Below are 57,671 nucleotides of genomic sequence, written 5' to 3'. Positions count from 1 at the left end.
TCATCGGTGAACTGGACCGGTACGCACCCGGCGCGGCGGCGACGGTATTGCGCCGCCATATCCAGACCCCGGTCGACCTGGAAACCGAGATGGGTCTGCGCGGCGGCAATGTCATGCATATCGAGATGAGCCTCGACCAGATGATGCTGTGGCGGCCGCTACCGGAACTGTCCGGGCAGCGGGTGCCCGGCGCGCCCGGCCTCTACCTCACCGGTGCCTCCACCCATCCGGGCGGCGGGGTATCCGGAGCGAGCGGACGTACCGCGGCGCGGCTGGTCCTGCGCGACGGCCGGCGTGGGTGGCGGTGGCTGCGCAGGTGAGCGTGGTGGTCTCGAAGATTCGGGTGGACAGCCCACGTGAGCTGGTGCCGGCAGGTTGCCTGATCCTGCTCGTCGCCGTGCAGATCGCGTATCCGCTGACCGACGGGTCCGCCCGCGATGCCGTCACGGTGGCGGTGGTGCTCGCCTCCGCCGGCACCGCCCTGATCCATGCGGCAATGACCCGCGGTCTGCGGTACGCGGCGGGGTTCGGCGTGATCGTTTCCGGTATCGGTCTCACCGCCGAAGCGGTGGGCACCGCCACCGGATTCCCGTTCGGCGCCTACGAGTACGCGGCCGGGCGGCTGGGCCCGGCACTGTTCGATGTGCCGCTGGTGGTCCCGCTCGCGTGGACCGGCGGGATATATCCGATCTGGGTGGTCGCGGGGATCCTGTGCCGTACGCCTGCGGCGCGGATCGCCGCCACCTCGGCAGGTGCGGTGGGCTGGGATCTGTTCCTGGACCCGCAGATGGTGGCCGACGGACAGTGGCAGTGGGCCGATACCGATTCGGGACTGCCGGGGCTCGCGGCCATCCCCTGGACGAACTATCTCGGCTGGTTCCTGGTGGCCGGTCTCATCGCCGGTGCGCTGACCGTATGGGACCGGACCGCCCCGCCCACCCGGCGACTGGGCGTACCGGTACTGATGTTCCTGTGGACGTGGCTGGGTTCCGCGCTGGCACACGCGGTTTTCCTCGGCCTGCCGTACTCGGCCGGCTACGGCGGAGTCGCGCTGGGCCTGCTCGGGGTTCCGCTGCTGGTCCGGGCGGTTCGCACCGGGACCGGACGCAACAACGCGCCAGGCGGCGACGCGGCCGGGCCCGTCGCATGGCGTCGGTGAGTCGCGGCCTGGCACCATGTCATCCGTGCCTTCGAGTCCCGTTACTGCGAAACCCGGCTCCCCGGTCCCTGTTCTGCGCTCGCGCCGCTTGCGGGCGCGGGTGACGGCGGCGATCGTACTGGCCGCACTGCTGGTGCCCGCCCTGGCCGGTTGCCTGCGGGTCCAGGCGTCGATGGGGTTGTCGTCCAACGACCGGGTCTCGGGCCGGATCGTGGCCGCGGTCGTCCCGGAGAACAGTGAGGACAAGGGACCTCAGTTCACCGCTCCGGAAGCACTGGCCACCAAAGTGCGGATCGAACCGTACAACCAGGACGGTTACGTCGGCAGCGAAATCTACTTCGACGACCTGAACTTCGGCGAGGTCGAACAGCTCGGCCAGCTGTCGGAACAGGCACAGGGCCTGTTCGATCTGAAATTCCAGCGCAACGGCGACCTGGTCAGCCTCAACGGCCGCGTCGATCTCGAAACGCTGGCCCCGCACGGTTCGGATGTGCAGTTGAGTGTGGCGTTCCCGGCCCGGGTCGCCAAAACCAACGGCACCCGCGAGGGCGATGCGGTGGTCACCTGGAAACTGCCCGCCGGTGAGGTGAGCACGGTCCGCGCCGAAGTCGGCTACGCCGATCCGAACACCCGCTCGTTCGCCGGCTGGGCCGGTATCGTCGGCGGGATCACACTGGCCGTCGCGGCCGTCGTCGCCGCGCTGGCCTACCTCTACCGCAACCCGCCCGCTTCCGGCGCCCCGGCCGGTTTCTCGCTGCGCCGCTGGTGGGATCAGGTCAAGAACGACGTATGAGGCCCACCGCGCGGCGCCGACCGGCACACTCCTCCCCACCGGCTCGCGCAGCAGGCTCCGCCGGGCCGGCGCCCGGGCGACTGGCACGGCTGGTGGCCGTGGGCTCCGGGCTGGCCGCCGGTTGTGCGGCGCTGACGGTGTGGAACCGGCTCACCGTGCCCAGGCTGTCAGACACTGCTGCGCCGATCGCCGAGGCGGTGACAGTCTGTGTCCCCGCCCGCGACGAAGCCGACCGGATCCCGGCCCTGATCGCCGATCTGCGCGCTCAGAGCGATATCCCACGGCTGCGGATACTCGTATTCGACGACGACTCCACGGACGGCACCGCCGCACGTGCAGCCGAGGCAATCGACGGCGACCCGCGCTGCACATTGCTGCGCGGGACCGGAAGCCCGCCGCCGGGCTGGACCGGCAAGGCCGCGGCCTGCCGGGCGCTCGCCGATACCGCGGAGCAGCTCGCGGACACCACGGTGCTGGTGTTCCTGGACGCCGATATCCGGCTCGCGCCGGGCGCCCTCGCTGCGGCGGTGACCGAACTACGGCGCCGAGATATCGCGCTGGTGTCGCCCTGGCCGCAGCAGCAGGCGCGGTCCCTCGCCGAGCACCTGGTGCAACCGCTGCTGTGCTGGTCGTGGGCGTCGACGCTGCCGGTGGTATGCGCCGATCGCGGATTGCGGACCTCGACCGTGGTCGCGTGTGGACAGTTCCTGGTGTTCGACGCGGCCGCCTACCGTGCGATCGGCGGTCACGCGGCGGTAGCGGACAGCGCCACCGAAGACCTCGATATCGCCCGCGCACTGCGCCGCGGCGGCTACCGCACCGGGCTGGCGGCGGCCGGCGATCTGGCCCGGACACGGATGTACCGGAGTGGAGGCGAACTCGCGACGGGCTACCGGCGCTGGCTGTGGTCCGCGTACGGCGGTTCGATCCCCGGCGGGCTCGCGGTCGCGGCGGTCGCGGCCTGGGCGTACTGGTTGCCTCCGCTGGCCGGCGTGCTCGGCCGCGGATCGGTGCGCCGGTGGGGGCTGTTCGGGTACGCCACCGCCGGTGCCGGACGGTTACTCGCGCGCGGACTGGAAACCGGACGGCGGCCGGAATCCGGCGATGTCGCTGCCGCAACGTCCCACCCAGTGGCAATAACGGCCTACTTCTTGCTGTGGGCACGCTCACACCGCGATCGGCGCCGCAACGCTCTGACCTGGAAAGGACGTACTCTCCGGCCCGGAAAAGAGCTGAACTCACCTTGATTTTCAGTCTTGTGCCCGACGTTCCCGTGGCCGGATGATGAACCGGCCCGGACCGATCGGCGGGCAACAGGCCCTTTCCGGCCGGGTTCGAGGAGGCTCGTATGACCATCGCCGTCCATCCCAGTGTCGATACCGACTGGACACAGTGGCACAGCCGCTACTCGACCCGCCTGCGCAGCACACACCGCGAAACGGACCCGCTCGCCCGGCATATCCTCGGCGAATCCCCCGAGCAGCTGCCCGGAATCCCCGGCACCTGGTGGGTCGTGGACGGCCGAGTATTCATCGCCGCCAAACCGGGCGACCGACTCGACCACGACGGCGCCCGGATCGCCGGGATCGAGATCCTCGATCCCGTGGACGGCGCACCCGGGCTGATCCTGCGCCACGACGACCATGCCCTCGAGGTTCTCCGCCAGGGCGAACGGACGACGATCCGCGTCCACGCCCCGCTCGCCTAGCGGCAGTTCCCAGCCGCAATTCCGAACACAGCGGTATCGGCCCGCAGACCCGCAGGCCCCCCACATCGCGATTCTGTCGGCCAGCTCGTTCGTGATCGCGCCTGCCCGTCCACCCCGAGCCGGTATCCGAGGTTCAGGCGCTCAGCGGTGCCGCGGTGACTCCGTAACCGAGGTTGGTCAGCACCTCGCTCGTGGCCTTGGCGAAATTCAGGGTGATGAAATGCAGGCAGGGGGCGCCTTCGGCGATCAGTCGTTCACCCATTTCGGTGGCGATCTCGATCCCGGCGGCGCGGACCGCGGCGCGATCCTCCTCCGCACCGGATCCCGCGGCGCGGCGCAACCGCTCCAGGACCGGCTCCGGAAGTGGGCGGCCGCACAGCTGTTCGGCTCGCTCCACAGTGCGCAGCGAGGTGATCGGCATCAGCTCGGGAATGATGGGTTTGGCGCCTTCGACCGGGTCCAAGGCGGCGATCCGGTCACGCAACCGCAGATAGTCGTCGACATCGAAGAACATCTGGGTGATCGAATATTCCGCGCCCGCACGCAGTTTCGCGGCGAGGTAGGCGGTATCGCAATCCAGGTCCGGCGAACGGTGGTGCCCCTGCGGGAACGAGGCCACCCCGACATGGAAATCGCCGAGGTCGCGCACGATCCGCACCAGTTCTTCGGCGTACTCCACGCCGTCGGGATGCTTCTGCCATTCCCCCAGCGGATCGCCCGGCGGGTCGCCGCGCAGTACGAGGATATTGCTGATCCCCGAGTCCGCGTAGGCACCGACGATGGACCGCAGCTCGGCGACACTGTGCCCGACCGCGGTGAGATGCCCGACCGGCAGCAGGGTGGTTTCCTGGGCGAGCTGCCCGGTGACCCGCACCGTGCGATCGCGGGTACTGCCACCGGCGCCGTAGGTCATCGAGACGAAGGCGGGATGCATCCGTTCGAAGGTGCGCACCGCACGCCACAACCGCTGCTCACCGGCTTCGTCGCGGGGTGGGGAGAACTCCACCGAGAAGGGCACGGCGCCACCCGCGTGCCGCTTCAGGCTCTGCACGACCGAAGGCGTCGCGGAGACGTCCGGTGACGTGGGGGACGGCCGGCCAGGGGTCGGGAGTCCCCGCGCGTAGTCGAAAGTCACCGGGCCAGTCTAAAGCCGTACCCGAGTCCGGGCGGCCCCCGCTCGCTGTGAGCACCGCCCACCGAATCGGGGCCGCCGCCCGCGCGCGCGTATTCTGCGATCAGGTCCCGTCGCCACGGCGGGTGACCATGGGACACCATCGGAGGGACCCTGCGGGCGATCTCGGTGGCCGGCGCCCATGGCGAGCAACGATCTGGGAGGTCATCCTGTCCGCCGGAACCGGAACCGAAACCCCGACCCGTCCGGGTCCCCTCTCGGCCGTCCCCGGGACAGCGGCCTTCGCGACCGCCGTCGAACAGGCCCTGACCGGCTATTTCGCCACCCGCGCAGAAGCCGTCACCGAACTGGGTCCGGTATTCATCGACGCGGTCGGCGCGCTCGAATCGTTCGTTCTGCGCGGCGGTAAACGCACCCGGCCCGGTTTCGCCTGGATGGGCTGGCTCGGTGCCGGCGGTGACCCGGCCGGCGCTCAGGCCGAGGCCGTACTCCAGGCCTGTGCCGCGCTCGAGCTGGTGCAGGCGTGCGCGCTGATCCACGACGACATCATCGACTGCTCCCGCACCCGCCGCCGGTTCCCCACCGTGCACGTGGACTTCGAACAGCGCCATCACCACCAGGGCTGGACCGGCGATTCCGCACACTACGGCGAATCGGTGGCGATCCTGCTCGGTGATCTGGCCCTGGCCTGGGCCGACGATATGGTGCACGGCAGTGGCCTGGACCCGGCGGCACTGGGGCGGTTCGCCCCGGTCTGGGCCGGGATGCGCACCGAGGTGCTGGGCGGTCAGCTGCTCGATGTGCACGGTGAAGCCAGCGGCGACGAATCGGTGGCGGCGGCTCTGCGGATCAACCGGTACAAAACCGCGGCCTATACGGTCGAGCGCCCCCTGCACCTCGGTGCGGCCCTCGCCGACGCCGATGCGGATCTGATCGCCGCCTACCGCACCTACGGCACCGATATCGGGATCGCCTTCCAGTTGCGCGACGATCTGCTCGGTGTGTTCGGGAATCCGGAGGTCACCGGAAAACCCTCCGGTGACGATCTGCGCGAGGGCAAACGCACCGTCCTGGTCGCCGAGGCGCTGCAACGGGCCGGCGCGGACAACCCCGCCGCCGGCGACCGGTTACGCGCCGCCATCGGCACCGACCTGTCCGACGAGCAGGTAGGCGAACTGCGCGAACTGCTGGTCGAGCTGGGCGCGGTCGACGCCGTGGAAACCCGGATCGCCGAACTCACCGACCAGGGCCTAGCCGCGATCGATGCAAGCTCCGCCACCCTCGAGGCCAAAGACCGCCTGAAGGCGATGGCGCTCGCCGCCACTCGGCGCGCGGCATGAGCGCGTCGGGCCCGGAGGCGGTAGCACAGCGTCACCACGCAAGACTCCTGCACAATCCCCATCGACACAGCATGAGCAGTTCGCCCCCGGGCGCGGCAGCGCAACGTCACCGTGCAGGCCCCTCGTACGTGTTCAGCATCAGCGGTTCGCGCCCGGAGGCGGTGGCGCGGCCGGCGTTCGGTGGGCTCCGATGAGGACTGTGCGTGGCCCCATAGAGCGTGTCGTCGTGGTCGGCGCCGGGCTGTCCGGTTTGTCGGCGGCGCTGTATCTGACCGGTGCGGGCTGCTCCGTCACCGTGGTGGAACGCGCCGATCACCCCGGCGGCCGGATGGGACGCTACCGGCTCGACGGCTACGATATCGACTCCGGCGCCACCATCCTCACCCTGCCCGAACTCGTGGACGATGCGCTGGCCGCCGTGGGTCTCGATACCGATACCGCGATGCCCCCGTTGCGGATCCGGCCGCTGGCTCCGGCGTATCACGCCCGTTTCGCCGACGGATCCGATCTGCGCGTGTTCTCCGATGCCGATCGGATGAGCGCGGAGGTGACGCGGGTCTGCGGGCCGGACGAGGCCGTGCGCTACCGTCGGCTGCGGGACTGGCTGGGTCGGGTATACCGCGCCGAATACGACGAATTCCTGGCCGCAAATTTCGATTCGCCCATGGATCTGGTCCGGATTCCGGCAAAACGCGCGGCTCTGCTCGACCTCGTCGCGCTCGGAGCGTTCGGCCGGTTGGGCCGGCGCGTCGCCCGTACCCTGCGCGACCCCCGGTTGAGCCGCCTGTTCACCTTCCAGGCGCTGTACGCCGGTATGGCGCCCGCCCAGGCGCTGGGCGTGTACGGCGCTATTCCTCATATGGATACAGGTCTGGGCGTCTATTTCCCCGAGGGCGGTATGCGCGCGGTCGCCGATACTCTCGCCGGGGCGTTCACCGCCGCGGGCGGCCGGCTCGAACTCGGCACGGAGGTGACCGGTATCGACTACCACCGGGGCCGGGCGCAGCGAGTGATCACGGCCGGTGGCCGGACCCTGCCCTGCGACGCGGTCGTGCTCACCGCGGATCTCGGATCGCTGGACCGTTTCGGGGTCCGGCCGCGGCGCGGTCTGCGGGCCTCGCCGTCGGCGGTGGTCGCGCATGGGCTCGTACCGGTCACTGTGGCCGGACAGTGGCCCGTGCAGGCGCATCACACGATCGACTTCGGTGCCGCCTGGGCGCAGACCTTCCGCGAGATCACCGCGCGGCGCGGTGGCCGGCCGATGAGCGACCCGTCACTACTGCTGACCCGCCCCGCCCTGAGCGACCCCGGCCTGTACCTCACTCACGATGGGGTCCGCTATGAACCGTTCTCACTGCTCGCACCGTGTCCGAACCTGGATTCGGCGCCGCTGGACTGGAACCGGCTGGGTCCGGCCTATCTGCGCGAACTCCTCTCGGTACTGGAAGCGCGGGGATACCACCGGATTACGAGCGAATTCGTCGTCGACCGGCTCGACACGCCCGCGACGTGGCGGGATCAGGGCATGATCGCCGGGACTCCTTTCTCCGCGGCGCACCTGTTCCGCCAGACCGGCCCGTTTCGTTCGCGCAACTTCCCGCGCGGCAGCGAGAACGTGGTCCTGGCAGGTTGCGGGACCACTCCGGGTGTCGGAGTTCCCACCGCGCTGCTGTCGGGAAAACTCGCGGCACAGCGCATTGTGGGCGAGAATCGCGGAGTCCGGACGCGTGCCTCCGCGACCGTCCGGCTGTCTTCCCGGAGGGAAGCCGTAAACTGAGCGCCGACCTATTCGCCTGCGGTTGCGACCGCCGACCACCCGGGGGGACCGACAACTGATGCCAGCCCCCTATACACACACCGCCGCCACCGCCGTCCAGCTCCCCGGCGCCGACGCTCCCGCACCGGCCGCACCCGCTCCTACACGGGTCTCCGGCCGGGACGGTTTCGCGCCCGGCGTGCTGGGCTGGTTGCGGTTCTGCGCCGATTTCCTGCGCAGCCCGGAAGGGCATGCGGCGCTTCTCGGCTTCACCGGGGCGATCATGATCACCTTCGGCGGGTTCGGGGCCGGCAGTGTGCGCGAACGCGATCCGATACTCGAAGCGGTGCACCTGTCCTGGCTGCGATTCGGCCACGGGTACGCGCTGTCGATGATCTGTGTATGGGCCGGCGTGCTGATGATGGTGGCCGCCTGGGTGCGGCTGGGCCGTATCACGCTGGGCTTCGGCGGTCACTCCGGCGATGTGCGCCTCAACGAATTACGCGCCATCGTCGGTATCTGGATCACCCCGCTGATGTTCGCGGTACCGATGTTCAGCCGTGACGCCTACTCCTACCTCGCCCAGGGCGCGCTGCTGCGGGACGGTTTCGACCCGTATCAGGTGGGCCCCGTCGCCAACCCCGGCATCCTGCTCGACAACGTGAGCACCGTCTGGACCACCACCACCGCCCCCTACGGTCCGGTGTTCCTGCTGATGGGTCGCGCCATCACCGCGGTCACCGGTGACAGCGTGGTCGCGGGCACCATCGCGCTCCGGTTCGTGATGCTGCCGGGCTTGGTGCTGATGATGTGGGCGGTGCCGTATCTGACCAAACATCTCGGTGGCCGGCCCACGGTCGCGCTGTGGCTGGCCGTGCTCAATCCGCTGGTCCTGATCCATCTGATCGGCGGCGTGCACAACGAGATGCTGATGGTCGGCCTGATGTGCGCGGGGATCGCGCTGGTCCTGGAACGTCATCATGTGGCCGGGATCGTGGTGGTGGCCATCGGGGTCGCGATCAAGGCCACCGCCGGTGTGGCGCTGCCGTTCCTCGTGTGGATCTGGATGCTGCACGAACGCGACAGACGCGCCGAGGACGGTCAGCGGGCGGCGCTCGCGACGAGTAGCCGGGAATTCCTGGCGCACCACTGGAAGATGTTCGCCAAGATCGCCTCACTCGGTTTGGCGGTGTTCGCCGTGGTGTTCGTGGCGGCGTCCGCGATCGCCGGGGTGGGGATCGGCTGGCTCACTGCGCTGTCCGGGTCGCAGAAGATCATCAACTGGCTGTCGCTGCCGACGATCCTGGCGCATATCACCACCTGGATCACCCCCTTCGAGCTCGGCTCGACCCTCGAGGTGACCCGCTTACTGTGCATGGCCGCGCTCCTGGGCCTGCTGGTGTGGACCTGGTGGCGGTTCAAACTCACCGAACGCGATGCGGTGCTGGGGATCCTGATCGCATTCGTCGCGATCGTCATCCTGTCGCCGGCCGCGCTGCCCTGGTACTACTCGTGGCCGCTGGCGCTGGCCGCCGGATTCGCGCTGTCGACCACCACGCTCATGACGCTGGTCGGCATCTGCACCTGGTTGATGCTGGTGTTCCAGCCGGACGGTTCGATCGGGCTCTACAACTTCTGGCATGTCGCCGCCGCGACCTTCGCCGCCGTCGTCGCCGCACTCTCGCTGCGGACGGTGGATCCGCTACGCCTGCGCGGAACGCCCCGGCAAGTCACGACACCCACTGTCACCACTGGACCGTGAACGCCGAACACGGCCCGAAACCCTTCAGCGAACTCGGTCTCCACGCCGCTGGACAGCCCGAAGCCGCCCCGGCAGCACCCGCCCGGTCCGCAACAGCGCCGCAGTCGGCGACACCGGCGTCGACGGCGCAGCCTCCGTCGAATCGCGTGTCGAGGAATGTGCAGGGCAGCCCACCCACTGCCTCCGGTACCGAGCACGGTCCCGGTGTCACCACTGCGCTTCCCACTGGGCACAGCACCGCGCCCCCGACCACACGCGACTCCACGCCCCGAACGGAGCACAACGCCGCAGCCACGCACGGGCGATCAACCGGTCCCACGGTGAGCGGAGAGGATATCGATCACCTTGCCCGCCCGGAACCGCGTGAGCATCCGGCCGCAGCCGCCTACACCACCGGTTCCCACCGCATCGCCGACCCCGAAATGTTGCGCGGGGCGTACGAACGCTGTCGCCGGACGGCCGCCGTCCACGGACGCACCTACTACCTGGCGACCCGGCTGCTGTCCGCCGAGCGGCGCCCCGCCGTCCACGCCCTCTACGCCTTCGCGCGAATGGTCGACGATATCGTCGACGGCCCGGTGCGCCGGGATTCCCCGGCGGCCGTGCTGGACGCCGTCGAGTACGCGCTGCGCACCGCGTGGTCACCGTCCGCTGCGCCCCTCCTGTTCGTCCCGCCAGACCTGAGCGCGACCGTCCCGGCCGAGTCACCACAGGTCGGCACGACCGCGCCGTTCAACTCACCCCGGTCGACCGCGAACCGGCGACTCGACTCCCCCCGGCCGACCGCTGCCACCTCGTTCGACTCCGCCCGGCCCGGCGAGTACACGCCACTCGCCCCAGCCCCGCCCGGCCCGAGCACCCCGCTCGACCCGCCCCGACTCGCCGAGCTGCCCGCCGGGTTCGGACAGATCGCCCTGGCACTCACCGACACCGTCACCCGGTTCGACGTAGATCCGCGGTACTTCTGGACGTTCCTGGACTCCATGCGTATGGACGCCCCCGGTTCACCGCTGTTCCGGAACCGCTACCCGACCATGGCTGCCCTGGACGAATACATGCGCGGATCGGCGGCGGCCATCGGTCTGCAGCTGCTTCCGGTACTCGGAACGGTCGTCCCCCGGGCGGCGGCCGAACCCGCGGCGGCTGCTCTGGGCAACGCCTTCCAGCTCACCAATTTTCTGCGCGATATCGGCGAAGACCTCGACCGCAACCGCATCTACCTGCCCGCCGACGAACTCGCCGCGTTCGGCGTCGACGAGGAGCTGTTGGTGTACTGCCATCGAACCCGCAGCACCGATCGCCGAGTCAGCCGCGCGCTCGCGCACCTCATCGCCGTCAACCGCGACCTCTACCGCCGCGCGGATCCGGGCATCGAGTTACTCAGCCCACGCGTACGCCCTGGCATACGCACAGCCGCCACCGTGTACGCGGCCATCCTGGACCGCATCGAAGACGGTGGTTACGACGTGTTCGCACAGCGCGCCGTGGTCCCGGGCCCGCGCCGACTGCGACTGGCGGCCCGCGCCGCGCTGCGCCGGTAGCCCTACGCGTCCTGGGCGATGCGTGCGGCCGGGAGACCGGCGTTGCCGCTCCTCAGAGCACGGAGCGGAGAGGCAGTGTCAGAAGGGGTCGGCGGCCGCGCGGCGCAGTACCTCGCGGGCCAGCGGGCCGTGCAACGCCTCAACCGGTTTACCGGGCAGGGTGTCGTCGTCGGTGAAGATCCATTCCAGAATCTCCTCGTCGGTGTACTTGGCGTCACGCATCACCGTGATCAGGCCCGGCAGGAATTTCAGTACCGCACCCGTTTCGTCGAAGAAGATCTCCGGGATCCCCACCACGCGGTCCCGGCGCACCGCGAGCAGCTGGTTGTCCCGCAGCATCTGGTGCACCCGGGTCACCACGACACCCAGGTTCTTCGCGACATCGGGTAACGAGAGCAGCGGTACCGAGGCGGGCAGGACATCGGCACTGCAAGGAAAGGTACTCACGGAAGACAACCGTAGACGGCGGTCGTTCGCACGCGGTGAGACACCCGCACCGGTTCGGCCGATAACATGTGGGAGCCGCAGCGGCGGCGACCGTGTGGACGCGGTACGAGGGTGGAGAGGTTCGTGACAGCCGGAGGAGAATTGATCGGCGCCGTACTGGATCGGCGCTACCGGATCGACGCGCCGATCGCCCGGGGCGGGATGTCGATGGTGTTCCGGGGTGTGGACACGCGGCTGGGCCGGCAGGTCGCCATCAAGGTGATGGATCCCAAGTTCGCCGGTGATCCGCAGTTCCTGACCCGGTTCGAGTTCGAGGCGCGTGCGGTGGCGGGGCTGAAACACCCCTCCCTCGTCGAGGTGTACGACCAGGGCGTGGACGGCGAGTACCCGTTCCTCGTGATGGAACTGGTCCAGGGCGGGACGCTGCGGGAACTGCTGCGCGAACGCGGGCCGATGCCGCCGCATGCGGTCCGCGCCGTCGCCGAACCGGTGCTGGCCGCGATAGGGGTCGCGCATGGGGCCGGTCTCGTGCATCGTGATGTGAAACCGGAGAATGTGCTCATCTCCGACGGCGGCGATGTCAAGATCGCCGACTTCGGTCTGGTCCGCGCCGTCGCGGCCGCCAACACCACCTCGGCCAGCGTCATCCTGGGCACCGCCGCCTATCTCTCGCCCGAACAGGTCACCAGCGGTAGCGCCGATGCCCGCAGTGATGTGTACGCGTTCGGCATCCTGATCTTCGAACTACTCACCGGGAAGGTGCCGTTCACCGGCGACAATTCGCTCTCGGTGGCCTACCAGCGGGTCGAGAACGATGTTCCGGGCCCGAGCGAGTTCATCTCCGGGGTGCCGCCCGAATTCGACCGGCTGGTCGCCCGCGCGACCGCTCGCGAACCCGGGCACCGGTTCGCCGACGCCACGGAGATGGTGGCCGAACTACGGTCCATTGCCGCGCGGCTGAACCTGCCCGATTACCGGGTTCCCGCGCCGCAGGAATCGGCGGAACACACCAGCGCCCGTCATCCCGTCGCTCGTCCGGTGCCCGAACCCGTCGCGGCGCAGGGCCCACATCCGACCCGGATGGTGACCACGGCGCAGCCACGGAACGAACCCCCGCCGCCAGCCTATATTCCGCCGCAGCGCCCCACTCAGCACAACTCCTTCCAGGAAAGTCACGCCGCCAAGCGCCGCAACGGGATGATCTGGACGGCCGCGGTGGTGGTATTGACGCTGCTGGTCGGGATCGGCGGCTGGTGGCTGGGTATGGGCCGCTACAACTCGGTGCCCTCGGTCGCCGGGATGACGCTCGAGCAGGCCACCGTGGAACTCCAGGAGGCCGGTTTCGAGACCGGAACCCGGGACAAGGCCTCCGATACCGTGCCCGTCGGTGGTGTGGTGGGTACGGATCCGGGGCCGGGTGCTCGCGAGACCAAGGGCTCGACCGTCGATATCCTGGTGTCCAGCGGTAAACCGGAAGTTCCCGCGGTCTCGCCCGGCGCCGACTGGGACGAGGTCCAGCAGCTGATCCGGGATCAGGGCCTGCAACCGGTCGACGCGGGCGAGGTCGCCAGCACCGCACCCGAGGGCACCCTGGCCCGGATCGATCCCGCGCCCGGCACCGTGCTCCCCGCGGGCGCGCATGTGCAGGTCTGGATGAGCAATGGATCCGAACCGGTCCAACTGCCCGATCTACGCGCCGACACCCCGGAGCAGGCCCGCAAGAAACTCGAGGACCTCGGTCTCACCGTCGCCGGTGAGCAGCAGGTCTACGACGAACTGGTGGAAGTGGGCCGCGTTGTCGGCACCGAACCCGGCGTCGGCACCACCGTCGACGCCGGTTCCTCGGTCACCTTGATGATTTCCGAGGCGGTAACCATGCCGTCGGTGGTCGGCAAATCCGTCAGCGAAGCCCGCAGCACGTTGGAAGGCCTGGGTTTGCAGGTCGAGGTGCGACAGTTCGCACCGCTGGACTCTTCGGTCGTGATCTCGCAACGGCCCGCTGCCAACGCGAACGTCGAATCCGGTGCCTCGGTATCGCTGGTCGCAGTGCCGTAGTTCGCCCGCCGAAGATGCCGCGCGAACTACCGCAGCATCTCGGCGACGAGGAACGACAGCTCCAGCGACTGCTGAGTGTTGAGCCGGGGGTCGCAGGCCGTTTCGTAGCGACCGGACAGGTCCAGATCCGAGATGTCCTGGGCCCCGCCGAGGCATTCGGTGACGTCTTCGCCGGTGAGTTCGATATGCAGCCCGCCCGGATGGGTACCGAGGGCGTGGTGGACCTCGAAGAACCCCTGTACTTCGTCGACGATCCGGTCGAAATGGCGGGTTTTGAATCCGGTGGACGATTCGTGGGTGTTGCCGTGCATCGGATCGCACTGCCAGATCACCTGATGTCCGGTGGCCTGCACCTTCTCCACGATCGCCGGCAGTACCTCGCGGACGTTCGTATTGCCCATCCGGGAGACCAGCGTCAACCGGCCGGGCTCGTTGTTCGGGTCGAGCCGTTCCACGTACTCCACCGCCTGCGCCGGGGTGGTCTTCGGGCCGATCTTCAGGCCGATCGGGTTGGCGAGGAGTTCGGCGAAGGCGATATGGGCGCCGTCGAGCTGGCGGGTGCGTTCCCCGATCCACAAGAAATGGGCGGACAGATCGTAGAGCACGGGGTCGCCCGCGGAGTTCTCGGCCAGACGCAGCATGGCGCGCTCGTAGTCCAGCACCAGCGCCTCGTGCGAGGCGTAGATGCGGGCCGATTTGAGGCTGGGGTCGTTGACCCGGCACGCGGTCATGAACCGCAGGCCGCGATCGATCTCCTCGGCCAGGGCCTCGTAGCGGGCACCGGCCGGCGACTGGGCCACGAAATCCCGGTTCCAGTCGTGCACCCGGTGCAGATCGGCCATACCCGCGCTGGTGAGCGCCCGCACCAGGTTCATCGCCGCGCTCGCGTTGGCGTAGGCCCGTACCAGGCGCGACGGGTCGTGCTGACGGACACCGGCCTCGGCGACCAGTGAATTGACCATATCGCCGCGATAGGACTTCAAACCGAGCGCGTCGGTATCGGCGGACCGGGGCTTGGCGTACTGACCGGCGATCCGCGCGACCTTCACCACCGGCAGGCTGGCGCCGTAGGTGAGCACGACGGCCATCTGCAGCAGCGTCCGCAGGTTGCCGCGGATATGCGGTTCGGTGTTGTCGGCGAAGGTTTCCGCGCAGTCCCCGCCCTGCATCAGGAAGGCCTCGCCGCGCGCGACATCGGCGAGCTGTTCGCGCAGCTCGTCCACCTCGGCGGGCAGGCAGATCGGCGGCACACTCTCCAGCACCGTCCGCATATCCGCCGCCTGGCCGGCGTCCCAGGACGGTTGCTGCAGAGCCGGCCGTGCCAACGCGTCGTCGAGCCGTTTACGCAATTCGGCGGGCAACGGCGGCAGCTCGGGCAAACGGTCGATGGGTACGTCGACGGTCCAATTCACCAGTTCAGGATAAGTGGTGGCCGATCCGGGGATATTTCCGGAGGTGTTTGCGGGCGCGCCCCGGCACGTCGCCGGGCACAACTAAGCTCGGTGCGTTCTGTCGACCACCGAGGAGACCCACCGATTTTGAGGTATTTCTACGATTCGGAGTTCATCGAGGACGGTCGCGTGATCGATCTCGTATCGATCGGCGTCGTCTGTGAGGACGGACGGGAGTTCTATGCCGTCTCCTCGGAGTTCGATGCCGGTCGGGCCGGGCCCTGGGTGAGCAAACATGTCCTGCCGAAGCTGCCCCCACAGACATCGCCGCTGTGGCGGACCCGGGCGCAGATCCGGGAGGAGCTGCACCGGTTCCTGGTCCCGCGCACGACCGTGCAGCCCGAGATGTGGGCGTGGGTGGGTGCCTACGACCATGTGGTGCTGTGCCAACTGTGGGGGTCGATGGTGGATCTACCGCCCGACCTGCCCCGCTATACGAACGAGCTGCGGCAGCACTGGGAGGCACACGGCCGCCCGGAGTTGCCGCCCCCGCCGCGTGACGCACACGACGCCCTGGCCGATGCGCGGCACAACCTCGCCAAATTCGAGGCGATCGAGGCAGCCCGGCGCCGCTGACCCGCAGCGCCTACTCACCGAGCCGTGAGCGCTCCCAGGAACTGCAGGGTTCGCGACTGCTCAGCGGCCGAACCCACGGGCATGGCGACCAACTCCGTCGCGCCGGCTGCGAAAACACTGCCGATCAGGCGCTCGACCGTCTTCTCGTCACCGAGCAGGGCGGTCTGCTCCGGACCGGTGACTCCTTCGCGTTCCATCGCGGCCCGGTAGCTGCCGATCCCGCCCGCAGCGCCGAAACGGCCGGCCAGTTCTGTCCGGAGGTCGTCGGCGGCCTCGGTTATCGCGACGAATAGGCAGACCACGATGCGGGGACGGGGGCGACCGGCCTCGCCGGCGGCGCGGGTGAGAACCGGGACCACATGGTTTTCCAGCGCCGCCGGGCCGACCCAGGTGGTCACGGTGCCATCGGCCGATTCGCCCGCGATCCTCAGCATGGCCGGCCCGAGCGCACCGATCAGCACCGACGGCGAGGGCGTCGGCTCGGTGCCGATCCGGCCGACCGCCGTTATTTCCGAGCCGGTGAACGCCACCTCCTCACCACGCAGCAGCGGCATCAGCACGTCCAGGTATTCGCGGAGATGGTGCGCGGGACGTCGGAAGTCGTAACCCAGTTGCCCTTCGATGATGTGCGGATGACTCACGCCGATCCCCAAGGTCAGCCGGGACCCGACGGCCGACTGAACGGTCAAAGCCTGTCCCGCCAGCATCATCGGATGACGCGGGTAGGTCGGGACAACGGCCGTGCCCACTTCGACCGCAGGTACCTCCCGGCCGATCACCGCGGCCGCGGTGAGGGCGTCCCAGCCGAAGTGCTGCCCCAGCCAGACGCTCCGCAGTCCGGCGGCCGCGGCGGCGTGGGCGCGTTCCACCAGTGTGTCGACGGTGCTGCCCTGTTCGTGCACCAGCACTCCGATACGCATAGTCATATCAATCCTCGCTGCCGGACAGGCTTGCCCGGCTCAGACCGGCCGCTTCGGCGAACAATTCGGTGACGGCGGGACAGATTTCCCGCAGTATCTCGAGGGGGATTTCTCCGGGAGGTTCGAAACCACGGCGCACGGTGGTGGCCAGTAGCTGCGCCTTCCGTTCCAGGGCGAGATCCGGTGCGCCCCGCTCGTAGGAATCCTCGTTCAGATAGCCGTGCAGCACCGCGTGATAGCCGTAGGAGATCTCGGGTACCGGCATATCCGCACACAGCAGGCCGTGCTCCGCCAGCATCGACAGGTATTCCTCGAAGAGGCGGTGGTGCCGATCATCCTGGGCGGCGTGCAACCCGGCAGATCTACCGAGCACGTCGGAATCGGCGGTGTACATCGCGCGCAGCAGGGGTTGGCGCATCACGCCGAGGAATTGGACCTCGGTGAGTTTGTGCAGCGCCGCCACCGCGGGGTCCGCGCGCAGGGCCGCGACGAGCCGGTCGAGCGATCGGGCCACCTCACGCTGCAACACCGCGAGGAGCAGCTGGTCTCTGGTCTTCCAATGCAGGTAGACGGTGCCTTTACCGATTCCCGCACGATCGGCCACTTCGTCGACCGTGATCCGGCGCGCCCCGATGCGGAGCATCAGTTCCGCGCCGGCGTCGAGTATCCGCGCGGCCCGTTCCCTACGGGCTTCTTCGCTTCGCACACGCATTCCGGATGACATTTCATGACTATATGACCAAATTTCAAAAATAGTCAACTATATGGGCGCGGGCGCCCGATGCCGCTGATTCGCATGAGGTGAGCACGCTGCCGGCGACCGGCATCGATCCGTCACCGGCCCCGAAAACGCCGATGGCGCCCCCGGAAAATTTCCGAGGGCGCCATCGGGCGATATTGCGAACCGGCCGCAGGTCAGTGTTCGTGCCCGTTCGAGCGCGCTTCGTCCTGCACTCGCTTGAGGATGGCGAGCTGCCGGTGCTCCTCTTCCAGTTCGGTCGCGAAATGGTGTTCGCTCTCCGAAGGAGGATCGGGGCGCAGGAAGCTACCGGTGCCCGGCTGACCGGCCGAACCCAGCTGGTTCATCTTCTTGGGCACCACCGCACCTTGGTACTCGAGCGGCAGCGGGTGGCCGTGGTCGTCGACCGGGCCCAGCGGCTGGTGCACCTCGATGTACTCACCGTGCGGCAGGCGCTTGATCACGCCGGTTTCGATACCGTGCTCCAGCACCGCCCGGTCGCTGCGCTGCAGGCCGATGCAGAACCGGTAGGCCAGGAAGTACGCGATCGGCGGTCCGAGCAGCAGACCGATACGACCGATCCAGGTCGTCGCGTTCAACGAGATATCGAACTTGAGCGCGATGATGTCGTTGACGCAGGACAGCGTGAGCACCACATAGAAGGTGATCGCCATGGCGCCGATCGCCGTGCGGACCGGGACGTCACGCGGCCGCTGCAGCAGATTGTGCCGGGCAGTATCACCCGTGAGCTTCTTCTCGATCCACGGGTAGGCGATGAGGACCACGAACACGAGGCCCATGATCAGCGCCACCCAGAAGGCCGCGGGCACCGTGTACCGGCCCAGATACAGCTCCCAGGGCGGCATCAGACGGGCCATACCGTCGGTCCACATCATGTAGAAGTCCGGCTGCGAACCGGCCGACACCTGTGACGGGTTGTACGGACCCAGGTTCCAGATCGGGTTGATCTGCAACAACCCGCCCATCAGGGCCACGAAACCGAGCGTGAAGGCGAAGAACGCGCCCTGGTCGGCGGCGAATACCGGGACGATCCGCGAACCGACCACATTGTTCTCGGTGCGGCCCGGGCCGGGGAACTGGGTGTGCTTTTGATACCAGACGATCGCCACGTGCGCGGCGATGAGCGCCAGCATGATGCCCGGCAACAACAACACATGGGCGATGTACAGACGCGGCACGATGATGTCGCCGGGGAAATCGCCACCGAACATCAGCCAGTGCAGCCAGGTGCCCACCACCGGAACGCCGATGGTGATGCCGGAGAACGCGGCACGCAGACCGGTACCGGAGAGCAGGTCGTCGGGCAGGGAGTAGCCGAAGAAGCCCTCGAACATGGCCAGGATCAGCAGCAGCGACCCGATCACCCAGTTCGCTTCACGCGGTTTACGGAACGCACCGGTGAAGAAGATACGGAACAGGTGGATGATGATCGACGCCGCGAACAGCAGTGCCGCCCAGTGGTGCACCTGCCGGACGAACAGGCCGCCGCGCACCTCGAAGGAGATGTTCAGCGCGGTCTCGTACGCCCGCGACATCCCGACACCGCGCAGCGGCTGGTAGGCGCCGTCGTAGGTGACATGCGCCATCGACGGGTCGAAGTACAGCGTCAGGTAGATACCCGACAGCAGCAGGATGATGAACGCGTACAGCGCGATCTCACCCAGCAGGAACGACCAATGGGTGGGGAACACCTTGTTGATCGACCGTTTCACAAAGGCGGCGCCGCGATAGCGCTCGTCCATTTCGTTGGCTTGTGCCGCAATCTTGCGGCCTACACCGGTTCCAGCACTCATGATCGACGCTCCCAGAAGGCCGGGCCGAGGGGTTCGATGAAGTCACCGTTGGCGACCAGGTACCCCTCTGAGTTTACGGTGATCGGCAGCTGCGGTAGCGCCCGTGCGGCCGGACCGAAGATCGGCTTGCCCCATTCGGTCGCGGAGAACTGCGACTGATGGCACGGGCACAGAATCCGGTTGGTCTGCTGTTCGAACAGCGAGGTCGGGCAGCCGAGGTGGGTGCAGATCTTCGAGTAGGCGAAGTAATCGCCGAAGTTGAAGCTCTCCTGGCCCTTACGTTTGATCGCGTTCTTCGCATCCTCGGGCCGCAGGCGGATGAGCATCACGGAGTTGCGGATACCGCGCAGCGACTGCAGGGTCGCATGCTCGTCACCACGCCAGGATTCCTTCCACGGGAACACGGTTTCCATGGCGCCCGCGTCGAGATCCTCGGGGCGGACCAGCACGATGTCCTGCGGACGGCCGGTATCGCGGCGGATGTAGATGGTTTCGCCCTCGTAGTCGGGGGTCCAGCCGGACACCCACAGCGGCGATTTATCGCCCTTGGCCCACGGGTTCTTCACCATGCCGCCGACGAACACCAGCAGTGCGCCGATACCCAGCACACCGACGCCGGCGCCGGCGGTGCGGGTGATCAGCTTGCGGCGGCCCAGGGTGGAGGTCTCGCCGGCGTCGGACAGCTGGGCGGCCAGTGTGCGCCGGTCGACCTCGCTGGACTTGCCGTCGTGCCGGTCCTGGACCGACAGTTCCGCGGGAATGAACTTCTTGCGGATCAGCACCACCGCGATACCGATGGCCAGGATCGAGATACCGAAGGTCAGGCCGTACAGCGGGGTGGCGAGCGAATAGATGCCGTGGCCGGAGTCGTCTTTGCCCTTGTACTCCCAGGGCCAGAACAGGAACACACCCACCAGGGCGGCCGCGGCCAGACCGGAGATCGCGAACCACATCGCGACCTGCCGTTCGGCGCGTTTCTCCGCGCGGGTACCCGGCACCGGCCAGCGTTCCCTCCGGTAGACGACCTCGACACCGTCCCGTGCGGTGCCGAGCTCGACCAGCTCGTCACGCGACATCGCGTCGAGTTCGGCCTCGGTCGGTTCCGCCGGGGTCGCGGCCGCGGAATCTTTGTCCAGGCGACCCATCTCGTTTCGCTCCTGTTCTTCACTCATGGCTGAGGCCCTTCCACTGGGGCATGCCCGGCCGTGCGCCGCAGCTACGGCGGACGGCACCGGATACCGGCCCGATCATGTCCGGGATCCGATCCAGATCGCGGCACCGACAACCGCCACGATGCCGATCACCCAGATGGCGAGGCCCTCGGTGGCGGGACCGAAACCACCCAGACCCCAGCCGCCGGGATCCTTCGCTTCGGCAGAGTCCTTGACGTAGGCGATGATGTCGCGCTTCTCTTCCGGCGTGAGCTGCCGGTCGGAGAACTTCGGCATGTTCTGCGGACCGGTGAGCATCGCGGCGTAGATCTGCTGCTCGGAGGCCGGGTCCAGCGGCGGAGCGAACTTGCCCGAGGACAGGGCACCGCCGCGGCCGGTGAAGTTGTGGCAGGAGGCGCAGTTCATCCGGAACAGTTCGCTACCACGGCCGATATCGCCGCCCCGCAGCGATTCCTGGGCGATCTCGCCGTTGGCGTCGCGGATCACGGTCGGGCCACCGCCGTTGGCGGCGACATAGGCGCCGATCGCATCGGTCTGGTGGGCGTCGAACTTCGGAGGTTTACGTTCGGCCTGCGCTTCGTTGCGGACCATCGGCATACGCCCGGAGGACACCTGGAAGTACACGGCCGCTTCGCCCACGCCGATGAGGCTGGGGCCGCGGTCGGGCACACCTTGCAGGTTGGCGCCGTGACAGGTGATGCAGGAAGTCTCGTACAGCTGCTGACCCTCGCGGATCAGCGCCACCGAATCCTCGTTCGCCGTGGCGACCTGGGGCTCGGGGGTGAACGCAGAGGCGAGGAAACCGGCTCCGACGAGGCCCACCATGAGCGCGAGGCCACCCGCGATCCGTCGGCGGATGCGGCGCTGCCTGCGCTTCTTGCTGGCCTCGCCGTGCCCACCGCTGGCGGGCGCTGGCGCTGTCGGGGGCGATGAACTCATCTGTGTCCCTTTGGAGTAGACGGAACCGTGGTGGGCAGCCGGCGTCACTGGATGAAATAGATCACGGCGAACAGCCCGATCCAGACGATGTCGACGAAGTGCCAGTAGTACGAGACGACGATCGCGGCGGTGGCCTGCGCGGGCGTGAACTTGCTCATCTTGGTACGCGCGAGCAGGAACAGGAAAGCGATCAGACCGCCGATGACGTGCAGGCCGTGGAAACCGGTGGTGATGTAGAACACCGATCCGTAGGAGCTGCTCGAAATCGAGGTGCCGTGGTCGACCAGGTGGACGTACTCGTACGCCTGGCCCAGCACGAAGAACAGACCCATGAAGAAGGTCAGGGTGTACCAGCGGCGCAGCCCGAACACATCACCGCGCTCGGCCGCGAACACACCCATCTGGCAGGTGAACGACGAGGCGATCAGCACCGCGGTGACCGGGATGGCCAGGCCGAGGTTCAACTCGGTCGGCGGCATGGGCCATTCGGGCGCCTGACTGCGCGCGACAAAGTACATCGCGAAGAGGCCGGCGAAGAACATCAGCTCGCTGGACAGCCAGATGATGGTACCGACGCTGACCATGTTGGGCCGGTTCAGCGAATGCACACGCTGGGTTATGGCCGATCCTGAGGTACCTACTGCGGTCGTCACGGGGTAAGTATGACTCTTCGTAGTACGACAGTCGAAGTCGGGTTCCCATCTTGATCTTTTGTGTCGGGATTCACCGGCTCAGCGCGTCTCTCGCACCGGCCCGGCGTGTCGGATGCTCCGGCGCCGGGCCAGCTTGCGAACCTGCGCAGATGCGGTACCCGGTGTCCCCGGGGCACGCCCACCCGGCGACACCGGCTCTCCGAGATGGTTCGATCTCGACCGGCCCGCCTTCCTCATTCCGCCCGGATGGGCAGCAGTAGGGGCCCGTTCCGGACCCACGACCCGCCGCGCACACCCTCCGCTCCGGACAGGCATACCCCTGGCGGACCCATCCGCGCCCGGATAGCGCTGCGCTACCCGGCACGGCGCACATTAGGGTGTTGCATGACCGTTCGGTCACCGGTATCGGCGCGACGAGGAGATTGAGATGAGCGTGCGCAGCTGGCCCCAGATGCTCGGGGCCCTCGCCGACGGACACGACCTCACCGCGGACGATACGACCTGGGTGATCGACGAAATCTTCACCGACAACTCCACCGCCGCCCAGATCGCCGCGTTCGGCGTGGCCATGAAGATCAAAGGCCCCACCCCCACCGAACTGTCGGGTATGGCGCGCGGCATGCTCGGCCACGCGCGCCTGGTGAAGGTCGACGGCGACGCTGTCGATATCGTCGGCACCGGCGGCGACCGGTCGGGGTCGGTGAATATTTCCACCATGTCCGCGGTCGTGGTAGCCGCGGCCGGGGTGCCGGTGGTCAAGCACGGTAACCGGGCCGCGTCCTCCAAGAGCGGCGGCGCGGATGTGCTGGAAGCGCTCGGTGTGAAACTCGCTCTCGGCCCGGAATCGGTGGCCCGGTGCGTGCGCGAGGTGGGGATCGGGTTCTGCTTCGCCTCCCTGTTCCATTCGGGACTGCGTTTCGCCGGTCCGGCACGTAAGGAAATCGGGATCCCGACGGTTTTCAACGTACTGGGCCCGCTCACCAACCCGGCCCAGCCGCGCGCCGGGCTGGTCGGCTGCGCATTCCCCGATCTGCTGGAAACCATCGCCGGCGTCTTCGCCGACCGCGGGGCCGGAGCGCTGGTGGTACGCGGCCACGACGGCCTGGACGAGATCACCACCTCCGATACCACCGACGCCTACGTGGTGGCCGGCGGCCGGGTCCGGAAAACGGTGATCGACCCGGTACGACTCGGTATCCCCCGGGTTCATCTGGACGCGCTGCGCGGCGGTGATGCCCAGGTGAACGCACAGGTCGCCCGGGATGTTTTCGCGGGTGATCCGGGTGCGGTACGCGATGCCGTCCTGGTCAACTCGGCGGCCGCGATCACCGCCTACGATCTGTCCCGCGGCACGGAACTCGACGGTGACCTCGACGATCACCTGACCGCCGGGATCGAACGCGCCGCCGCCGCCATCGACAACGGCGCGGCCGCGGCCCTACTGGACCGCTGGGCTGCGCTCACCCGAACCCTCGGCGAGGACTGAACGGTCAACGGCCGGCCGGTCGATGGCCACCGTCCCCGCCTCACCCACCAGCCGCCGCGGACCGGACCGAGCGGGAATGCGCCGCTACTCCCCGATCGAGAACCCGGCTTCGACATCCGCGCTCGAATACGATTTGAACGCGATATGGGTGACGGTGCGCTGCACCCCGGCCACCTTGTCGATCCGCGCGGTGACCACCTCGGCGACCTGTTCGTGGTCGCGTACCCGCACCAGCGCGATCAGGTCGACATCGCCCGCACACGAGTACACCTCGGCGACGCCCTCGGTATCGGCCACCTCCTGCGCGGTCTCCGGGATGCGCCCATTATCGGCCTGGATCAGAACGATCGCGGTAATCATGGGAACAGCCTAACTGCGTGTCTGATAGCTCTGTGGCTATCGAACACCGCCCTTCTCGGGCGTCCTCACCTGGTCACGCCATACCAAACCGGTCGCCGCGACCTCGGTGACGCCGTCGGGGTCTACGTCGAGCAGATGTCGACACGTCCACCGTGGCCTCGGCTGGACACGGGCGGCGAAACCCCGCGCCTCGGACGACTAGCTCCTCTCCTCGGCGTAGGAATGCTCACTCCGCGCGGCGTCCGCCGCCGCGTCGGCCCAAGCAGCCCAGCGCGCCGCGCCATGGGCAGGTTCCGCGTAGCCCTCGGTGGTCCGGACGATTCGCACGCCCGGGCGTTCCAGCCAGCGCACGATCACCCCGACCTCCTCCGGTGGGGCACCCCGCAGCGGCGGGGGTCGAGAGCCGGCATCGGCCAGGGGTAATTCCGCAGGGCCCGCCGCCCCACCGGTGGGACGTACGGTCTGAGCGGCGGCCACGATCTGTTCGACCACCGGCATCGGTGGGGTGCCGCGGCGTGCGGTTCCGGCGCCGGCGAGGCGGCCGTAGCGGATCACGGCGAATTCCCAGCCGCCGGCGCCGTCGGGGTGGGCGGTGATCAGTTCCGGTAGCCGGGCCAGCGCGGCCAGGCGCTGGATGCGGTGCAGGGCGCGGATCACGGCGGCCACGCGGTCGCGTAGGCGCGCGGCGGATTCGTACTGTTCGGAAGTCGCGTAGTTCTCGATCCGGGCCAGCATGTCGCGGATCGCCGCGTCGTCGGTACCGGCGAAGAGTGCGTGCGCGGCCGCGGGGGCCGGGGCGTAGTCGGTGGCGGTGCGGGGCGTATCGGCCGCCGCGGGGCAGCCACCGACCGTTTCCGGCGCGCAGGTGTGCAGTGCGGTGCGCGCCAGCTTGGCGGTGCAGGTACGCAGCCCGCAGTATTCGGCGAGGGTGGCGGCGATATCCGCGGCCGCGGCCCGCGCGTGGAATGGACCGACCGCCGGGCCGGCCGGGTCACGGACCACGGTGAACCGGGGAAAGGCCTCCGCGCTGAGCGCGATCCACCAGGCCCGCTTGGGGAATTTGGACCGGCGGTTGTAGGGCGGCGCGTGCGCGGCCAGCAACCGTAGTTCCCGGACCCCGGCTTCCAGCCCGTGCGCGCACACGACATGGTCGACCCGGGTGGCCAGCCGGACCATCTCCTTGATCCGGCCGCGGGTTTCCGAACCGGTGAAATAGCTGCGGACCCGGCGCCGCAGATTCACCGCGGTCCCGATATAGAGAACTTCGTCCGACGGTCCGCGGAACAGATAGACCCCGGGCGCGGCGGGTAGGTCGACGGCGAGGGCGCGTTTGGCGCGTTGGCCCGCGGTCACATCGGGCAGGTAGTCGATCAGTTCGGGGAGGCTGTGCACTCCTTGGTTACCGACCCGGCCGATGAGCGCGTGCAGCACATCCACGGTGGCGCGCGCATCGTCGAGCGCCCGGTGGGTGGGTGTCGTACTGGCCCCGAGCAGCTGCGCCAGATAGCCGAGCCGCACCGAGGGCGCCTCGTCGCGGCCGAGTACCCGCCGCGCGAGACGCACCGTGCACACCACCTGCGGCCGGGGCCACGGCGTTTCGCAGCGTGCCGCCGCGGCCTTCAGGAAGCCGATATCGAAGCGAGCATTGTGCGCGACGAGCACCGCCCCGGCCGCGAACTCCAGGAAACCGGGCAGGACCGCGTCGATGGTGGGCGCCGCCCGCACCATCGCCGTGGTGATTCCGGTGATCTGGACGACCGCGGGCGGGATGGACCGCCCCGGATCCACCAGCGTGGCGAATTCGCCGAGCACCTCGCCACCGCGCACTTTCACGGCGCCGATCTCGGTGATGGCGTCCTCGGCCGGGCTGGTACCGGTGGTTTCCAGGTCGACGATCACGAAAGTGGTGTCGTAGAGCGGGGTATCGAGTTGATCGAATGCCAGCTGCCGGGCGTGCAGCGGCATCGATTCGGACACGGCGAGCAGAGTACGGACGGGGTCCGACAGGTTCGGCGAAACCGGACCGTGACGATCGCTGCGACAGACAGCGGAACCTGTTCCTGTTCCCCAGCGGGAGCCCATTCACCACATATATGTGCGCCAGTTCACAGTCGATGCTTATTTGCTATCCAATTGCCCGTTCGCGCGAAAAATGGTCGGTCGGCCCAAAACTTGTTCCACCGCCCAGGGCAAATATTCGGCCGCATCACATTCAAGCCATTGTCACCACTGCGACATCAACCCGCTCGCCCCGGGGAAATCGCATGACATTCGCCATCGAATCCGCTGTAACGCGACCGATCGATCCGCCACGAGCCGGCCGGACGTAACCGCGACGCAACCGAATCGCCGACTGTGACCCAACTCGCATAATTTGCCACCGGAAAACTGGCCGACCCACGCTTATCGACGTCTCAGGCTTTACAAACCACCGTGATCTGTTCGTAATCTTTTCGAGACCTCGCGGAGTTCGGCGCACCAACCCGGTACCGCCGGCGGGGAGATCGGAAGGACCGCATCATGGCGTTCAACACCGTCAAGCGACAGGCGCGGCGCGCTGCCGTAACCGGAGCCGTCGGCGCTGCCACCCTGGGCGCGTTCCTGCTGCCCGCCGCACCGGCAGCTGCCCAGCCGGTGACCATCCACGGCGTAGGAACCTTCGAGGTGCCCAACGAGATCCCGATCCCCGCGGGCATCCCGGGCGTCGAAGCGCCGAATTCCCCCGCCACCCCGCCGCCTTTCGTCACCCCCACCAAGACCGCCGGCGATCTGGCCCTCGACGCCGCACTGTCGAAGGTCGGCGCACCGTACGTCTACGGCGCCGCCGGCCCGGACGCCTTCGACTGCTCCGGCCTGGTGCAGTGGTCGTATAGACAGGCAGGACTCGAGCTACCCCGCACGAGCGGCGCCCAGCTGTCCGCCGGCTCCCCCATCTCGCTCAACGACCTCCGTCCCGGCGATGTGATCTCGTTCTACGGCGGCGGCCATTCGGGCCTGTACGCCGGCGACGGCAATGTGGTCCACGCGTCCACCTCCGGTACCCCGGTTCAGCTGGCGCCCATCTCGTCGATGCCGTTCGCCGGGGCGCGCCGCTACTGAGCCGGCCGCGGTCCCGCGGGGATCCACATGACGCGGTACTTTCATCCGACGACGTGACCGTTCCGTGCCGTACTGGACACCCCGCGGGCCCGTTCCGTAATCTGATCGAGACCTTCACCGGTTCATCGCACAGCGTCACAGGGAGAGCGGGGCACGGCAGGCCGTGGCAACACATCATCGGAGTCACCGCAATCTCGGGCCCTCTCGCCGGCCCGCCCGCACCGTCCTCGCGGCGGGACTCCTGGCGGCGGCGCTCTACGGTGGCGGCCCCGCCGGCGCCGATCCGGCCCCGGCACCCGCACCCGCCTCGGCCACCGAAGCGGTCCAGCAGATGATCGACCTGTCCCGGCAGGCCGAACAGCTCAATCAGCAGGCGCTCACCGCGCAGGCCGATCTCGACGCGAAACTCGCGATCCAGCGCGATGCCGACGCCGAGGTCGCCGCGGCCACCGGGGCCGTCGACGCGGCCCGCAACGAGGTCGCCAAGTACCGCCCGATGATCGATCGCACCGCCATCGCCGCCTACCAGGGCACGCGCACCAACCGGTTGTTCTCCGTACTGGTCAGCGATTCACCCCAGCAACTCCTGGACCAGATGTCGACGCTGGACGTGGTCACCACCCAAACTGCGGACCAGCTCAAACAGTACAAACGCGCCACCGACGCGGCCACGGCCGCGCAATCGGCAGCCCGGGCCGCTGCAGATACCGCGCGCACCGCCACCGATCAGGCCAATACCGTCCGCGACGATGTGGGTCGTAAACAGACCGATCTGCAGAACGCGGTCGCCAAGGTCATCGAGGTCTGGGGCAGTCTGTCCACCGCGGACCGGACCGCGCTGGCCGGTTCCCCGTTCCCGCCCGGTTTCGACCGCGACAGCCTGCTGGCGGACCTGGTCCCCGGCAGCGGAACCAGCGCGCTGGCCGCCGGGCTCACCCGCGTCGGCGACCCCTACGTCTGGGGCGCCACCGGCCCCGACCAGTTCGACTGCTCGGGCCTGGTGCAGTGGGCGTTCGCGCAGGTCGGCAAGCAGGTGCCGCGCACGAGTTCGGCGCAGGCCGCCTACGGCACGCCCGTGGACCGCGCCGATCTACAGCCCGGCGATGTGGTGTTCTTCTACGACGACATCTCCCATGTGGGTATCTACGCCGGTAACGGCCTCATGCTGCACGCCTCCACCTTCGGAGTTCCGGTGGCCGTCGCGCCGGTGGATTCCACCCCTTACCATTCGGCGCGCCGCTACTGAGCCCCGGAGCGGCGCTGGGCAGCGTTCGCCAATAGTGTGAGTCGTATGGCTCGAACTCTGCTGGTTACCAATGATTTCCCGCCGCGTCCGGGAGGTATCCAGTCCTATCTGCAGGCAATGACCGGTCAGCTGCCGCCCGACGATCTGGTCGTCTATGCGCCCCGCTGGCGCGGTGACAGCCATACCCGATTCGACGCGCAGCAGCCGTTCCAGGTGGTCCGCCATCCCACCTCCCTCATGCTGCCCACCCCCGCCGTCGCGCGCCGCGCGCGGAAGCTGCTGCGCTCCGAAGGCTGCGAAACGGTCTGGTTCGGTGCCGCCGCTCCCCTGGCGCTGCTGTCGCCGCTGCTGCGCCGGGCCGGCGCGGAACGGATCATCGCCAGCACCCACGGTCACGAGGTGGGCTGGTCGATGCTGCCGGCGGCGCGGCAGGCGCTGCGGGTCATCGGCGAGAACACCGATATCGTCACCTACGTCAGCAAATACACCCGGAGCCGGTTCGCGGCCGCCTTCGGCCCGGACGCCGCGCTCGAACATCTGCCGCCGGGCGTGGATACCGAGAAGTTCCGCCCCGACCCCGCCGCCCGCGCCGAACTGCGCGAACGCTACAACCTCGGCGACCGGCCCACGATTCTCTGTCTTTCCCGGCTCGTACCGCGCAAGGGTCAGGACGTCCTGCTGATCGCGATGCGCTGGATCCGGGAACGGATCCCCGGCGCGGTCCTGGTGATCGCCGGTAGCGGTCCGTACGAAGACCGGCTGCGCGGCCTCGCCGAGGCGCTCGGCCTCGGCGACGATGTCGTTTTCACCGGCCGGGTCGCCGCGGCCGAACTCGCCGCCCACCACACCATCGCCGATGTTTTCGCCATGCCGGCCCGCACCCGCGGCGCGGGCCTGGACGTCGAAGGTCTCGGCATCGTCTATCTCGAGGCCTCCGCCAGCGGAGTCCCCGTGGTTGCCGGAATGTCGGGTGGTGCACCGGAAACCGTGCTGGACGGCGAAACCGGTCGCGTCGTCGACGGCCGCCGCGCCGACCTGGTCGCCGAAGCGATCGGCGATATCCTCGCCGACCGTGACGCGGCCGCCGCCATGGGCGCCGCGGGCCGCGCCTTCGTCGACCGCCACTGGCGCTGGGACACCCTGGGCGCCCGCCTCCGCGGATTCCTGTAAGACCTCGGGCTTCGTCCCTGCCCGGCCCGACTCCCAGAGAACGACCACCATGGTGCCGACCCCAGCGGGACCCTGAAAGATCTCGCCCCACGAACAACACCACCCCGACCAGCGGCAGCGGCACCGTCGAGTCCAGCAAGCCCCTCAACGATCCCGCCCACACCGGCCCCAACGCGCCCAGCGGCACAGCCGAGTTCAGCGAGGCCCTGAGCGGTTTCGGCCCGTCCCTGCTTTCCGTGCTCGATGCGATGCGGCGCAGCCGCGAGTGTCGAGCGCGGAAAGCAGGGACCAAGGTGGGCCGAAACCCGCGCCGCCGCAGGTGGCGCAAAATAAACACAGCGGGCCAAAACCCCCGGCGCCGCAGGCGCCGCATGTTTCAGCATCTACTACGCTCAGCCGGGTGAGCAGTATCCAGGTCGCCGACCAGACATTTCTTGCCGCGCCGGGTGCCGCGGTGGCCGCCGCGCTGTCCGCCCCGGGAAAATGGCGGCGCTGGTGGCCCGATCTCGAACTCGATGTCCGGGAAGACCGGGGCGACAAGGGTATTCGCTGGGCGGTGCAGGGGGCACTGACCGGCACCATGGAGGTGTGGCTGGAACCCTCGCTGGACGGGGTGATCCTGCACTACTTCCTGCACGCCGAGCCGTCGCGGCAGCTGCCGCAGCGCAAACTCGCCGCGGCCAACCGGGAGCGGCGGGTCGCGGGCAAGGTGATGTCGTTCGAACTCAAGGATCGGCTCGAGGGCGATCGACCGGCCGGAGTTTCACCCGGGAACTGACGAATTCCATACCGCACCGCCGAAAGGAACCACTGAGAACCTATGGCCGACCGGACCCAGAGATCGATCGTCATCGCGGCGCCCGCCCCGCAGGTGATGTCCGTTATCGCCGATCTGGCGTCCTACCCGGAGTGGGTATCGGCGGCCAAATCGGTGGAGGTACTCGAAACCGGACCCGACGGTCGCGCGCGCACCGCTCGATTCGTGCTGGACGCCGGTGTCGTCAAGGACACCTACGTGCTGTCCTACACCTGGCGGCCCGATGACCTGGCGGTGAGCTGGACGCTGGTCAGCGGTGACCTGCAGAAGGCGCAGGACGGCCGCTACGAACTCGCCGAGCAGCCGGACGGGGGCACCGAGGTGCGCTACGAACTGACCGTGGATCTGACCATTCCGATGATCGGCATGTTCAAACGCAAGGCGGAGAAGGTGATCACCGATACCGCGCTCGAGGAACTGAAGAAACGGGTCGAAGGCTGACCGGGCCGCGCAGCACCGGAGCGCAGGCCCGACCCGACGGCGCGCCGGGCCACACCCGGCGCGCGCGGACGCGGGTGGAATTGTTCGTCGGCAAGGGCGGTGTCGGTAAGACGACGCTGGCCTGCGCGCAGGCCATGGGATATGCGCGGGAAGGCCGGCGGGTCCTGGTGGCCTCGCTGGACCAGGCGCATTCGCTCGGGGACGCCCTGGGTTTCCGGTTCGCGCACGACCCCGGCGCGGTGCCCGGAATCATCCGGGTCGTCCCCGGTCTGGACGTGATCGAACTCGATTCGCTGGCGTTGCTGGAGGACCGTTTCCGGGAGATCGCCGGTGTGCTGGCGGCCGATCCCGGTCACGACCACGGGCTCGACCTGGGGGCGCTGGATCCGGCGGAGCTGACCGGGCTGCCGGGTGTCCAGGAACTGCTGATGCTGGTGGAGATCACCCAGTACGCCGCCGACGACGACTGGGATGTGATCGTCCTGGACTGTCCGCCCACCGCAGATATGCTGCGCATTCTCACCGCGCCGGAAACTCTGCTCGGCTACCTGGACCGGATCTGGCCGCCGCATCAGCGGATGATGAGCGCGATCGGCACCGATCTGCGGCGCGCGGTTCTGGCGGCGACGATGCAGCGGATCGTCGCCGCCGTCACCGAGGTCCGTGATCTGCTCGCCGATTCCGAACGCACCAGTGCCCGGCTGATCACCCTGGCCGAACGGGTGGCGGTCGCGGAATCGGCGCGCGTGCGGTCGGCGACAGCGCTGCTCGGGCTACGTCTGCAGGCGGTGGTGGTGAACAAGGTGCTGCCGGAGGTTCCGCCAGCGGGGCCGGAACCGCAGCATCCCGCGGTGCGCTGGTATTCGCATCGCTACGCCGAACAATGGGATGTGATCGCCGGACTGCGCCGGTCGATGCCGGAGATCCCGGTCCTCGTGGCCGGCCATACCGGCGCCGAACCGGTGGGTATCGGCCCGCTCGCGGGACTGTCCTGCGTCGTTCCGGCGCAGTACACCGGCGACCGCGTATTCGCGGGCGGGAACGACCGCGTGCCTGCGGGCGGGAAAGGCTGCACCGAACCCGTGAGCGATACCGGCCACGCCGGGGCCGTTCGGCGTGACAGCAACGCGGCAATGCGCGACGATGCGGGTTCGGCGGCGGCCGCGACGGCCGCGGTGCCCGCCGTCCGGTTGGAATCGGGGGCGGGTTTGCATTCGGTATATGCGCTGCGTATCCAGCTACCGGTAGCGGATCCGGCCACGCTGCGCCTGGGACGAGTGGAGGACGATTTGATCGTGGGAGCCGACGGCGTGCGCCGGCGGTTGCGCCTGGCGCCGGTACTGCGCCGCTGCACCGTCAGCACCGCCGAGCTGGACAACGGATACCTGGTGGTCCGTTTCCGGCCCAACCCGCAGGAGTGGCCGCGATGACCGGGACCGATTACCGGCAGCCGGAGGGTATCGCCGAATTCGCCGAGGAACTGCGCCTGCTCGCAGAAGCCGTGCTGGAGCGGGTCGAACCGGTACTGCGCGACGCGGCCGCGGACGACAAACCGGAATGGGGCAATTGCACCTGGTGCCCGCTGTGCGCCGCGGCCGCACTGGTCCGCGGGGAACAGCACGAAGTACTGGCGACCGTCGCGGCACACGGGACGGCGATCGTCACCATCTTGCGGGAAGCGCTCGCAGGGGAACCGGTCGATCCGGTGATGCCGAATGGTCACGGAGCAGGATCCGCGGCCGCGCACGGCCGGTCCGGAACCGGACACCAGCACGGGCACGGCACGGCGGCCGATTCGGGCGACCAACCACCGGCCGGCGAATCCACTGCCGCGGCGGACGACCGGGAGGCTCGGCCGGACACCGGCGCCCCGGCCGAGCCGACCGCCGGCGCGGCCGCGTCCGGAAGGTCCCGGTATGTCGGTATACCCATAACCATCAAGCCATGAGCACTTCCGCTCCGAGCGCTCCACTGACCGTGGGGGTCGATATCGGCGGGACGAATATCCGTGCCTCGGTGGTCGACGGGACCGGCGAGGTGCTCGATACCGTGCAGTGCCCGACCCCGCATTCGGCGCCGGCGCTGGAAGGCGCGCTCGGACGTGCGGTCCGCGAACTCGGCGACCGCCACGAGATCGACGCCGTCGGCCTGGCCGTGGCCGGGTTCGTTTCGGCGGATCGCAGCACGGTCCGGTTCGCCCCGCATCTCCCCTGGCGCGACGCGCCGGTGGCGAAACGCCTCACCGACCGTCTCGGCCTACCCGTCCTGCTGGAGCACGACGCCAATGCCGCGATGTGGGCCGAATACCGGTTCGGCGCCGCAGCGGGCGGACACAATGTCGTTCTGGTGGCCATCGGCACCGGGATCGGCGCCGCGCTGCTGATCGACGGTGTGCTGTATCGCGGTACCCACGGTGTCGCACCGGAACTCGGGCATCTGCAGGTCGTCCCCGGCGGCCGCGACTGTGGCTGCGGTAAACGGGGTTGCTGGGAACGGTATTGCAGCGGAACGGCATTGGCCGAATCCGCGATCGAACTGGTGGCCACCGATTCCACGCCGTCGCTGCTGGCGAAAGAGGTGATCGCCGACCCCGGTGCACTCACTGGCCGCCGGGTGGCCGGCGCCGCCCAGGACGGCGACCCGCTGGCCCTGCGGGTGATGGCCGATTTCGCTCGCTGGCTCGGCCTGGGCCTGGCGTTCGTCGGCGATATCTTCGACCCGGACCTGGTAGTCGTCGCCGGCGGAGTGAGCAGTTCGGCGCCACTGTTTCTCGACGAAGCCCGCGAGGAATACGCGGCCTCGGTCACCGGCCACGGCCACCGCCCCCTCGCCCGCATCCGCACCACCCAACTGGGCGAAGCAGCCGGAATGATCGGCGCCGCCGAACTCGCCCGCACCGCCCTGATCGCCGGCCGCTGACCACGACGCCACAGACAGAGAATTAACATGGCCGGGCTTGGAGGAGTTCTGTGACCGGCGGTAGAGTCGGCACCCGAGGCTCTTCACATTTCCATCCCGATTCCCGGAGTAAGGACGTCATGTTCTACTGGCTGCTCAAGTTCGTGCTGCTGGGTCCGTTCATCAATCTCTACAACCGGCCCGAGGTGGAAGGTGTGGAGAACATCCCGGCCGACGGTGCGGCCATCATGGCGGGAAATCATCTGTCGTTCGCAGATTGGTTGTTCGCGCCCCTGTCGAGCCCGCGCCGGATCAACTATCTGGCCAAGGCGGAGTACTTCCATACTCCGGGTCTCAAGGGGCGGTTCCAGAAGTTCTTCTTCAGCGCCTCCGGCCAATATCCGATCGATCGCAGCGGCGCCGATGCGGCCGAGGATGCGCTCAATGCCGCCCGCGCACTGCTGGACGAGGGTCGCCTGGTGGGTTTGTATCCGGAGGGCACCCGTTCCCCCGACGGCCGGCTGTACAAGGGCAAAACAGGTATGGCGCGGGTCGCGCTGACCACCGGGGTCCCGGTGATCCCCGTGGCTGTGATCGGCACCGACGAGGTGAGCCCGCCCGGACCGTTCCGCTGGCGCCGCCGCAAGGTGACCGTGAAATTCGGTAAACCGATCGATTTCTCCCGGTACGAAGGTATGGCCGGTAACCGGTTCGTGGAGCGTGCGGTGACCGATGAGGTCATGTACGAGCTGATGCAGATGTCCGGGCAGGAATACGTCGACGTGTATGCCGCCAGCCTGAAGAAGAACATACCTTCCGGTCCGTCCTCGCATACGCCGCGAATTCCGGAATCCGCCGCAGGCTGACCCGACGACGGTTCAAGAAAGCAGGAAAGTAACGACCGGGAAGACGACTGCGGTGAACGCGGCGAAGGTAACCGCCGCGACCTTCCGTTTCCCGATTCGAGGCAACCGGGTGGCCGCGAATCCGTAGATGCCGAGAAACGCGCACAAGACGCCCCATGCGACGAGTGCCCGGCTTCCGACCTTTCCGAGTTCCTCGGCGAACAGCAAAGCCAGCAGCGCGATCGTGACCCCGGCTGAACTGCCCAGGGCAAAGAACGCGGCGCCTGCCGGGCTGTTCATGATTATCGGCGACCTGCCGATCGGCACGACGTTTTGTGGGTCGGTGTGGTGGCCCCCTTCACGCTGACACAGCATGTCGAAGACCCTCGCGGGGTTCACCCGGTCCCCCACCAGCGTTCTGACATCGGCCAGCGCGTGGACTGCCTGCGCAGTGGCATAGGTGGTGATGAAGCCCTCACGCGAGGTCCGGAAACCACCACGATCGCTGTGAACCGGAGACAGTTGCTGAAAATCCAGCAACTCGATAAATGCCTCGCGAAATACTGGGTGGAAGATCAGCTTGTCACCGCCTGCCGTCAAGGCCGACACCGACTGCTGCAGTGTCGCATGATACCAGGTCTGCGTCACCTGCCCGCGCCGAATAGATTCTTCCTCGAGCCTGCCAATGTTCGAGGGGAGCAAACTCAGAACCCGATCGACAGCCAGGTCCTTCGCTCGCCGAACTCGGTCACCGCCCAGCGCCGTGATCTGTGGAACCGCCAAGAGTGTGGCGATCTGCGCCGACGCGTACATCGGTTCAACCTGAGGACCACCCTCGAGCATCGCGGAAACGAGAAAAGTGGCACCTTTGCGCGCGGCACGCGCCGCGCGTTCATCCTCGGAACCCAGTTCGGTCAACGCTCGCACAGCCGCCACAGAAGCGGTCATCGATATCGGAGTCACGCTATCGCCCAGAGGCCACCCGCCAGTTTCGGAGTCCTGTGCAGTGATCAGAATTTCACGACAGGATTCGAGTTCGGCCCGGCTCCCTCCGAGGCACTTGAGCGCCCGGAGCCGCCAGGCGGCATCAACCGGCGCATTGAATTCCCAGTCGACCTCACTGCTGTGCCGCACCACTCCTCGGCGAATCAAAGTCAGAACAGTGGACTCGTCGGGAATCGGGTGCCCGATCCGAGCAAGCGCGCATACGACCTCGGCGGAGTCCTGTGGATTCGGCGGCACATCGGAGGACCATCCCCACCCTACGTAGCCAGCACCGTTACCTACGACATGCCGAGCAAACCAATCCGCTGCGCGATCGATACGGTCGTCCACATACGACATTTCGACCCCCGGATAAGTGAAACACCCTGCCCCTCAGGACAAAACAGCAACAATTGAGACTATACCCGATTCGGTTCAAGCAGGACGGTCACTGCCGATATTCAGCGTCGCGCACCGGGTAGCACGGTCCCCGGTTGTCTTTGTGATGTGGAAATTTGAGCCATTCTACGCAAAGATGGACGCGTGAAGCCGAGGGCGGGGGCCGAGACGAAGGTGTCTCGTACCGGATCGCACACAACTGGCCCTATGCCGGGACGCTGCCGTTGCAAGCTCGGCAACCCCCATGGGAACGATTCCGGTCGCATGACGCGACAGCCGATGGGTTCGGACACGATATGACCGAATACCGGACCACGATGTGCGCCCGCCCACACGCGCGACGGTCGGCCGCCCGACGCGCGGCTGCCGCGAGGGACACGATCAGGGGCGATCCACCCCGGGGCGCGTCATGATCCGGGCCTACCTGTTCACGCTCGAGCCGACCGACACTCAGGCGAAGTCGATGCGGTCGCACTGCGGAGCGGCGCGTGTGGCCTATAACTGGTGCCTCGCGCAGGTTCGCGCCAATTGGGCGCAACGCCGCGCCGAGCAGACCTACGGGCTGAGCAGCGACGAACTCACACCTTGGATCGACACATCGGCCTACAGCCTGCGTAGGGCATGGAATGCAGCAAAAGCCGAGTACGCGCCATGGTGGTCGGAGAACAGCAAAGAAGCTTACGCCTCGGGCTGCGCAAATCTCTCGACTGCCCTGGGCAACTGGAGGTCGGGCCGGGCAAAGCTGCCCCGTTTCAAATCGAAGCACCGCGCCCGGCAGGCGTGCCGGTTTTCGACAGGGAGCTTCGGCCTCGCCCGCGACCGTCGGCACATCCGGTTGCCGGTCATCGGCATTGTCCGTACTGCGGAATCCACTCGCAAGCTGGCACGCAAGATCGAAGCAGGCCAGGCGCGTATACGGTCGGCGACGCTGTCGTATCAGCGTGGCCGCTGGCATGTGTCGTTCTCGGTCGACCTGCCCGACCATGACCCGGTGCCGCGTACCTGTGATCGTGTCGTGGGCGTCGATCTCGGTCTGAAGCACCTCGCTACCCTGTCCACCGGCGTGCAAATACCCCATCAGCGGCGCTTCAGCGCCGACCTGCGAAAGCTGCGTCGCCTGCAACGGGCGTGCGCCCGGAAGCATAGTCCGGACCGCAGAACTGGGACGGAACCGTCGAATCGGTGGCTCAAGGCCAATGCCCGCGTCGCTCGCACGCATACGCGGGTAGCGAACCTGCGGCGTGACGACATCCACAAGCTGACGTCGGGTTTGGTGCGTGATTTCGACACGGTCGTGATCGAAGACCTGAATGTCGCCGGGATGGTGCGCAACCGCAGACTCGCACGCCATATCTCCGATGCCGGATGGGCTGAGATCCGCCGCCAGCTCACCTACAAGGCAGAGTGGGCGGGTGTACGTCTGGTGGTGGCAGACCGCTGGTTTGCCTCATCGAAAACCTGCTCTGGCTGCGGCGCAGTGAAAACCAAGCTGAGGTTGTCGGAGCGAACCTACTGTTGTTCGGTATGCGGGATCGTCCTCGATCGGGACGAAAACGCAGCCAGGAATCTCGCCGCTCTCGCGGCGGACACCGCACAGTTGGTGCGGGAGCAGCCCGACAGAACCGGTGTCAGACCGACGGCGTCTGCGCCGTCGGCAATCGGACTGCTGCGGGAAGAGTCGCATGCGACTCAACGCCACAACCGTGAGGTGGTGGCTCGATGAACGCGGCAGTGCCTCACGCCTTCATCGAACGGAGACGAATCGGATGTTCAAAACTCTGCTGGGTGCGCTCGGCACCAACTCCACGGAGGTGGAGACCGAACTCTTCACACCGGGCGTGCAGCCGGGGCAGCCGATACAGGGGGTGATCCGGATGCGCTGCCAAGATCGGCCAGTGCGGATCAACGGGGTCTCGGTTGAGCTGATCACCCGGGCGGAACGGGAATACGACGACGGGGAGCAGCTGCTCGATATGGCGTTCGCCCAGCTGCCCGTATTCGGCCCGTTCGAATTGCGGCCCGGGAATCCCCTCGAGGGCCGGTTCGAACTGGTCACGCCGTGGGAAACGCCGATCACCTTCTACAACGGCCGGCATCTGCACGGGACCGCGGTGGCGGTCCGCACCCGGGTCGATGTGGACGGCGGATTCGATGCCGCCGATACCGATCCCATCGGTATCGGTGCTCTGCCGCCGCAGCATGTGCTGCTCGCGGCCGTCGAGTCGTGGGGTTTCGGGCTCCGGCACGCCGATGTGGAGGCGGGCCGCGTGGACCGGATCCCGCAGCGGCTGCCGTTCTTCCAGGAAATCGAATTCGGTCCCTCACCGCGCTTTCCGGGCCTGAACCAGCTCGAGGTGACCTTCCTCGCCGACCCACACGGCATGTATGTCGTACTGGAAGCCGACAAACGCGCCATGATGTTCGCGCCGGGCCGCGATGTACAGGATGCGATCCGAGTCGATTTCGCGACCTTCCAACAGGTGAACTGGGTCGAGGTGATCGGGCAGCGGTTGCATCTGCTGGCCCGCTGACGGATTCGCCACGCCGGTACACCGGAGTTGTCCGGGTCGGCGGTAGACGTTCACCTACCGTCGACCCGGGCGCGGGAGACTCACCTCGCGCGAACCGGTCCCGGCAGCGAAATCCCCCTGGACATCGCTCGAATGGCCGGGCATCGTCCGCGGTGTTCCCCCGCCCCGGTCGAGAGCGGGGTAAACCCACAGGTCACGGTCCATTCGACAGGCAGGCGGGAGCAGATCTGTGATTCGATATCGCCGCGGCCGCCGCGCTGTGGTTAGCTTTCGTGCCATGAGCACGCCGCACATCGTTTCCCCCGCCGAGTACCTGCCTCGCGACACCGCGGATGTCGTTCGCACCGTGCGGAATTCCCGGAATCACGCCAGGCCGCTCACCGTTCACGGCGGCGATCCCGCCACCGACGGCCTCTCTCTGCCGGATCAGCAGGCCGTGGTCTCGCTGCGCCGGATGAACGCCATCGTCGATCTGAACCTCGGCCGCCGGACCGTACGGGTCCAGGCGGGCGCCCGGCTGTCCGATATCGACCGCCGCCTGGCCGCGCACGGACTGGGCCTACCGGTCGTCGGCGACCATCGCGAGATCACCGCCGGTGGATTCGCCTCGGTCGGCGGTGTCAGCACCTCCTCGCACCGGTACGGGTTGTTCATCGACCGGATCGTGGACCTGGAGTACGTGGACACCGACGGCCGGATCGGTACCTGCGGGCGCACCCATCACACCGAACGTTTCCATCGCATCCTCGGTGCGGGCGGCCGGGCGGGCATCATCACGGCACTGACCCTCGACGCGGTCGAGGTGGACAAGGACAACACCTGGCTGTCCACCGATTCGCACCGCTTCCTGGATTTCGACAGTTTCCTCGACTACGCCTACAGCGAGATCGCCACCCCCCGCGACTCGGTCCTGCAGGTGGGCCGCTGGGTGGATACCGCGCCGCTCAAGGTGACCCGCCCGGTGGGCGCCGGGCAGGTGCAGCTGGGCACGGTCCGATTCGGCCAGTGGTCGAGCCTCTACCCCACCGCGCCCACGCGTTCCCTGCGCGCCCGCCGCGAGGTCGGGAGCCGGGCCCGTAAATCGCTCGGCGCCATCGCCTCGGCCAGCAGCGGCAAGGCCGGTATGCCGGTCCGCAACGCGGCGGCGGGCGCGGTGATGTTCACCCCCAAGGTGCTGACGCTGCGCGATGCCGAATATCTCGCCGATACGGTGATCAGCTCATCGGAGCGCGGGCCCGCCTACCGGGTCGGGGTTTTCGCTCCGCTGTCGAACTACACATCGGTCTTCTACCGTCTGCACGATCTGTTCAACGGGCACCGGGAACGGACGGGCTGCTTCACTGTCATCTCCGCCATGACCTATGGGGTGCGGTCGGATTATCTGCGCGCCGAATCCGCGGCCCACAGCCTGCCTGCGGCCGACCACGGGCTGATCACCTTCACCTGCCGGTTGCGACCGTATGCGCTGCCCTCCGAGCAACTGCGGGATATCGTGACCGGTATCGAGGAGATCTGCCGGTCGGAGAACAGCATCCGGTACGAATCGGTGGATTGAGTTCTCGGGAGAAGTCGGGGGCTGCGCGGCGGGCTTGTTGCGACGGGTTTCGGGGTCGACCATCCGTACCGGGGCTATGTAGCAGCCGGGTTTCGGGCAGACCAGCTACGTAGCAGCCGGGCTTCGGGCAGACCATCCGGGAAGGGGCGGGCTGTAATTTTGGAGACGCTCCGCGTCTCGAGGGTGGGGCCCTGTTGGGCCCGGTTCTTCACTCCTGCGCTCCTCCGCTTCGCTCCCCCGCTCCGTCGCTCCAGAACCGGGCGGGCCCCACCCCGGGAGAGGTGGGGCATTCGGGGTGGTTCTATCGGCGGCAGACCCGGCCCGGTCGGGCGGCGAGATGTCGATCGTTCGGAGGGCCCACCGTCTCCCGCGGCCGTCGGTTCGGATGCCAGGACCACACAACACGAACCCCGCTGTCCGTCCGGACAGCGGGGTTCGTTCGCTCCTGCGCCGTTGGTGGCGCCTGAACTCAGTGCTTCTCGGGGCCGAGGTAGTACTCGAAGACCAGGCCGCCGGCGGCGGCGAGGACCAGGATCACCCCGGTACCGATCAGCCAGGGCTCGAAGAAGGCGAAGCCCAGGGCGGTGACCGAGGCGGCGCCGGCGAGCATGATCGGCCAGGGGCTACCGGGCGAGAAGAACCCGAGGTCGCCCGCGCCGTCGGCGATTTCCGCGTCCTCGTAGTCCTCGGGCCGCAGGTCGAGGCGGCGGGCAACAAAACGGAAATAGGTGCCGATGATCAGCGACAGGCCGGCGGTCAGGACGATCGCCGTGGTCCCCGCCCATTCGATACCGGTGCGCGATTGCGCGGTGAAGAAGCCGTAGATCACACCCACGATGATGAAGAACACCGTGAGCAGTTCGAACAATCGTGCTTCGATCCTCATCGGAGATCAGTCCTCACTTGCTCTCGGTGGTATCGGTTTGGACCGTGCGATCGGTGTTGAACGGCTGGGTGGAGGTGGCCACCGGCGATTCGCCGATGGATTCCAGTGCCGCGGCGTTGGTCATACCGGATTCCCGGGCCTTGATGTAGTTCTCGAACTTCTCGGGAGTCACCGCCCGCACCTCGAAGTTCATCATCGAGTGGAAGGTGCCGCACATCTCCGCGCAACGGCCCACGAACGCGCCCTCACGATCGATCTCGGTGATCTGGAAGACGTTGTCGGAGTTGTTCTCCTTCGGGTTCGGCATCACGTCCCGTTTGAACAGGAACTCCGGAACCCAGAACGCGTGGATCACGTCGGCGGCGGCGAGCTGGAACTCGATCACCTTGCCGGTGGGCAGCACCAGGATGGGCACCTCGGTGCTGGTACCGACCGTTTCGATCTTGTTGTAGTGCAGGAACGACAGGATGTCGTTCTCGGGGAGGCCGTGCACGGGGCCCGGCTGCTCGTGGCCGTCCTCGTTCGTCCGCTCGGCGTATTCCCGCAACTGCTCCTGGTTGGCGTCCTCACGCACGGTGTCGACACCGTTGTGGGTGAAGCCGTTCTTCAGGTCGACCTCGCGGTAACCGAACTTCCAGTTCCACTGGAAGGCGGTCACGTCGACGACCACATGGGGATCGTCGACCTTCTCGTGCACGTAGTTCTGCACGACCACGGTGAAGTAGAACAGCACCGCGATGATCACGAAGGGGATCGCCGTGTAGCTGAGTTCGAGCGGCACGTTGTAACCGGTCTGCCGCGGGAACTCGGGCGAGTCCTTCTTCTTACGATGGAAGATGATGGTCCAGAAGGTCAGACCCCAGACCAGCACACCCATGATCAGGGCGGCCACGACCGACCACGTCCACAGTTCCCGCATCCGGTGCGCCTGCGGGGTGACACCCGAGGGCCAGCCGAACCGCAACCACACATTGTCGATCGAGCAGCCGGAGACGAGCATCGCGGTGATCCCGAGGGATACCGCCAGTCCGGCCCGCCGCAGGACACTACCCCGCCGCCGGGCAGGCCGTGCCCCGATCTCGTCGCTCGCCTTGTGCGCCACGCTCACGCCTTCCTGGTCGCCACACATTCCGACATCGCATCCACGGTGGCGGGACGCCTCCGGTGATACAGACAAACAGCTCATCGGGCCTTCCGGGGGCTCCGCGCACCACGCGGCACCACCCGGAACAGTCCGAGTACTACGCAGCGTAGACCAAACACGCGCCCGGTACGCCGTCGGGTCGGCTTCGACACTCCGCGCGACAGCGTAGCCGCAGAACGGAGGTGTATCGCACGGGAAAACCGGGCGTGCGGCATACTCGGACACTAGATTTCGCCCGCCGCGCCCGCATCCCTCGGCGCGGACCCCCGACCAGAGGAAACGAGGTTAGCGCCGCAGTGTGTGGACTGCTCGGATTTCTGACGTCCGATACCGCAGCGCCGGAAACAGTGGAACGGGTGTACGACGCCCTGCACTGTGTGCGGCACCGGGGGCCGGATGAGCGCGGTACCTGGCACGACGACCAGTTGATCTTCGGCTTCAACCGGCTCTCGATCATCGATATCGAACATTCGCATCAGCCGCTGCGCTGGGGCCCGGCCGACGACCCCGAGCGTTATGCGCTCACCTTCAACGGCGAGATCTACAACTATCTGGAGCTGCGCGAGGAACTGGCCCGCGACCACGCGGCCGAATTCGGCGAGCGGCCGATGTTCGCCACCGAAGGCGATGGCGAGGCCATCGTGGCGGCGTTCCACTACTGGGGTCCCGAGGCGGTGCGCCGGTTACGGGGGATGTTCGCCTTCGCGATCTGGGATACGCGCAGCCGGGAACTGTTCCTGGCCCGCGACCCCTTCGGTATCAAACCGCTGTTCCTGGCCACCGGGTCCGGTGGTACGGCGTTCGGCAGCGAGAAGAAGAGCCTGCTGGAGCTGCTCCCCGATCTCGGGCTGGACGAATCGCTCGACCATCGCGCGCTCGAGCACTACACCGTGCTGCAGTACGTTCCGGAACCGGAAACGCTGCATGCCGGTATCCGGCGGCTGGAATCGGGGAGTTATGCGGTCGTGCGGCCCGGCGAACGGCCGGTGACGACCCGCTACTTCGTACCGAAATTCGATATCCGCCCGTTCGCGGCGGGTAGCGAGGCCGCCCGGTACTCCGAGATCGCGGCCGCGCTCGAGGATTCGGTCGCCAAACATATGCGCGCCGACGTCACCGTCGGCTCGTTCCTGTCCGGTGGTATCGATTCGACCGCCATCGCGGCGCTGGCCATGCGGCACAACCCGAACCTCATCACCTTCACCACCGGTTTCGAGCGCGAGGGTTATTCCGAGGTCGATGTGGCCGCCGAAAGCGCCGCCGCGATCGGGGCCCGGCATATCGTCAAGGTGGTCTCTCCCGCCGAGTTCGCGGCCGCGATCCCGGAGATCGTCTGGTACCTCGACGACCCGGTGGCCGATCCGGCGCTGGTGCCGCTGTATTTCGTGGCCAAGGAGGCCCGGAAGCACGTCAAGGTCGTGCTGTCCGGCGAGGGCGCCGACGAACTGTTCGGCGGCTACACCATCTACCGGGAACCGCTGTCGCTGGCCGCGTTCGACAAACTGCCGGGCGGACTGCGCCGGCTGGCCGGCAAGGTATCCGATCTGATCCCGGAGGGCACGCGCGGGAAGAGCCTGCTGCATCGTGGATCGCTCACCCTGGAACAACGCTATTACGGCAACGCCCGTAGTTTCAGCGACGCCCAGCTGCGGTCGGTGCTGCGGGAGTTCCGCCCGGAATGGACCCACCAGGATGTCACCGCCCACATCTACGAACGGTCCGCGGGCTGGGATCCGGTGACGCGGATGCAGCATCTCGACCTGTTCACCTGGTTGCGCGGCGATATCCTGGTCAAGGCCGACAAGATGACCATGGCGAACTCGCTGGAGCTGCGGGTGCCGTTCCTGGACACCGAGGTGTTCCGGGTGGCCGAACAGGTCCCGCTGGAGCAGAAGATCACCAAGGAGACCACGAAGTACGCGTTGCGGCAGGCGCTCGAGGGCATCGTCCCCGGGCATGTACTGCATCGCGCGAAACTCGGGTTCCCGGTCCCGCTGCGGCATTGGCTGCGCGGTACCGAACTGTACGACTGGGCCCGGCAGCAGATCACCGAATCGCAGACCGGCCACCTGCTCGACAAGGCGGCCGTTATGGCGATGCTCGACGCACACCGCGCCGGGGACGGCGATCACAGCCGCCGGTTGTGGACGCTGCTGGTGTTCATGATCTGGCACGGGATCTTCGTCGAGGACCGGATCAAACCGGAGATCGCCGAACCGACCTACCCGGTGCAGGTCTAGCAGGCACGACCTATCGAAGGCCCCGCTCGATGAACGAGCGGGGCCTTCGGAGTACTACTGCCACCCGCTCTCCTTATGAGCCCGGCGCGGCATGCGGTACAGGTCAGCGCAGCAGCGGTTCGAGCTCCGCGGCGGCCTCGGCGCCGTAGGCTTCGCCGAGCCGTTTCAGGGCGGCGTCGGCGTCCAGCGTCCATTCCTGGGTGCCGACGGTTTCCAGCACCAGCACCGCGATCAGCGAACCGAGCTGGGCCGAGCGCTGCAGGCTCAGGCCGGAGGTGTGACCGGTGAGGAAACCCGCCCGGAAGGCATCGCCGACACCGGTCGGATCGACCTTTGCGGTTTCCGGTACCGCCTCGACCCGCACCTCGGTGCCGTCGGTATCGACCACCAGCACGCCGTCCTTGCCGAGGGTGGTGACCCGCACCCCGACCCGGGCGGCGATCTCCTCGTCGGTGAGGCCGGTCTTCTGCTTGAGCAGGCCCCATTCGTATTCGTTGGTGAACAGGTACGTGCTGCCCTCGATGAGCTGTACGGCCTGGTCGCCGTCGAGGCGGGCGAGCTGCTGGGAGGGGTCCGCGGCGAACGGCACGTGCAGTTCACGGCATTCGGCGGTGTGCCGCAGCATGGCCTCGGGATCGTTCGCGCCGATCAGCACCAGCTCGAGGGGGCGCTGTTCGGCGAGCGCGGTCAGCGAGATATCGCTGGCCTCACTCATCGCCCCGGGGTAGAAGGAGGCGATCTGGGCCATATCTTCGTCGGTGGTGCAGACGAAGCGGGCGGTATGGGCGGTATCGGAAACCCGGACCGCCGAACAGTCGACACCGCTGTTCTCGAGCCAGGTGCGGTAGTCGTCGAAATCGCGGCCGACCGCGCCGATCAGCAGCGGTGCACGGCCGAGTAGACCCATGGCGTAGGCGATATTGCCGCCCACCCCGCCCCGCCGGACGACCAGATCGTCGACGAGGAAACTCAGCGAGACATGCTCGAGCTGATCGGGCAGCAGTGCGTCGGCGAACCGGCCGGGGAAACGCATGAGATGGTCGGTCGCGACGGACGCGGATACAGCTATGGACACGTAGGTGGGCCCCTTCGGAATCAGCGCGAACAGAAAGTGAACGGGGCCTTGCCCCCGCTGAGTTACCGTATCAACTCGCCGGGGCTACGACTATGTGTCGTAAACGGTGTTTATCCTGCGATACCCACGGGCAACAGCCGATTCCGGCTCGCAATCCGGGTTGACGATGCCGGAGTCCACAGCCCGGCCACGCGTTCAAGCCACGACACGCTGTTGCGGCGCAACCGCGAGTATCGCGGGATGAACGCTTGGACCGAGGTGCATGTGCCGCCGCAGCGGCACACACTCAGTTGAAGGAGTCGCCGCAGGCGCAGGAACCGGTAGCGTTCGGGTTGTCGATGGTGAAACCCTGCTTTTCGATCGTGTCGACGAAATCGATGGCGGCATCCTGCACGTACGGGGCGCTCATCCGGTCGACAGTCAGTGTGACACCGCCGAATTCGGCGGTCAGGTCGCCGTCGAGGGTGCGGTCGTCGAAGAAGAGCTGGTAGCGCAGCCCGGCGCAACCGCCCGGCTGAACCGCGATCCGCAGCGCGAGATCGTCGCGGCCCTCCTGATCGAGCAGCGCCTTTGCCTTACTCGCGGCCGTATCGGTCAGCTTCACGCCATGGGTTTCGGTGGCGGTCTCGTTCTGCACAGTCATGAACTCTCCTATGGACAGCGTGGTCGGTCCGTGAACAGCGCACGGTTCAGGGGTCAACACCCTCGGACGGGCTGCTATTCCCCATCTTGCCATCTAAGGCCCCGCTCGCCACAGCACCCGGGTCGGTTCGCGAATCGTATCCGGACCTACCGCCCGTGAGGACCGCCACGACCGGGCCGGGTGGTGACCGTTCCCACCCGCCAACCGCCCGGCTTCCGGGCCGGTCAGCCGACCGATTAGCCTGGTTACCGTGAAGTTGTTCCGACGCGGTGAGTCCAGCGGTACCGACGTACCCGCCGACAGCTCGCGGGCCGCGACCGCCACCGAGGCCGACGCGGCACCGGCAAAAGCCACCCCCACTGCAGGAAAAGGCCGGCCGACGCCGAGCCGGCGCGAAGCCGAGGGCCGCCGCCGCGGCCCCGTCGCGCCACCACCGATGACCGCGAAGGAAGCCCGCGCCCGCCGCAAGGAGACCCGCGGCAACAAGGCCGATCGCAAGGCCGCGGCCGCGGAACGCCGGGCCGCCGCACAGGACCGCCGCGCCCGGATGCTCGCCGGCGAGGACAAGTACCTGCTGCCGCGCGACCGCGGGGAACTGCGCGCGTACGTGCGCGATATCGTCGACGCCCGCCGCAATCTGGTCGGGCTGTTCATGCCGATGGCCCTGCTGCTGATCATGTCCATGTTCGCCGCCCCGGCATGGCAGTCCATCGTCACTCTGGCCATGCTCGTGATGATGGCGTTCATGATCGCCGAGGGTTTCCTGCTCGGCCGGATCGTGAACCGGCGGGTCCGGGAACGCTTCCCCAAGAGCACCGATACCGGTTTCCGGCTGGGCTGGTACGCATTCGTGCGCGCCTCGCAGATGCGCAAGATGCGCGCGCCGAAACCGCGTGTCGGCCCCGGCGACGCCATCTGACCTTCCGGTACCGCCACCCGAGCCCGCGGGGCACCTGTCCGTGGCTGGGTGTGCTCGGCGACGCCCGGTCGGGAAATCCACCTACGCCGAATCCGTGGGCGGTGGGCCCTGTCCGCTCAATCGCCACCGCGATCCCCGATCCGGCGGATACCGATATCGCCGCCCGCGGGTGAAAGCCACAGCCCGAATCACTGTGCATGCTCGCGGGCACACAACCGGTTCACTCGACGAACGCCTGCTGTGCACGGATACCCGAACTGATCTCGGCGCAGAGCAGCGGGGCCGTACTGCGCCGCGCCGAACGGTTCCTGGTTCAGCGCATGGCACGCGCCCGGGAACCGGAGGCGGCGGGCGACGTCATGGCACGCACGGGCAACGTCCTGGCGTGAGACACGGTGGTCCGGGTCGTCGCGCGCCCGCGCCGATATGTCATAGACGCGTGCTTGCATATGCCTCGTGGAGAACATGCCGCGTGCCGAGGTCTGGGCCGCGATACACCGGGAACGAACCGCATTGGCCGAGGAACTCGCCGAGTTGACACCGGATCAGTGGGCCGCCCGCTCATTGTGCGGGCAGTGGACGGTCGAGGAAGTCGTTGCACATCTCACTGCCGCGGCGAGTACCGGCCGGTGGCGGTGGATCCGCAGTATGGCCGGCGCGCGTTTCGATCCCGACCTGCACAATCAGCGGCGGATGCGCGAGCATCGCGGGGCAGGTCCCGATGAGACGCTGGCCCGCTTCCGGGCGGTGGTCACGAGTACGACCGCTCCCTCCGGGCATACACCGGCCTGGCTCGGTGAGATCGTCGTGCACGGTCAGGACATCCGCCGGCCGCTCGGACTGTCCGGGAGCCCGGAGCTCACCGCGGTCACCGAGGTCGCCCGGTTCTTCGCCGAACGCGATTTCACCGTGGCCGGTCGCACGGTCCGCAAGGGTGTGCACCTCGTCGCCACCGACGGGCCGTTCGATATCGGTACGGGCCCGGAGGTCCGGGGCAGCACCCTGGCGCTGGTCATGACAATGGCCGGCCGCACCGACTACTGCGCCGAACTCACCGGGCCGGGTGTACCCACCTTGCGGTCCCGAATCGCGGATTGATGCCTCCGGCCGGGCGGTGACACCGGCGGTGACGGGGCCGCCGCCGCGCTGCCCTGGATGTCGACCGGAGCTGTGCCGCCGACGGCGAACACCCCCGGAGACCGCGGACACAGCGCGGCATGCCATGCAGGTTGCGCGGAAGCCGCCAGGAAACCGCGGCGGGTAGGCCTGATGAGTGGGCCGACGATCGTGTGCGGGCGGGTGCCTCGCGCTGTCACCCGGACGGGCGGGCAATATTGTCGGAAGGACCGGCCATCGCGGCCGGGGGCCGGTCACCGGCTTCCGGTCTGCGTCCCGGCCTGTCAGCTACCCGACCGGAAGGCTCCACCAGTGTCAGAGGGATTCGCACCCGTTGCTCCGCCGGATGCCGGCGTCCGGGCGGCGGCCGAGCAGCGGCAGGCGTCGCTGACCAAACCGCCGGGGTCGCTGGGGCGGCTGGAGGAGCTGGGCAACTGGGTCGCCGCCTGCCAGGGGGTGTGCCCGCCGCGGCAGTTCGAGCGGGCGCGGGTAGTGGTGTTCGCGGGTGATCACGGTGTGGCCGCCCATGGCGTCTCGGCATTTCCGACCGAGGTCACCGCGCAGATGGTGGCCAATTTCCAGGCGGGCGGGGCGGCGGTCAACGCGCTGGCCCGAGTGGCCGATGCCGGCGTGCGGGTGGTGGATATCGCGGTCGCCGCCGATACCGACCCGGCGGTGAGCGCGCACAAGATCCGCCGGTCCAGCGGCGCCATCGACCGGGCGGATGCGCTGACCTCCGCGGAGGTCGCGGCCGCGCTCGCCGCGGGCCGGGCCATTGCGGACGAGGAGATCGATGCGGGCACCGATCTGCTGATCGCCGGGGATATGGGGATCGGCAACACGACACCGGCCACCGTGCTGATCGCGACTCTCACCGGTACCGAACCGGTGAAGGTGGTCGGCCGCGGCACCGGCGTCGACGATCACGGCTGGATGCGCAAGGTCGCGGCTGTCCGGGACGCCATGTGGCGGGCCCGGCCGGTCGCTCGGGACGGGGTCGAATTGCTGCGGGTGGCCGGTGGCGCCGATATCGCGGCGATGACCGGTTTCCTGGCCCAGGCGGCGGCCCGGCGTACACCGGTCCTGCTCGACGGGGTGATCGTCGCGGCCGCGGCCCTGGTGGCCGAAGATCTGGCGGCGGGCGCCTCGGCCTGGTGGATGGCCGCGCACCGCTCCACCGAGCCCGCGCATACGGCCGCGCTGACGAAACTGAAACTCGACCCGATCCTCGGCCTCGATATGCGGCTCGGTGAGGGTTCCGGCGCGCTCACCGCGCTGCCGGTGCTGCGTTCGGCAGTGGCGGTACTCGCCGAGATGGCGACCTTCGCCGACGCCGGGGTCAGCACGGCCGCCGCTCCCACCGGCCCTGCCGATAGCCCGGCTATCGATATGCGGAAGTGACGGCTTCCGGCACGGAGACTGCGCTGTGCTGACCCTCCGGCTCACCTTCTCCTGGCTCACGGTGCTCCCCGTCCGCGGGCCGGACGAGGTCGACCGCCGCGCGGCCGCCCGCGCGATCGCGCTCGCCCCGATCGCCGGTCTTGCGCTCGGGCTCGCGGCAGCGGCCGTGCTGTGGCTACTGGAACCCGCGGGAGCGGCGGCCGGGTTCGCCGCGGTCGCGGTACTGGCGCTGCTGACCCGGGGAATGCATCTGGACGGGCTGGCCGATACCTTCGACGGCCTCGGTGTGTACGGTCCGCCGGAGCGCGCGCGGGAGGTCATGAAAAGCGGCGGCGCCGGACCGTTCGGGGTGGCCGCCATCGTGGTGTCCGCCGGTATTCAGGCCGGTGCGTTCACCACCCTCGCCACATCCGGGCACTGGTATGCGGTGATCCTGGCGGTGACACTGGGCCGGGTCGCGGTCGTGGCCGCATGCCGCCGCGGTATCGAACCCGCGCCCGATACCCGGTTCGGCGCGCTGGTCGCCGGAACTCAGCCCCGGATCACGGTCGCGGTATGGGGTGTCCTGGCTGCCGCGGTATCGGTTTTCGCGGTGCCCGGGCTCGTGTGGTCCGGGCCGCTCGTTGCGGTCCTCACGCTGCTGGTGGCGGTACGGCTGGCCGATCACGCGGTCCGCCGGATCGGTGGCCTCTCCGGCGATCTGCTCGGCGCCGCCGTCGAGCTCACCACGGCGTTGTCCGCGCTGGGGTTCGCTGTTGCGGCGAACGCTGCCTGAAACGGCACCACACGACAATCGCCCGGCATCATTCGATCGGAGGCACCGGGTGAGACCGACGTTGGGCACATCACCGCGCCGCCGTGCGGCACTCCCCCGCCGACCCGGTCGGACGACTCACGAAGACCCCACGACCCGATCGCGGCGCGCGATGGCCGGTTCGTTTCCGTGTGGCTCCGGCGTGTCTGATCTTCGGTGCATAGTGACCCAGACACGTGGTGCGCCACAATGCCGGCAGGCTCTGATGTCACCCGCCTCAATATTGCGAACGCAGCGTCTCACCGCCGCGTCACTGCCCATAAGGTGGAAGGTATGTCAGCCGAGCGCCTCTACTTCCGTCAACTGCTGGCCGGCCGGGACTTCGCCGTGGGCGACCCGATCGCCACACAGATGCGTAATTTCGCCTATCTGATCGGTGACCGGGACACCGGTGAATGCGTCGTCGTCGACCCCGCCTACGCCGCGGGCGATCTGGCCGGTATCGCCGAGAACGACGGGCTGAAACTGTCCGGGGTACTGGTCACCCACCACCATCCCGACCATATCGGCGGCTCGATGATGGGTTTCACGCTGCGCGGTGTGAAGGAACTGCTCGAAGAGTCCACCGTCCCGGTTCATGTGAACGACGAGGAGAAATCCTGGGTGGCGAATGTCACCGGGATCGCGCCCAGCGAACTGACCGGACACGGGCACGGCGACAAATTGAGTGTCGGCGTCTTCGATATCGAATTCCTGCACACCCCGGGCCATACCCCCGGTAGCCAGTGCTTCCTCGTGGACGACAAGCTCATCGCCGGAGACACTCTGTTCATCGACGGCTGCGGTCGCACCGATTTCCCGGGCGGTGATTCCGCGGCCATGTTCGCCAGCCTGCGGTCGCTGGCGGATATGCCGATCAACCCGGAGGTGTACCCGGGTCACTGGTATTCCGCGGACCCGCATGCCTCGCTGGACTCGATCCGCGACAACAACTACGTGCTGCGCCCGCGGTCACTGGCCGAATGGCACGCCCTCATGCCGGGCTGACCCCGCCGCCCGGGTACCGGACGCGATCCGGTACCCGGTGATCACGGGATGTAGCGGGGATTCAGAGCACCCGCATCCACTGGTGCACATCGGCGAAGGTGCCGCGCTGGATTCCGGTGAGGGTATCGCGCAGCGCCATGGTCACCTCGCCGGGTTCGCCGCCGCCGATCACGAATTCGCCGTCCGGCCCGCAGACCGAGCCGACCGGTGTGATCACGGCCGCGGTACCGCAGGCGAAAACCTCGGTGATCTCCCCGGATTCCGCGCCCGCGCGCCAATCCTCCACCGAGATCTTGCGTTCGGTGACCGGATAGCCGGAGTCGGCGGCCAGGGTGAGCAGCGAATCGCGGGTGATTCCCGGCAGCAGCGACCCGGACAGTTCAGGGGTCACCAGCCGGGCGTCGGCACCGGAGCCGTACACGAAGAACAGGTTGTTGGTGCCCATCTCCTCGACGTAGCGGCGTTCGACGGCATCCAGCCACACCACCTGATCGCAGCCCTTGGCCGTGGCCTCGGCCTGGGCGAGCAGCGAGGCCGCGTAGTTACCGGCGACCTTCGCCTCGCCGGTACCGCCGGGCGCCGCGCGCACGTATTCGGTGGACAGCCACACCCGTACCGGTTTCACGCCGCGCGGGAAGTAGGCCCCGGCGGGCGAGCCGAGCACCAGGTACTTGTACGAGGAAGCGGGTTTCACACCCAGACCCGATTCGGTGGCGAACATGAACGGCCGCAGGTACAGCGATTCCTCGCCGCCGGCGGCGGGCACCCAGGCCGAGTCGACCTCGAGCAGCTGACGCACCGATTCGATGAACAGTTCCTCGGGTAGTTCGGCCATCGCCATCCGGCGCGCGGAACGGCGGAACCGGGCCGCGTTCGCGTCGATCCGGAAACACGCGACCTGCCCGTCCGGCTGCCGGTAGGCCTTGAGCCCCTCGAAGATGGCCTGCCCGTAGTGGAAGACCATGGTCGCCGGGTCGAGGGTGAGCGAGCCGTACGGTTCGACGACCGCGTTGGTCCAGCCGTCGGCCTCGGTGTAGTCGATCGTGACCATATGGTCGGTGAAGAACCGGCCGAAACCGGGTGCCGCCAGAATCTCCTGTACCCGCTGCGCCGGGGTGGGCGCAGGATGAGGGATACGGGCGAACTGTGCAGCAGCGGTCATGACCAGCAGTCTATGTCCTGGGGTCGGGCAGAATACGCGGTGGTCTGTTCTCCGGCATCCCGGGAGGCGGTTTCTCCCCGCTACGCGGCCCGGATCAGCTGGTGCGCGGTTTCACGAACGGCGGCCGCACCACGGTGCAGCGCAGCGCCCGCCCGCGCACATCGACCTCGACCTCGCTCCCCGGGGTGATCGCCGGGTCGAGCAGGGCCAGGGCGATCCCGATCTGCTTGGTCGGCGAGAAAGTTCCCGAAGTGGTCACGCCGGCCTCGCGGCCGTCGTGGCGCACGGTCTGGTTCTCTCGCGGGATCCCGCGGTCGAGCGCCTCGAGGCCGAGCAGGATCCGCCGCGCGCCGGCCGCACGTTCGGCCTCCAGTGCCGCCTTGCCCCAGAAGTCCGTCTTCGCCCAGCCGACAGCCCAGGACGCCCGGGCCTGGACTGGCGTGATCTCGGTGGAGAGCTCGTGTCCGTGCAGCGGATAGCCCATCTCGGTGCGCAAGGTATCGCGTGCGCCCAGCCCGGCCACCGCGCCGCCGGCGGCCCGCACCTGCTCGACCAGGGCCCGGAACAGTTCCTCGGCACCGGTCCAACCAGGCAGCAGTTCGTATCCGTGCTCGCCTGTGTAGCCGGTCCGGCAGACCCGGACGGGCTGTCCGTGCCAGTCGGCATCGGTGAACGCCATGAACGACAGGTCGGTGGGGAGTCCCAGCGCGTCGAGGACCTGTGTCGACTGCGGGCCCTGCACCGCGAATACCGCGTAGTCGCGGTGTTCGTCGGTCACGGTGATCGCCGGCGGCGCGGCGGCCGCCAGCAGTTCCACCACCGTCGCGGTGTTCGCGGCGTTCGGCACCAGGAAGATCTCGTCGTCGCGGACGAAGTAGGCGATCAGATCGTCGACCACTCCCCCGTCGGCGGTGCAGCACAGGGTGTACTGGGCTTTCCCCGGGACGATCCGGCCCAGATCGTTGGTCAGCGCCGAGTTCACGAATTCCGCCGACCCCGCCCCGCGTACCGTCGCCTTGCCCAGATGGCTCACGTCGAACAGCCCCACCGATTCCCGGACCGCGGTGTGCTCGGCCACGGTGCCCGCATAGGAGACCGGCATCTCCCAGCCGCCGAACGGCGCGAATTTCGCCCCGAGTTCGGCATGAACTCCATGGACAGGTCCCTGTTTCAGCCCGGCGTCACTCACCCGGCGAGCTTATCCCGCCCCTGGGCGTCCCCAGCGAGCCCCGCGCCGGGTCTCGGTGTTCCCCGGTAGCAGTCTCCCCGTCGCCGGTTCGGGCCCGAGCCGCTCAGGCCCGGTGCCCGCGGACTCGGCGGCTGCTTCGGGCCGGGTTCTATCGGGGCCCGGCAGCCTGTGGCCGTCGACGCCGGTTCGGCCTGGGCCTCAGATCTCGGGTACGTGAGGACACGACGGCAGAGGGCAATGCTCAGGCCTCGAACCACATCGGGATCAGCGTCGGCCCGTCTTCCGGCAGGGTGTGGGTTTCGCCGATCCGCACGAACCCCTCCCGCTCGTACAGGCGCGACGACCGCTCGGTACTGGCCTCCAGATAGGCCGGCATCCCCGCTGCGGCCAGCGCCCGGGTGCGATGGCGGAGGATCGCCGCGCCGGCGCCCCGTCCCCGGAACTGCGCAACGGTGACGATCAACTCCAGATAGCGGTGCGGAAACCGCCGCGGATGTTCCCTGGCCAGCAGCTCGGTGACATAGGCGGAACGCTGCAGCGGGCGCACATCCGGCGCCCGGTCGGCATATTCGCGGGCGGTGGCGGCCTCGGCGATCAAGCGATCGACCGAATCGACGGCCTGCCAGACCGAGACCGCCCAGATCTCGTCCCCGGCGCCCGCCACCCAGATCTCGTCGCCGTCGAGCCCGCGTTCGACGATCTCCGGCAGGTAGATATCGAGGAACTGGTCCATCGGGTGATCGCGCATGATCCACTCTGTGACCGCCTCGTCCGGGGTCGCTGCCCGGAGCGCGGTCATCAACGCGTCGAAATCGTTCTTTTCCGCACGCCGCACAACCAGTTCCGTACCCACGTCGCCTCCTTGTGAATGGTGTTCCTGTAGGCGAACTTATGCTCCTCACCACAGCAGAACCACTATTTCGTCACGGAATTTCGTGTGTTGAAATCGAGTTCGTGACCCACTGTGCGCGCTGCGGCGCGGAACTACGGCAACCGGCCCGGGGACGGCGCCGGCGGTATTGCACCCGTTCCTGCCAGGCGCGTGCCTACCGTGCCCGGCAGACCGCGGCACCGGCGCGCGAACGTCCGGCGCCGCGCCGCCTGTCGGCGGTGGCGATCACCCGGGCGGCCGTGGAACTCGCCGACCGCTCCGGTCTCGACGGCCTCACCATGCGCCGGCTGGCCGGGGAACTCGGGGTGACGACCGCGGCGCTCTACCGGTATTTCGACGATCGCGAACAGTTGCTCGCCGCCATGGTCGACCTGGTTGTCGACGCTCCCCCGCCACCGCCCCGCGAGTTGTCCGGGTGGCGTGCGCGCCTGCGTTACGAGGCGCAGCGCGAATGGCAGCTCTACCGGCGCCACCCGTGGGTGCTGCCGGTGCTGTCGCGCCTCCGGCCACCGCTCGGGCCCGGCTTGCTGGACACTCTGGAACGCGCCCTGTCGGCCTTCGACGAAGTGGACCTGCCGCGTACCGAACTGATGTCGGCCTATCTGAGTTACTCGGCGCTGGTACAGGGCCTGGCCCTGCTGTGGGCGTCGGAACGAATCGACCGGTTCGGCGGGCCGGACGGCACCGAGTCGGTTCCGGCCGGCCTGGCCGACCTCATCGACGCGACGACCCGGCCCACCCTGTATCGCGTATTCGATCCGCAGGCCGTGCCGCCGCCGCAGCTCGACTTCGACGCGCTGCTGTCCTACGGCGTGGACATGCTCCTCGACGGTGTCGCGGTACGGCAGCGGACCGCCACCGAATAGCCTGAAAGCCATGACAGCTGTCGCAGATCGTCCGCTCGGACCGGAATTGGCACGTACCCAGACCATCGAGCCCGGCACCGACGTCCTCGTCGTCGGTGTGGCCACCACCGACGACGGGCCCGTCCTGGTGCCCGAGGATCTTTTCGGCGATGTGCTCGGCGCCGACCTGCGCGCCCGGCTGCTCGATCAGGTGACCGCGGTCGGCGGCACCGGTAAGGCCGAACAGCTGATCCGGGTGCCCGCACCGGCCGGGCTGGACAATGTCACCAGCGTGCTGGCCGTCGGACTCGGCAGCGCCGCAGACCTCGACGTCGAGCAGATCCGCCGCAGCGCGGGTGTCGCCGCCCGCTCGCTGACCGGGGTCACCCGGGCCGTCACCACGCTGTCCGGTCTCGATATCGGCGCGGCCGTGGAGGGTTTCTACCTCGGCGCCTACTCCTTCACTCCGTTCCGGTCCGCGAAATCCGCGCCGAAACCGGAGGCCGCCCCGCTCGCCCGGCTGGAACTCCTCGTCCCCGAACCGGATTTCGGCGGTGACGCGCTGCTGCGCGCGCAGCTGACGGCCGAGGCCGTGGCCACCGCACGCGATTTCGTGAACACCCCGCCGAGTCACCTCTTCCCGGCCGAATTCGCGCGCCGCACCGAACTGCTCGCCGAGGGCGCCGGGCTCGAGGTCGAGATCCTCGACGAGAAAGCGCTGGAAGCCGGGGGTTACGGCGGCGTCGTGGGTGTCGGCAAGGGGTCCTCGCGGCCGCCGCGACTGGTGCGGCTCACCTACCGGGGCGGCGACAAGAAGGTCGCGCTGGTGGGCAAGGGCATCACCTTCGACACCGGCGGTATCTCCATCAAACCGGCCGCGAATATGGAGAACATGACCTCGGATATGGCCGGGGCGGCGGCGGTTGTGGCGACGACCCTGCTGGCGGCACGCCTCAGCCTGCCGGTCACCGTGATCGCGACCGTGCCGATGGCGGAGAACATGCCCTCGGATACCGCGCAGCGGCCCGGCGATGTGCTCACCCAGTACGGCGGCACCACGATCGAGGTCACCAATACCGACGCCGAGGGCCGGCTCATCCTGGCCGACGCCATGGTCCGCGCGGGCGAGGACGATCCGCAGTACCTGATCGACGTCGCCACGCTCACCGGCGCGCAGATGGTCGCGCTGGGTACCCGCACCCCGGGTGTGATGGGCACCGACGAGTTCCGCGACCGCGTCGCCCGCATCTCCCGTGAGGTCGGCGAGCACGGCTGGCCGATGCCGCTGCCCAAGGAATTGCGCGCCGACCTCGATTCCAAGGTCGCCGATATGGTCAACGCGACCTCGCACCGCTGGGGCGGAATGCTGGTGGCCGGCACCTACCTGAAGGAATTCGTGCCCGAGGGCGTGCAGTGGGCGCATATCGATATCGCGGGTCCGTCGTACAACACCGGTGGACCGTTCGGCTATATCGGCAAGGGCGGTACCGGCGTTCCGGTGCGCACACTCATTGCGGTGCTCGAGGATATCGCCGCCGAATAGGTCGCAGGCCGAGTCCGGGCAGTTAGCGAAGCGAGCCACATCCGGCGCCGTCCTCGGGCGGCGCCGGATACCGGACCCCCGCCCGGCCGAATCCGGCGCCCGATCGCGACTACCCGCGTCAGCGGCACGTGTCCCAGGCGGGACACTCATGGACGAATCCTCGGTTCGCGGCCCGGGATGCCACGGCGGCGACCGATACCGGGTGGGCACACACGCGGCCGTTCGCCGGAAGTAGCGCCCGCCGCCCGTGGCGTACCGGTGCGGGTGCCGACTACACCGCCGGGGGATGCGCCGATCAGTCCTCGCCGAGTTCACGTTCGAGCGCGTGTTTCCGTTCGATCCGGCGGCGGGCGTCGTAGTCGCGCATCCGTTGCGGGTAGCCGGTCTTGCCGACGTCGTACACCGGGATACCCAGATCACGTGCCAGTCGCCGGGCGCCGCGTTCGCCGACGATCCGCCGGGTCCACTCCCCATCCGCGGCGACCAGCACAGCGGTGACATCGGTCACAGTTGTCTTCGGTTCTACGAAACCCTCCACTCCGGTATGCGTACGCACCCAGTCCGCCAGATACGCCGCCTCGGGCGAGCGGCCACGGGAAACACGGCCACGCCCAGGTGCGACGCGACGGAAACGATCGAGTAAGCCCACTGCGGCCCACCTCCTGCTCGCTACCGAACCCGCCGTACAGGGCGGTGATTCCATGGTGCCGGATAGCAGAATGGGATGCCCTCCGGTAACCGCGCGCGGCGACGGGTGCAAGGATGGTTCCCGGAACAACAACCACACGGATCTCCGGCGCCGCGCAGAATGAACGTCGGCTGGAACACTGTCGCGACCCGCGACGGGATCCACCGGAACGAACTGTTGTAGACCCGTCGAGCAGTTAGAGGAGTCAACGGACATGGCCTTCTCCGTCCAGATGCCCGCTCTTGGTGAGAGCGTTACCGAGGGAACGGTGACACGGTGGCTGAAACAGGAAGGAGACACGGTCGAGGTCGACGAGCCGCTGCTCGAGGTCTCCACCGA

General features: G+C 68.1%; 54 protein-coding genes (1 of these 54 running past the window's edge). 34 read left to right on the top strand and 20 right to left on the bottom strand.

Going from position 1 to position 57,671, the window contains the following annotated elements; all coding sequences use genetic code 11:
* From ON22_RS09220 to ON22_RS09200, 5 genes are all read left to right on the top strand, one after another.
* Nucleotides 1-320 carry part of the coding region annotated (locus ON22_RS09220) for a phytoene desaturase family protein (RefSeq protein WP_043739956.1) on the top strand (this coding region is incomplete at its 5' end). The annotated region extends 594 nt beyond the left edge of the window, so 320 of the 914 annotated nt are shown.
* A 5-nt stretch (nucleotides 321-325) separates the two neighbouring features.
* Entirely contained in the window at nucleotides 326-1,159 is an 834-nt protein-coding gene (locus ON22_RS09215) for a carotenoid biosynthesis protein (protein WP_373280847.1), read from the top strand.
* Nucleotides 1,160-1,175: 16 nt separating this feature from the next.
* Nucleotides 1,176-1,952 carry an LppM family (lipo)protein gene (locus ON22_RS09210; protein WP_033245095.1) on the top strand — a complete coding sequence of 259 codons (777 nt, stop codon included), beginning with the start codon at nucleotides 1,176-1,178 and terminating at the stop codon, nucleotides 1,950-1,952.
* 80 nt (nucleotides 1,953-2,032) lie between these two features.
* Nucleotides 2,033-3,199 carry a glycosyltransferase family 2 protein gene (locus ON22_RS09205; protein ID WP_033245419.1) on the top strand — a complete coding sequence of 389 codons (1,167 nt, stop codon included), beginning with the start codon at nucleotides 2,033-2,035 and terminating at the stop codon, nucleotides 3,197-3,199.
* 101 nt (nucleotides 3,200-3,300) lie between these two features.
* Nucleotides 3,301-3,660 carry a hypothetical protein gene (locus tag ON22_RS09200; protein ID WP_033245418.1) on the top strand — a complete coding sequence of 120 codons (360 nt, stop codon included), beginning with the start codon at nucleotides 3,301-3,303 and terminating at the stop codon, nucleotides 3,658-3,660.
* Nucleotides 3,661-3,793: 133 nt separating this feature from the next.
* On the opposite strand, the gene ON22_RS09195 is transcribed toward ON22_RS09200, so the two are convergent.
* Nucleotides 3,794-4,795 (bottom strand): methylenetetrahydrofolate reductase, encoded by a 1,002-nt coding sequence (locus ON22_RS09195; RefSeq protein WP_081595436.1) that lies wholly within the window; start codon nucleotides 4,793-4,795, stop codon nucleotides 3,794-3,796.
* A 128-nt stretch (nucleotides 4,796-4,923) separates the two neighbouring features.
* On the opposite strand from ON22_RS09195, the gene ON22_RS09190 reads away from it, so the two are divergent.
* From ON22_RS09190 to ON22_RS35560, 4 genes are all read left to right on the top strand, one after another.
* Nucleotides 4,924-6,132, top strand: coding sequence for a polyprenyl synthetase family protein (locus tag ON22_RS09190; RefSeq protein ID WP_081595440.1), 1,209 nt, complete (start codon nucleotides 4,924-4,926; stop codon nucleotides 6,130-6,132).
* 190 nt (nucleotides 6,133-6,322) lie between these two features.
* Nucleotides 6,323-7,909 (top strand): phytoene desaturase family protein, encoded by a 1,587-nt coding sequence (crtI, locus tag ON22_RS09185; RefSeq protein ID WP_051157345.1) that lies wholly within the window; start codon nucleotides 6,323-6,325, stop codon nucleotides 7,907-7,909.
* 58 nt (nucleotides 7,910-7,967) lie between these two features.
* A complete protein-coding gene (locus ON22_RS09180; RefSeq protein WP_081595435.1) occupies nucleotides 7,968-9,650 on the top strand; it encodes an alpha-(1->6)-mannopyranosyltransferase A in 1,683 nt (560 codons plus the stop codon).
* Nucleotides 9,651-10,072: 422 nt separating this feature from the next.
* Entirely contained in the window at nucleotides 10,073-11,191 is a 1,119-nt protein-coding gene (locus ON22_RS35560) for a phytoene/squalene synthase family protein (RefSeq protein ID WP_081595439.1), read from the top strand.
* Nucleotides 11,192-11,269: 78 nt separating this feature from the next.
* Here the strand turns inward: ON22_RS35560 and ON22_RS09170 are convergent, their stop codons facing one another.
* The gene (locus tag ON22_RS09170; protein ID WP_033245093.1) at nucleotides 11,270-11,638 is read right to left on the bottom strand and encodes an Rv2175c family DNA-binding protein; all 369 of its coding nucleotides are present in this window, start codon (nucleotides 11,636-11,638) and stop codon (nucleotides 11,270-11,272) included.
* A 141-nt stretch (nucleotides 11,639-11,779) separates the two neighbouring features.
* Between ON22_RS09170 and pknB the strand changes: the two genes are divergently transcribed.
* Nucleotides 11,780-13,693 carry a Stk1 family PASTA domain-containing Ser/Thr kinase gene (pknB, locus tag ON22_RS09165; RefSeq protein WP_051157344.1) on the top strand — a complete coding sequence of 638 codons (1,914 nt, stop codon included), beginning with the start codon at nucleotides 11,780-11,782 and terminating at the stop codon, nucleotides 13,691-13,693.
* A 26-nt stretch (nucleotides 13,694-13,719) separates the two neighbouring features.
* Here pknB and ON22_RS09160 read toward each other — a convergent pair whose 3' ends face one another.
* Nucleotides 13,720-15,105: a class II 3-deoxy-7-phosphoheptulonate synthase gene (locus ON22_RS09160; RefSeq protein ID WP_033245091.1), complete on the bottom strand. Its 1,386-nt coding sequence runs from the start codon at nucleotides 15,103-15,105 to the stop codon at nucleotides 13,720-13,722.
* A gap of 126 nt (nucleotides 15,106-15,231) precedes the next feature.
* On the opposite strand from ON22_RS09160, the gene ON22_RS09155 reads away from it, so the two are divergent.
* On the top strand, nucleotides 15,232-15,720 hold the full coding sequence (locus ON22_RS09155; RefSeq protein WP_033245090.1) for a polyadenylate-specific 3'-exoribonuclease AS: 489 nt from the start codon (nucleotides 15,232-15,234) through the stop codon (nucleotides 15,718-15,720).
* A gap of 14 nt (nucleotides 15,721-15,734) precedes the next feature.
* Here the strand turns inward: ON22_RS09155 and ON22_RS09150 are convergent, their stop codons facing one another.
* From ON22_RS09150 to ctaE, 6 genes are all read right to left on the bottom strand, one after another.
* On the bottom strand, nucleotides 15,735-16,646 hold the full coding sequence (locus ON22_RS09150) for a TIGR03564 family F420-dependent LLM class oxidoreductase (protein WP_197039683.1): 912 nt from the start codon (nucleotides 16,644-16,646) through the stop codon (nucleotides 15,735-15,737).
* Nucleotide 16,647: 1 nt separating this feature from the next.
* Nucleotides 16,648-17,346 (bottom strand): TetR/AcrR family transcriptional regulator, encoded by a 699-nt coding sequence (locus ON22_RS09145; RefSeq protein ID WP_197039682.1) that lies wholly within the window; start codon nucleotides 17,344-17,346, stop codon nucleotides 16,648-16,650.
* Nucleotides 17,347-17,555: 209 nt separating this feature from the next.
* On the bottom strand, nucleotides 17,556-19,193 hold the full coding sequence (gene qcrB / locus ON22_RS09140) for a cytochrome bc1 complex cytochrome b subunit (protein WP_033245088.1): 1,638 nt from the start codon (nucleotides 19,191-19,193) through the stop codon (nucleotides 17,556-17,558).
* Nucleotides 19,190-20,338: a cytochrome bc1 complex Rieske iron-sulfur subunit gene (gene qcrA / locus ON22_RS09135; RefSeq protein ID WP_033245412.1), complete on the bottom strand. Its 1,149-nt coding sequence runs from the start codon at nucleotides 20,336-20,338 to the stop codon at nucleotides 19,190-19,192. Before qcrA ends, qcrB begins: the two co-directional genes overlap by 4 nt.
* Nucleotides 20,339-20,440: 102 nt before the next feature.
* Nucleotides 20,441-21,304, bottom strand: coding sequence for a cytochrome bc1 complex diheme cytochrome c subunit (gene qcrC / locus ON22_RS09130; RefSeq protein WP_081595433.1), 864 nt, complete (start codon nucleotides 21,302-21,304; stop codon nucleotides 20,441-20,443).
* 44 nt (nucleotides 21,305-21,348) lie between these two features.
* A complete protein-coding gene (gene ctaE, locus ON22_RS09125; protein WP_033245086.1) occupies nucleotides 21,349-21,957 on the bottom strand; it encodes an aa3-type cytochrome oxidase subunit III in 609 nt (202 codons plus the stop codon).
* Nucleotides 21,958-22,384: 427 nt separating this feature from the next.
* Here ctaE and trpD point away from each other — a divergent pair, with 427 nt between their 5' ends.
* Nucleotides 22,385-23,443, top strand: a complete 1,059-nt coding sequence (gene trpD, locus ON22_RS09120; RefSeq protein ID WP_033245085.1) for an anthranilate phosphoribosyltransferase — start codon at nucleotides 22,385-22,387, stop codon at nucleotides 23,441-23,443.
* A gap of 84 nt (nucleotides 23,444-23,527) precedes the next feature.
* Here trpD and ON22_RS09115 read toward each other — a convergent pair whose 3' ends face one another.
* Nucleotides 23,528-23,803 (bottom strand): Lrp/AsnC family transcriptional regulator, encoded by a 276-nt coding sequence (locus ON22_RS09115; RefSeq protein WP_033245084.1) that lies wholly within the window; start codon nucleotides 23,801-23,803, stop codon nucleotides 23,528-23,530.
* A gap of 198 nt (nucleotides 23,804-24,001) precedes the next feature.
* Complete coding sequence (locus ON22_RS09110; RefSeq protein ID WP_033245411.1) at nucleotides 24,002-25,768, bottom strand: DEDD exonuclease domain-containing protein; 1,767 nt, start codon at nucleotides 25,766-25,768, stop codon at nucleotides 24,002-24,004.
* Nucleotides 25,769-26,323: 555 nt separating this feature from the next.
* Between ON22_RS09110 and ON22_RS09105 the strand changes: the two genes are divergently transcribed.
* The 9 genes from ON22_RS09105 to ON22_RS09065 all read left to right on the top strand — a co-directional run bounded on the left by ON22_RS09105 (nucleotide 26,324) and on the right by ON22_RS09065 (nucleotide 34,340).
* Nucleotides 26,324-26,902, top strand: coding sequence for a C40 family peptidase (locus ON22_RS09105; RefSeq protein WP_033245083.1), 579 nt, complete (start codon nucleotides 26,324-26,326; stop codon nucleotides 26,900-26,902).
* 163 nt (nucleotides 26,903-27,065) lie between these two features.
* Entirely contained in the window at nucleotides 27,066-28,148 is a 1,083-nt protein-coding gene (locus tag ON22_RS09100) for an NlpC/P60 family protein (RefSeq protein WP_033245082.1), read from the top strand.
* A gap of 45 nt (nucleotides 28,149-28,193) precedes the next feature.
* On the top strand, nucleotides 28,194-29,318 hold the full coding sequence (locus tag ON22_RS09095; RefSeq protein ID WP_033245081.1) for a glycosyltransferase family 4 protein: 1,125 nt from the start codon (nucleotides 28,194-28,196) through the stop codon (nucleotides 29,316-29,318).
* Nucleotides 29,319-29,718: 400 nt separating this feature from the next.
* Nucleotides 29,719-30,096, top strand: a complete 378-nt coding sequence (locus tag ON22_RS09090; RefSeq protein ID WP_033245080.1) for a hypothetical protein — start codon at nucleotides 29,719-29,721, stop codon at nucleotides 30,094-30,096.
* A 42-nt stretch (nucleotides 30,097-30,138) separates the two neighbouring features.
* Nucleotides 30,139-30,576: an SRPBCC family protein gene (locus ON22_RS09085; protein ID WP_033245079.1), complete on the top strand. Its 438-nt coding sequence runs from the start codon at nucleotides 30,139-30,141 to the stop codon at nucleotides 30,574-30,576.
* Between the two features lie 80 nt (nucleotides 30,577-30,656).
* Nucleotides 30,657-32,006, top strand: coding sequence for an ArsA family ATPase (locus ON22_RS09080; RefSeq protein WP_081595438.1), 1,350 nt, complete (start codon nucleotides 30,657-30,659; stop codon nucleotides 32,004-32,006).
* Complete coding sequence (locus tag ON22_RS37880) at nucleotides 32,003-32,524, top strand: hypothetical protein (RefSeq protein ID WP_231508638.1); 522 nt, start codon at nucleotides 32,003-32,005, stop codon at nucleotides 32,522-32,524. Before ON22_RS09080 ends, ON22_RS37880 begins: the two co-directional genes overlap by 4 nt.
* A complete protein-coding gene (locus ON22_RS09070; RefSeq protein WP_033245077.1) occupies nucleotides 32,521-33,495 on the top strand; it encodes an ROK family protein in 975 nt (324 codons plus the stop codon). The genes ON22_RS37880 and ON22_RS09070 overlap by 4 nt, the downstream gene beginning before the upstream one ends.
* 119 nt (nucleotides 33,496-33,614) lie before the next feature.
* A complete protein-coding gene (locus ON22_RS09065; RefSeq protein WP_033245076.1) occupies nucleotides 33,615-34,340 on the top strand; it encodes a lysophospholipid acyltransferase family protein in 726 nt (241 codons plus the stop codon).
* A 12-nt stretch (nucleotides 34,341-34,352) separates the two neighbouring features.
* Here ON22_RS09065 and ON22_RS09060 read toward each other — a convergent pair whose 3' ends face one another.
* Nucleotides 34,353-35,654 carry a prenyltransferase/squalene oxidase repeat-containing protein gene (locus ON22_RS09060; protein WP_156052338.1) on the bottom strand — a complete coding sequence of 434 codons (1,302 nt, stop codon included), beginning with the start codon at nucleotides 35,652-35,654 and terminating at the stop codon, nucleotides 34,353-34,355.
* A 457-nt stretch (nucleotides 35,655-36,111) separates the two neighbouring features.
* Here ON22_RS09060 and tnpB point away from each other — a divergent pair, with 457 nt between their 5' ends.
* From tnpB to ON22_RS09045, 3 genes are all read left to right on the top strand, one after another.
* On the top strand, nucleotides 36,112-37,425 hold the full coding sequence (tnpB, locus tag ON22_RS09055) for an IS607 family element RNA-guided endonuclease TnpB (protein ID WP_051157342.1): 1,314 nt from the start codon (nucleotides 36,112-36,114) through the stop codon (nucleotides 37,423-37,425).
* A gap of 43 nt (nucleotides 37,426-37,468) precedes the next feature.
* Nucleotides 37,469-38,233, top strand: a complete 765-nt coding sequence (locus ON22_RS09050; protein WP_033245074.1) for a sporulation protein — start codon at nucleotides 37,469-37,471, stop codon at nucleotides 38,231-38,233.
* 277 nt (nucleotides 38,234-38,510) lie between these two features.
* Nucleotides 38,511-39,788: an FAD-binding oxidoreductase gene (locus ON22_RS09045; protein WP_033245073.1), complete on the top strand. Its 1,278-nt coding sequence runs from the start codon at nucleotides 38,511-38,513 to the stop codon at nucleotides 39,786-39,788.
* Between the two features lie 469 nt (nucleotides 39,789-40,257).
* Here ON22_RS09045 and ON22_RS09040 read toward each other — a convergent pair whose 3' ends face one another.
* Together ON22_RS09040 and ctaC are read right to left on the bottom strand one after the other, a co-directional pair.
* Nucleotides 40,258-40,674 carry a cytochrome c oxidase subunit 4 gene (locus ON22_RS09040; RefSeq protein WP_033245072.1) on the bottom strand — a complete coding sequence of 139 codons (417 nt, stop codon included), beginning with the start codon at nucleotides 40,672-40,674 and terminating at the stop codon, nucleotides 40,258-40,260.
* Nucleotides 40,675-40,687: 13 nt separating this feature from the next.
* On the bottom strand, nucleotides 40,688-41,674 hold the full coding sequence (gene ctaC / locus ON22_RS09035) for an aa3-type cytochrome oxidase subunit II (RefSeq protein WP_231508664.1): 987 nt from the start codon (nucleotides 41,672-41,674) through the stop codon (nucleotides 40,688-40,690).
* A gap of 440 nt (nucleotides 41,675-42,114) precedes the next feature.
* On the opposite strand from ctaC, the gene asnB reads away from it, so the two are divergent.
* Nucleotides 42,115-44,058, top strand: coding sequence for an asparagine synthase (glutamine-hydrolyzing) (gene asnB, locus ON22_RS09030; protein WP_033245071.1), 1,944 nt, complete (start codon nucleotides 42,115-42,117; stop codon nucleotides 44,056-44,058).
* A 103-nt stretch (nucleotides 44,059-44,161) separates the two neighbouring features.
* On the opposite strand, the gene ON22_RS09025 is transcribed toward asnB, so the two are convergent.
* Nucleotides 44,162-45,133: a carbohydrate kinase family protein gene (locus ON22_RS09025; RefSeq protein ID WP_033245070.1), complete on the bottom strand. Its 972-nt coding sequence runs from the start codon at nucleotides 45,131-45,133 to the stop codon at nucleotides 44,162-44,164.
* Nucleotides 45,134-45,419: 286 nt separating this feature from the next.
* The gene (locus ON22_RS09020; protein WP_033245069.1) at nucleotides 45,420-45,776 is read right to left on the bottom strand and encodes a HesB/IscA family protein; all 357 of its coding nucleotides are present in this window, start codon (nucleotides 45,774-45,776) and stop codon (nucleotides 45,420-45,422) included.
* Between the two features lie 250 nt (nucleotides 45,777-46,026).
* Between ON22_RS09020 and ON22_RS09015 the strand changes: the two genes are divergently transcribed.
* The 6 genes from ON22_RS09015 to ON22_RS08990 all read left to right on the top strand — a co-directional run bounded on the left by ON22_RS09015 (nucleotide 46,027) and on the right by ON22_RS08990 (nucleotide 51,013).
* Nucleotides 46,027-46,695 (top strand): DUF3043 domain-containing protein, encoded by a 669-nt coding sequence (locus tag ON22_RS09015; RefSeq protein ID WP_033245068.1) that lies wholly within the window; start codon nucleotides 46,027-46,029, stop codon nucleotides 46,693-46,695.
* 197 nt (nucleotides 46,696-46,892) lie between these two features.
* Complete coding sequence (locus tag ON22_RS09010; protein WP_033245067.1) at nucleotides 46,893-47,084, top strand: hypothetical protein; 192 nt, start codon at nucleotides 46,893-46,895, stop codon at nucleotides 47,082-47,084.
* 76 nt (nucleotides 47,085-47,160) lie between these two features.
* Nucleotides 47,161-47,793 carry a maleylpyruvate isomerase family mycothiol-dependent enzyme gene (locus tag ON22_RS09005; RefSeq protein ID WP_033245407.1) on the top strand — a complete coding sequence of 211 codons (633 nt, stop codon included), beginning with the start codon at nucleotides 47,161-47,163 and terminating at the stop codon, nucleotides 47,791-47,793.
* Between the two features lie 330 nt (nucleotides 47,794-48,123).
* Nucleotides 48,124-49,212 carry a nicotinate-nucleotide--dimethylbenzimidazole phosphoribosyltransferase gene (cobT, locus tag ON22_RS09000; protein ID WP_033245066.1) on the top strand — a complete coding sequence of 363 codons (1,089 nt, stop codon included), beginning with the start codon at nucleotides 48,124-48,126 and terminating at the stop codon, nucleotides 49,210-49,212.
* Between the two features lie 25 nt (nucleotides 49,213-49,237).
* Complete coding sequence (locus ON22_RS08995; RefSeq protein WP_033245065.1) at nucleotides 49,238-49,987, top strand: adenosylcobinamide-GDP ribazoletransferase; 750 nt, start codon at nucleotides 49,238-49,240, stop codon at nucleotides 49,985-49,987.
* 312 nt (nucleotides 49,988-50,299) lie between these two features.
* Nucleotides 50,300-51,013, top strand: a complete 714-nt coding sequence (locus tag ON22_RS08990) for an MBL fold metallo-hydrolase (RefSeq protein WP_033245406.1) — start codon at nucleotides 50,300-50,302, stop codon at nucleotides 51,011-51,013.
* 61 nt (nucleotides 51,014-51,074) lie between these two features.
* Here the strand turns inward: ON22_RS08990 and ON22_RS08985 are convergent, their stop codons facing one another.
* The 3 genes from ON22_RS08985 to ON22_RS08975 form a co-directional block, all read right to left on the bottom strand.
* Complete coding sequence (locus tag ON22_RS08985) at nucleotides 51,075-52,175, bottom strand: branched-chain amino acid aminotransferase (RefSeq protein WP_033245064.1); 1,101 nt, start codon at nucleotides 52,173-52,175, stop codon at nucleotides 51,075-51,077.
* Nucleotides 52,176-52,269: 94 nt separating this feature from the next.
* Complete coding sequence (gcvT, locus tag ON22_RS08980; RefSeq protein WP_033245063.1) at nucleotides 52,270-53,364, bottom strand: glycine cleavage system aminomethyltransferase GcvT; 1,095 nt, start codon at nucleotides 53,362-53,364, stop codon at nucleotides 52,270-52,272.
* A gap of 241 nt (nucleotides 53,365-53,605) precedes the next feature.
* Nucleotides 53,606-54,217 carry a GNAT family N-acetyltransferase gene (locus tag ON22_RS08975; protein ID WP_033245062.1) on the bottom strand — a complete coding sequence of 204 codons (612 nt, stop codon included), beginning with the start codon at nucleotides 54,215-54,217 and terminating at the stop codon, nucleotides 53,606-53,608.
* Between the two features lie 101 nt (nucleotides 54,218-54,318).
* Between ON22_RS08975 and ON22_RS08970 the strand changes: the two genes are divergently transcribed.
* Together ON22_RS08970 and ON22_RS08965 are read left to right on the top strand one after the other, a co-directional pair.
* Nucleotides 54,319-55,122 (top strand): TetR/AcrR family transcriptional regulator, encoded by an 804-nt coding sequence (locus ON22_RS08970; RefSeq protein ID WP_033245061.1) that lies wholly within the window; start codon nucleotides 54,319-54,321, stop codon nucleotides 55,120-55,122.
* A 10-nt stretch (nucleotides 55,123-55,132) separates the two neighbouring features.
* Nucleotides 55,133-56,644, top strand: a complete 1,512-nt coding sequence (locus ON22_RS08965) for a leucyl aminopeptidase (protein WP_033245060.1) — start codon at nucleotides 55,133-55,135, stop codon at nucleotides 56,642-56,644.
* A gap of 295 nt (nucleotides 56,645-56,939) precedes the next feature.
* Here the strand turns inward: ON22_RS08965 and ON22_RS08960 are convergent, their stop codons facing one another.
* Complete coding sequence (locus ON22_RS08960) at nucleotides 56,940-57,293, bottom strand: oxidoreductase (protein WP_033245059.1); 354 nt, start codon at nucleotides 57,291-57,293, stop codon at nucleotides 56,940-56,942.
* A gap of 253 nt (nucleotides 57,294-57,546) precedes the next feature.
* Here ON22_RS08960 and ON22_RS08955 point away from each other — a divergent pair.
* Nucleotides 57,547-57,671 (top strand): biotin/lipoyl-containing protein (locus tag ON22_RS08955; RefSeq protein WP_043739951.1); only part of this gene is annotated, 125 nt, incomplete at its 3' end.

The sequence above is a fragment of the Nocardia carnea NBRC 14403 genome, from assembly GCF_000308515.1.
GTDB classification, from domain to species: Bacteria; Actinomycetota; Actinomycetes; order Mycobacteriales; family Mycobacteriaceae; genus Nocardia; species Nocardia carnea.
This window is presented reverse-complemented; position numbering and strand designations above follow the sequence as displayed.

Excerpts from the sequence above, each read along its gene's own strand:
- ON22_RS09190 (WP_081595440.1), top strand. The coding sequence starts at position 4,924 with ATGGGACACCATCGGAGGGACCCTGCGGGCGATCTCGGTGGCCGGCGC.
- ON22_RS09065 (WP_033245076.1), top strand. The coding sequence starts at position 33,615 with ATGTTCTACTGGCTGCTCAAGTTCGTGCTGCTGGGTCCGTTCATCAAT.
- ON22_RS09150 (WP_197039683.1), bottom strand. The coding sequence starts at position 16,646 with ATGACTATGCGTATCGGAGTGCTGGTGCACGAACAGGGCAGCACCGTC.
- ON22_RS09110 (WP_033245411.1), bottom strand. The coding sequence starts at position 25,768 with ATGCCGCTGCACGCCCGGCAGCTGGCATTCGATCAACTCGATACCCCG.
- ON22_RS08990 (WP_033245406.1), top strand. The coding sequence starts at position 50,300 with ATGTCAGCCGAGCGCCTCTACTTCCGTCAACTGCTGGCCGGCCGGGAC.
- trpD (WP_033245085.1), top strand. The coding sequence starts at position 22,385 with ATGAGCGTGCGCAGCTGGCCCCAGATGCTCGGGGCCCTCGCCGACGGA.
- tnpB (WP_051157342.1), top strand. The coding sequence starts at position 36,112 with ATGATCCGGGCCTACCTGTTCACGCTCGAGCCGACCGACACTCAGGCG.
- ctaC (WP_231508664.1), bottom strand. The coding sequence starts at position 41,674 with ATGCTCGTCTCCGGCTGCTCGATCGACAATGTGTGGTTGCGGTTCGGC.
- ON22_RS09050 (WP_033245074.1), top strand. The coding sequence starts at position 37,469 with ATGTTCAAAACTCTGCTGGGTGCGCTCGGCACCAACTCCACGGAGGTG.
- ON22_RS09005 (WP_033245407.1), top strand. The coding sequence starts at position 47,161 with ATGCCGCGTGCCGAGGTCTGGGCCGCGATACACCGGGAACGAACCGCA.
- ON22_RS09010 (WP_033245067.1), top strand. The coding sequence starts at position 46,893 with ATGCTCGCGGGCACACAACCGGTTCACTCGACGAACGCCTGCTGTGCA.
- ON22_RS09085 (WP_033245079.1), top strand. The coding sequence starts at position 30,139 with ATGGCCGACCGGACCCAGAGATCGATCGTCATCGCGGCGCCCGCCCCG.
- ON22_RS09200 (WP_033245418.1), top strand. The coding sequence starts at position 3,301 with ATGACCATCGCCGTCCATCCCAGTGTCGATACCGACTGGACACAGTGG.
- ON22_RS37880 (WP_231508638.1), top strand. The coding sequence starts at position 32,003 with ATGACCGGGACCGATTACCGGCAGCCGGAGGGTATCGCCGAATTCGCC.
- ON22_RS09095 (WP_033245081.1), top strand. The coding sequence starts at position 28,194 with ATGGCTCGAACTCTGCTGGTTACCAATGATTTCCCGCCGCGTCCGGGA.
- ON22_RS09020 (WP_033245069.1), bottom strand. The coding sequence starts at position 45,776 with ATGACTGTGCAGAACGAGACCGCCACCGAAACCCATGGCGTGAAGCTG.
- qcrB (WP_033245088.1), bottom strand. The coding sequence starts at position 19,193 with ATGAGTGCTGGAACCGGTGTAGGCCGCAAGATTGCGGCACAAGCCAAC.
- ON22_RS08965 (WP_033245060.1), top strand. The coding sequence starts at position 55,133 with ATGACAGCTGTCGCAGATCGTCCGCTCGGACCGGAATTGGCACGTACC.
- ON22_RS09070 (WP_033245077.1), top strand. The coding sequence starts at position 32,521 with ATGAGCACTTCCGCTCCGAGCGCTCCACTGACCGTGGGGGTCGATATC.
- ON22_RS09105 (WP_033245083.1), top strand. The coding sequence starts at position 26,324 with ATGGCGTTCAACACCGTCAAGCGACAGGCGCGGCGCGCTGCCGTAACC.
- qcrA (WP_033245412.1), bottom strand. The coding sequence starts at position 20,338 with ATGGGTCGCCTGGACAAAGATTCCGCGGCCGCGACCCCGGCGGAACCG.
- qcrC (WP_081595433.1), bottom strand. The coding sequence starts at position 21,304 with ATGAGTTCATCGCCCCCGACAGCGCCAGCGCCCGCCAGCGGTGGGCAC.
- ON22_RS09045 (WP_033245073.1), top strand. The coding sequence starts at position 38,511 with ATGAGCACGCCGCACATCGTTTCCCCCGCCGAGTACCTGCCTCGCGAC.
- ON22_RS09040 (WP_033245072.1), bottom strand. The coding sequence starts at position 40,674 with ATGAGGATCGAAGCACGATTGTTCGAACTGCTCACGGTGTTCTTCATC.
- ON22_RS09180 (WP_081595435.1), top strand. The coding sequence starts at position 7,968 with ATGCCAGCCCCCTATACACACACCGCCGCCACCGCCGTCCAGCTCCCC.
- crtI (WP_051157345.1), top strand. The coding sequence starts at position 6,323 with ATGAGGACTGTGCGTGGCCCCATAGAGCGTGTCGTCGTGGTCGGCGCC.
- ON22_RS08985 (WP_033245064.1), bottom strand. The coding sequence starts at position 52,175 with ATGACCGCTGCTGCACAGTTCGCCCGTATCCCTCATCCTGCGCCCACC.
- ON22_RS09115 (WP_033245084.1), bottom strand. The coding sequence starts at position 23,803 with ATGATTACCGCGATCGTTCTGATCCAGGCCGATAATGGGCGCATCCCG.
- ON22_RS09210 (WP_033245095.1), top strand. The coding sequence starts at position 1,176 with ATGTCATCCGTGCCTTCGAGTCCCGTTACTGCGAAACCCGGCTCCCCG.
- ON22_RS35560 (WP_081595439.1), top strand. The coding sequence starts at position 10,073 with ATGTTGCGCGGGGCGTACGAACGCTGTCGCCGGACGGCCGCCGTCCAC.